Below are 57,671 nucleotides of genomic sequence, written 5' to 3'. Positions count from 1 at the left end.
CACAAACCTTTTCCCGCCGATGAGCTGACAGAAAGAACAGCTAGCATATTGTCCGGCCCTGCCTTTCAATAGGCGCCACGTTTCGGTACAAAACAAATTGGACGAGCCGACATTAAGAAAATCCAGGCTACGCCATAAATAAACAGCACCGTTAATCTATTTTGAAACTCAATCCATCCACTGTTCGATCAATAGACCACTACGTCAGATTCCAATATCGATCGGCACATTCCAAAGACATATCAATGACTGGATCCACTCTCCCGGACCATGCCATGAAAAGAACGACCTCGCTCGACAAAGGCCTGTCCTCCGCCCCATTGCGCGGCGGCAGCGAGTTGATTCGCCAGATTTCCGGCAGTCCGCAGCTGACCACCTATATTCAGAAATTGCCTGCCTATACGCTGAACAAACTGATAGAGACGGTGGGGCTGGAGGACTGCCAGGAAATATTGGCCCTGGTCAGCGAGGAGCAATTGAAGGAGGTTCTCGATATCTCTCTCTGGCATGGCCAGGGGCTGGGCCAAAGGGAAGAACTGGACATCGACCAGTTCATGCGCTGGATCGAAACGTTGCGCGAAGACGAAGACAGGCTGGCGCCCCGCCTGATCGCCCTCGGCGAGGACTTCATCGTGGTATGCCTGGCTAGGCTGATATCGGTCGTCGACAGGACGATCGCGACGCCGGAAGACGACGGAGGCATCTCCATCGACAACTATCAGGTCTTCCCCAAGATCGAAAAGCACTGGCACGTCGTTGTCGAGATGCTGCTGAATCTGTCGCGGCATGCCACCGAATTCCTGCTCCGCGCGCTCGAGAGGTGCAACTTCACCCCCAGCGTCAGCCGGCAGAGCCAGGAGGAGGACGGAGAGGAGACCGCGCTGCTGGAAGAGGATCTCACCGGCGATCGCGTCGCCGCGCGCTCGGCCTCCGGCTACGTGGATCCGGTCAGCGCGACGCTGTTCCTGATGTCGACGAAGACACAGCCGCTGGAATCATTGCTCGACCAACGGCGCTACGACGTCAACACGGCTGACTTCCTCTGGAAGCAGCGCCAGCGGCTGGCGCAGACGTTCAGCGAGCGGCCTGCCGATGCGCGACGCCCGCCTCTGCTGCCGGCGGCCGAAAGCCCGATGTCCGGGCAATCGCAAGCCGGTGAAACGGAAAACCGCGAAGCGTTCGCGGCGCTGGACGCCATCCTTCGGAATGCCGGGGTGTTCGCGCCCGCGCAATCGGAAACGCGGCTGCTGACAAGCGAGGCCGGGCAGCAAGGTTCGCCCGCCTCCTCCTTGCTGAACACGGCGCTATCGCGCCTTCCGGCCGACATCGCCTCCAACAGGATGGCGGAGCTGGCCTACCTGTCCAATATCATGATGTCGGGCGCCACCATCCAGGGGAAGGTGATCAATGAAGCGGAAGCGGCCCAGATAGTCGGCGCGACCAGCAATCTCGGCGCATGCTACCTAGCCGGGACATCGGACGAGGACGCCGCCGGCGCCATCGTCCGGCTGCAGCACGATCTGGAGAAAGAACCTGGCATCGTGCGACTGTTCCAGATCGGTTATCAGCTGCTTTGCTCGATTCCGGTCCGCTGCGCCGAAGCCATCATCCGCTCCGCGCCGCAACAACAACCGTTGCTGGACGAGTTCGAGTTCGAGTACGAGGAAGAAATCGCCGCGCCGTACGAGATCATGCAACTGATAAGGGAAAACCGGTACAGCGAAGCGAAAATGCTGACGGACAATCTGGCGGTCGAATTTCACGGTTCAACCATCGCCGCCCTGCGAACGCTGATCGACGCGACCCCCTGCTTTCCCCATGTGCTCGAAGCCCAGGCGGGGTCCCAAAACATCTATGTGAAGAAAGGCTATCGCCATATTTCCACGATGGAGGACATCGCGAAAATCCACGCCTTCCTGAAACGGTTGTAAGCCGGAAAAAACCCGGGAAGCTTCCCTGGGCAGGCCATCCATCAGCAGCTTCCCATCGACAACGACGGCGACGCGAAAACGAGACTGGTGTTGATGCCGCCGAAGCCGAAGGCATTGCTGAGCGCGACCTGGACCTCTACGTCTCGGCTGTCGGGCCCGAGCAGAGCGCACGCGTGTTCGATCGGATCGGTCAAATTCAGATTCCCGTGCAGGAAGCCGGCGTTGATCTGGACGAAGCAAGCCACCGCCTCCACCACGCCGGCCGACCACAAGCAATGCCCGACTATGCTTTTGGTCGAATTGACCAGCACATTCGGACAATGCGCCCCGAATGCCCGCTCTATCGCTTGCAGCTCGGTGATGTCGCCGAGGCTGGAACTGCTGCCGTGGGCATTCACGTAATCCACCGCATCGACCGGCACCCCGGCGTCGGCGAGCGCCCGTCGCATGACCGCGGCCTCGCCGGCGGCCGACGGATTGGCACTCCGGTTGCCGTCCAGCGACATCGCCCCGCCGAGAACGCGCCCCAGCGCCGGCGCGCCGCGGGCAAGCGCGTGGGACGCGTCCTCCAGCACCAGGCATGCGCTGGCCTGTCCAGGAATGAAGCCATTGTGGAGTCGGTCGAAGGGACGGCAGGCCAGCTCAGGCTGGTCCGGATAGGCCTCGCCGCCCAACGCGCCCAGATTGGCGAACGCCTGCAACTGGAACGCGGCCAGCTCGGCCAGGGCACCAATGACGACGCAGACGTCCGCCTCCCCGCCGCGGATCAGCCGCAGGCCGTTCAGTATCGCGACGTTTCCGGAGGCGGAAGCCCCGCCGACCGCATAGCCCTCCCCCTGTATGCCGAACACCTCGCTGACGCAGCCTATCAGATCGGTGTCCAGCATCTGGATGGCGGCGGACGGGCTCAGATAGGCGGGCTCCTCGGCAAAGCGCTCCGACCAGCCGGCTTCAAAGGCGTGCGCCAGATTCTGGCCGCCGACCACCAGGGCCGTCCGCTCGCCGCCGGCCGGAAAACCGGCCTGGCACCACGCCTGCGCGACAGCCAGCAAGCCGGTCTGCACCAGACGAGTCGAGCGGCCGCCGACTTTCCGCAGGCGGGCCGCCAGCGACGGCTCGGCCTGCAAGGCCGATGGCATGTGCTCGTCCAGGCTGAACGGCCCCAGCTCCGCCATCACGTAGGCCGGGCGCGAGGACGGCGCGGCGCGCACCGCGCTGAAGCGGCTGCGCCCGCAGCGCAGGGCGTCGGCGAAGCGCTCGACGCCTATGCCCGCCCCGCCGACCACGCCCATTCCCGTGACCACCGCATGGCGGCGGGAAGCCGGCCGGCCTCCTGCGGCCGTCAAGCCCTCGCCTCGGTCTTGCCATGCAGAATATCGACCAGACCGCCGATATTCTTCGCCTCCCGCAATTCCAGCGCGGAAGCCTTCACCCGCAATGCGGCCATGCTGCTGACGACGATCTCGGCCCTGTCGACCGAGTTGGCGCCCAACTCGCTCAGGCTGCGCTCCCGCGTCACCAGCAGCGCATCCAGATCCGGCAGCGTCTCCAGAATTATTTCTTTCACCGTCGAAAACACATCATCTTTGGTCATACCCGGCCTTCCTTACGTGAAGATAGTTTGCATGCGGCAACGTCCATGCCCGCCGTTCAATTGCTTGGCGCCACGGATGCCACCGCCCTCTTTCGGCATAACGAGCTTTGAATCGACAATGCCAGTACCAACAGGGTCAGAACCATCAAACCGATGAATATTTCGCCCAAAGCGTCGACTTGATGCTGTGCCGACGCGCGCGCGGCGCCCTCGTGCGCGAATGCGCGCCACGCCCCTATCGCTCCCACCAGGGCCACGCCTATGGTCTGCCCCATCAAGCGCGTCATCGCCAGCAGGGCCGACACGACGCCGGTATGCCCGTCCGCAGCCGCGGACATGATCAAGGCATTGTTCGGCGACTGGAACAAACCCAGCCCCAAACCGACGAAAATGAATTTGCAGATGAACTCCAGCGATGTGGAGTGTGTAGACAGCGTCGACATGGCGATGAAGCCGGCCGCCATGACGAGCAGGCCGACAACGATGAGGCGGTGGGCGCCGAAACGATCCGCCATGACGCCGGACACCGGCGCCGCGACGGTCAGCGCCACCGGCGTGACGGCAAGCAGCAAGCCCGTTTTGGCGACCGCGAAACCCAGCACGTTCTGCAGGTAGAACGGCAGCAGCAATAAGGTCGCGGCGATGCTGACCGAGCTGAGGAAAGCCGCCAGCAGATTCAGGCTGAGGACAGCGTTGCCGAATAGCCGCGCCTCTACGATGGGTTTTTCCGCCCGGCGTTCCATCCAGGCGAAGGCAAGCCACGCGACGATGGCGGCGAGCCAGATCCCGCCGCCACCCAGCGCATCGGAAAATCCCGTCTCGCCGGGAGACAGCGCCAGCAAGGACAACGTCATCGCCACGATCAGCGCCGCGGTTCCGGCCAGGTCGAACGGCGGACGCTCGCGAGTCCGGCTTCGATCAAGGTGCTTGAGCGCCACCATGGCGGCGCCGGCGCACAGCGGGACATTGAGCCAGAAAATGGCATTCCAGCCCAGGACGGCGATCAGCGCGCCCCCCGCGCTGGGGCCCATGATCACCCCCAGGGCGACCGCCACCCCCATGATGCCGAATGCCCGCCCGCGTTCGCAGGCCGGCACCAGCTCCGTCACCAGCGCCGGGCCGAGCGCCAGGATGATGGCCGCGCCGACACCCTGTATGACGCGGCCGAGCAATAGCCAGCCCATGGATACCGGCACCGCGCAACATGCCGACCCGAAGCCGAAAACCACGATCCCCGCCACGTAGATGTTTCTTTTCCCCACCACGTCGGCCAGCCGCCCCATCGGCAACACCAGGGCCGTCAGCGCCAGCATGTACGAAAGTACGACCCAGCGGGCCAAGGCGAAGTCCGCATCGAATGCCCGAGCGATGGTCGGCAGCGCGATATTCACCGCGCTGCTGTCAAGCATGGCCATGAAGAGGCAGATCAGCACCGCCGCCATGCCTCCCCGCTTATGGCCAGATACTTTGCTGTCGCTATCCATATTGCCTCCCGAAGCCCGGCGACGCCGGGACTGTATTCGCCATGACGGCTGGAAGCCACGCCCCGGTCAAGGGCATGGCGCCTGAAATCGCGTCCCCATCGCCCCGTGGCGTTCGGCGGCGGCGATGATTATCCGGCGACGGCATGCGTCGCCCTGTGCAAGGCCTGGTCGATATATTCCTCGGCGCCCCGCAACAAAAGCATGCCGATTTCGTCGACATGGCGGCACCGCCAGTTTTCATACCGGCTGCCTTTCACCCAGGTGTTGAAAGCCCCCATCGCGGGCCCGCATTGAATTTGATAATCGGCTTTCTGCTCTTCGCTACCGCGCAGGGCGAGACGCGTCGAGTGGATGAAGTACCAGCGGAATATCGCCGCCATCCTGGCTTTTGGGCTTTGCTCGATCTCGGCGAGGCGTTGAGGATTGCATCTGGCGTAATATTCCCGCGTTTCCCCCCACACCTCGTCGAAGCTGCGGCGGAAATACTTTTCCTCGATCGATTGGCGGATCTTGGGCTCAAGCTCGTCCAGCGACGCATGGCGCCGGTAAAGCTCGTACAGCTCATTGGCGCGCGGCGGGAAAAGCAGGCCGCGGCGCACCACCTGCACGCGCGCGCCCAATTCGAACATGTCCCCGGCGGGCGCGAAGCCGGTGTCGCCGATCTCGACCGTCTGCAGCAGATCCTTGACCCGGCTGCTCGTCCCGGCCTCCACCGTGCACTGGTTGATCGAGCCGGTGACGATGAAATCAGCGCCCATCAGAAAGGCCGCGGCGGCGGCCTCCGGCGCGCCGATTCCGCCGGCGGCGCCGACATTCACCCGCTGGGCGTAACGCCTCTCCCCGCCTATCCGGTCGCGCAGCCTGAGCATCGCCGGGAGCAAGACGAGCAAGACCCCCCGGTCGGTATGTCCGCCGGAGTCCGCTTCCACGCAGATATCGCTGGCGACGGGCATGCGGCTGGCGATGTCCGCTTCGGAGGCGGACAGGCGGCCTTGCGCCACTAGGCGCCGCAGCGCGCTTTCCGGCGGCGGGCTCAGAAACAGCGCGGCCACCTCCGGCTGCGATATTTTCGCCAGCACGCGCCGCCGCGCGCGCGGCGCTCCGTCCGGCCCGGTATGCGCGCCCTTGAAGCGATACCAGACCAGGCTGTCGTGCACCCGCATGAATGCCGACGCCTCGATATTCGGCACGGCCATCCTCAGGCACAGCTCGACGATGGAGAACTCCTGCTCCGGCTGGTCCATATTCGCCAGCAGATTGACGCCGTAAGCCTGTCCGGGCCCCAGTCGCTGCTGAATCGACAGGATTTCCTGCTCGATCCGCTCCAAGCGCATCCCGCCGGTGCCGAGAAAGCCCATCATGCCCGAACGCGCCATGCCGACGACCAGATCGCTGGATGAAATGCCCTTGTACATCGATCCGGCCACATAGGCCTGGCAAACTCCATACTGCCTTCTGAATTCGCTGGACCCTAACATCCTATCCTTCCCTTTTCCTGTCGCGGCCGACACGGCCAGCCGACATAAGTGAACACCATGCAGGGCAGAATGCTGTAACAACCGTCCGCTTCGAAACCGGCGGACACCCGATCGCTCAAATCGGTCAAGACGCGAGAGCGGCATGTCCGGGGTTCGGCATCCCATGCGACGATTTCGACGTCAAGACATTCGAAATACTTTCCGACCTGCGGATATAGGCACTTGAAAATGCTTTCCTTGGCGGGAAAAATCATTGTGAAGAACAGGCGATCGGACCAGCTTGAACCCTCGCGACTGAAACGCCATTCGCCGTCGCCTACCACTTGCTCGCTCAATAATCGGCAGGTCTCCGCGCCGATGACTCTTTCGGCATCGATTCCCAGCCCCCTGGCTTCGCCGGTGGACGCGACAACGGCCGCGGCCAAACCGTCGGTATGCGTGATCGACCCCACCAGGCCGTCTGGCCAGACCGGGCTGCGCTCCTCCCCTATCGGCACTTCGCATGGAAGCGGATGCCCAGCCTGCGACAGGGACTGCATCGCGCAATAGCGGCCGGCAAGATAGGCGGCTTTCCGCCGCGAGACCGCGCCCGACAGCGACGGCGGAAGCGTCACGCCCAGATCGGCATGGCTGGCGGGACTGTATCGATCGCCATCGCAAGCGGTGGCGACCCGATTGGGGACCAAGCAGGGCAAGCCGACGTCGACGCGGGTCATCAGCATGACGGCTCCGGGAATCTTCGATTCCGGTGCCGGAAGCCGAGCACGCCGGCGACCATAGCCTCGAAAACCTGGGCGTCGTTTCCAAACGGACTCATGGCGGTGAATATCGAGCGCTGCGATTCGGCGCCCAAGACATTCCGGGAAAAAGCAGACAAGGTGCCGGACGGGCTCAAGTCGACATAAGCATGCCGGGCGTGATCCGGTATCGCCTTCAAGGTTTCGGCAAAGCGTATAGGCGAGCGCAGGACCCGCCAGCCGTGATCGGCGTCGAAACGGGCGACCGGCGTCATCGCCGCGCAGGACCATGCCGGCATCTGCGGCGGGACCTGCCCGGGCTTCAACGCCAGTCCGGCCCGGGCGGCGTCGGGCAAGACGATCCAACCTGAATGGAATCCGTAGCGAACCGGCAGGCGCTGATGGAATATGTCGCGCTGCCGCAAGACCCTCTCGACCCTGGCCAACGCCGGCCGGCTGGCCGAGATGACAAAGTGCCTGGCGTAGTTGACTGCCGCGAGCTCGCAGTCCGCAAACAGCGACGGCTCGCCATCGAACAGCTCCACGCCGTCCAGGATCGCCGTCATGCCGGCCTCGTCGCAATGCCGGGCGATGCCATCGGCCTGCTCGATCACCGAAACCAGCGCGTCATCGAATGCCGCCATGCCGGAAATGGCGGCCGCCGCGAACTCGCCCAGACTGCAGCCGACGACGAGATCGGGCAGGATGCCGCGCTCCGCCAAAGCCCGCGCCAGCGCATACTCGATCAGGAAAATGGCCGGATGGCTGTATTTCAGCTGATCGAAACTATCGGACTTGCTCCGGGAGGGATCAAACATCGCATCGAGCAGCGAGGCCCCGGCGACGCGATGAAAAACCGCCTCTCCGCGCAGCAGGCAAGAACGGAAGGCGGCGTTGACACCGAACAATTCCTTTCCCATGTGGAAATATTGCGTGCCTTGCCCGCCGCATAAGAACACCAGCTTGGCCGTCGATTCATCGCCTCTCATTGTTTCGAAGTCTCGCTCTTGATGATTTTCCGCAAGAAAGGCGTCAAGACTGCCCGAGGCGCCACTTCCTTCCATTCCGTCACGCCCTGTCTCGCCATATAAGAGATGCTTTCGACCCAACGCACCGGCGCGGTGATTTGCTCGACCAGATCGACCGCCACGCTTCCATTCAGATAGGGCAAGGCCCGGCGGTTCGAAACGACCGGCGTATGCAGCGTGTTGAAATGGAAAGGCTCGATGAAATCTTCGAATGCCGCCCTGGCCGGCGCCATGAATCTGGAATGGAATGCCCCGCCGACGCTGAGGATATGATATGAGGCGCCCAGATTCTCAAAAATACTCTGGGCCGTTCCAATATCCCGCCCCGAGCCTGAAATGACCACTTGCGAAGGCGTGTTGAAATTGGCCAGATCCACTTCGAACAAGCCGGCCTCGGATAGCGCATCGAATATTTCCGTTCCCGACAAGCCGACGATCGCCGCCATGCCGCCGCTATGCTCGACGCCGCCCATCAATTCACCGCGTTTGGCGACCATGCGCAAGCCGTCTTCGAAAGAAAACGCGCCCGCCGCCAGCAGCGCATTGTATTCCCCCAAGGAATGTCCGGCATAATAATCGGCCATACCGGAACCGTTATGAGTCTCCCGCATATGACTCAGCGCATTGACGACATAAATCGCCGGCTGAGTATATTCGGTACGATTTAATCGCTCATTCGGATCAGCCAGGCAAAGCTCTTCAATCGAATAGCCCAGAATATCGTCGGCACGGTCAACCAGATCCGGAAACGCTCCAAACACCTCCGCTCCCATGCCACGAAACTGGGAACCTTGCCCGGCGAAAATATATGCCATCATATTGCGGTATCCTTTCAATCCGTCAACACGCTGCTTAGCGGGACTCCCAAGGGAAAGCCTGTTTTTGAACGAAATTCCGCACGCTTTCGATGACCGACGGCATCGCGGCCAGCCGGCTAGTCTCCTCGACCGCCAGCTGTTCCATTTCCTCGTCTATCATCCACATGCTTCGGAAATACGATTTGAGATTGCCGACCGCGTCCTTCCTGACCCTGTTCAACTTGATCCTGAGCCGCCGCTCCAATTGATCGAGGTCCTCCCCCAGATAGTCGACCAATTGCAGACGGTGGGCCTCGGCCGCCGATAGCGTGTCGGTGGTCAGGCTCATCCGGAACGCGGCCTGAAACCCCGCGCGCCGGATCAAATACGGAATGACATTGGACGGCAACAGCCCCCACATGGCCTCGGTCAAGGTGAAATGGGATTCCGGCGTCGCCAGCACCAGATCGCTCGCCGCCACCAGGCCCACCCCTCCGGCGGTCACCGCGCCGGACACGCGCGAGACGATGACGCATGGGCTCGCCGCGAAGCGCTTCAGCGTGCGCATGTATTTCTCGGTGCTGCCGCGCATCAGATCGATGTCGATCCGGTCCGCGAGCGCGTCCATCTCGTGGAAGTCCATGCCGGAGCAGAAAATCCCGCCGGCGCCCTCGAGCACGAACATCCGGCAATCCGGCTGCGACTCCGCCAGATCGAGCGCCTGGTTTATCTCATGCAGCAGCGTCTGATTGATCGCGTTTTTACTTTCCGGGCGATTGATCACGGCTCGCATGACGCCGCCACCGCTCTCGAGCAACAATGTTTCGAATACCATGTCGGATCGCGCCTCTCAGTGGCCGAAGTGGCGCTCGACCTGAGCGCGGACTTCCGGCAATTTGAACGTCACATCGTGCATGTCCAGCTCCCGCGCGATCGCTGCGGGCAGGGCCTCGCGCAACTCCCGCGTCAGCGCCACCTTCAGCATCTTCAGCGAGGCCTGCGGCTTCGCCGCCAGATCGACGGCCAGCGCCAGCGCCTCTTCCAGCACCTTGGCCCGCTTGACCACCTTGAACGGCGCGCCCCGCTGGCTTAGCTCCCTGCCGGTGAATCCGTTGGCACTCAACAGCATCTCGCCGGCCAGCGCCTCTCCCAGCCGGCGCGGCAGCAGGCAGGTGGAGCCGACGCCAGGCGTGAAGCCGTAGCGCATGAAGTTGGCGCTGTACACCGACTCCTCGGCGAGGATGACGATGTCGGCGTACATGCCGAAGACAAAGCCGCCGCCGACCGCGTGGCCCGCCATCGCCGCGATGGTCGGCAGCGGGCAGTCGAGCAGCGCTCGGTAGAACTGCCCGATGTCGAAAGTCTTCTCTCCTTCGATCAGGCTCAGCAATTCGCTGCGCGTGCCGCCGCAGCAGAAGTACTGGTCCAGGCCGGACACCACCACCACCTTGACATCGCCGGACGCGCCGATGTCGGCGAAGGCGCGGTCCAGCCCTTCGATCAGCGCATGGGAAAACATGTTTCTTTCGTCATGATCGCGCATCGAGACCTGGGCGACGCCGGCCGACGGATAGCTGACCTGGACGACGCCGTCGCAAGCGAGTTCTGCCTGGCCGATCATGAACGCACCCCGCCGACCAGCACGTGGGCATTGGTCCCGCCAAAGCCGAAGGAACTGACGCCGGCGATGCGCCTGCGATATCCGTCCGGCCACGGCTGGCAGCTCGTCGGAATATCCAGCGGGCCATCATGGCATTCGAGGTGGGGATTCTTGTTTTGCAGGTTCAAATGGGGCGGAATCAGACCCTGCTGCACCGACAGCACAGTCTTGATCAATCCGGCGATGCCCGAGGCGCTTTCCAGGTGCCCGATATTGGTCTTCACCGATCCAACCCAGCATTGCCGGTTCTCCGGACGCGCCTCGCTCAGCACCGCCCGCAGCGCGTTGAACTCAATCGGGTCGCCCAATGGGGTGCCGGTCCCGTGCGCCTCCACATAACCGACCTCGGCCGGCGCCACGCCGGCATCCCCGAGGGCGCGGCGGACCACCGCCTGCTGGGCTGGGCCGTTGGGAGCGGTCAGACCGTTGCTGCGGCCGTCCTGATTGACCGCGGAGCCGAGCAGGGTCGCCAATACGCGGTCGCCGTCGCGCCGCGCGTCGGACAAGCGCTTCAACACGACGACGCCGCAGCCCTCGCCCCGCGCGTAGCCGTCGGCGGCCGCGTCGAAGGTCTTGCAGCGGCCGTCCGCCGCCAGCATGCCCGCCTGCGAGAACACCACGTTCAATTCAGGCGTCAGGATCAGGTTGACGCCGCCGACGATGGCCAGGTTCGACTCCCCGAGACGCAGGCTCTGGCAAGCCAGGTGGGCGGCGACCAGCGACGAGGAGCAGGCGGTGTCGATCGCCAGGCTAGGACCGCATAGATCGAAGAAATACGACAGCCTGTTGGCCGCGATGGCCTGCGAGCCGCCGGTGCCGGCATAGGTGCTGACGTTGTCCAGATCGGCGAGGCACAGTCGGATGTAGTCCAGATTGCAGATGCCGACGAAGACGCCTGTCTGGCTGCCGGCCAGGGACTGCGGCGCGACGCCGGCACTCTCCAGCGCATCGGCGGTCACCATCAGCAGCAGCCGCTGCTGCGGGTCCATGGCCTCGGCCTCTATCGGCGGGATGCCGAAGTAATCGGCATCGAACTGGCTGACGTCCGGCAGGAAGCCTCCGCGCCTGGAAACCATCTTCCCCTGGGTGCCGGGGCGGGGATCGTAGAATTGGCCGACATCCCAGCGCGAGGCGGGGATGTCGGAGATGCCGTCGCGCCCGGCGGTCAGCATGTTCCAGAATTCGGCCGGACTCGCGGCGCCGGGAAAGCGGCAGGCCATGCCGATGACGGCGATCTCCTCGCCGGCGTCCGGCGCCGGACTCGCCGGGACGGCCGCGGCCGCCTCCGTTGCAGGCGCCGACGGCTCGGCGCGTGGAATCGCGATGTTGCGGCCCGCGAGATGGCGGCTCAGCGCGGTCAGCGTCGGATAGTCGTAGAACAGCGTCGGGCTAAGGGCCGTTTGCAGGCGATCGCCGAGGGCCGCGACCGCCTCGCTACCTTTCAGCGAGTCCAGACCGTAGCTGGACCATGGCTCGGCGCAGTCTATCGCCTCCGGAGCGATATGCAGCGCCGAGGCCAGCACCGCGCGCAGCTCGCGCTCTATCTGTTCCGCGCCAAAGCGCGCGACAGCGACCTCGTCCTGCCTGGCTGGCTCCGGCCGCTGTTGAACCGCTTTTCTCCCGGCGGTCGCCAGGCTGAGCGTTTGCGCCAGATAATGCCCCTTGGTGGCCTGCCGCTGGATCTTGCCGCTCGACGTCTTGGGCAGCGAGGCCGGTCTCAGCAACACTACCTCGTGCGGGATGACGCCATGCCCATCGTTGACCGCCTGCCGCACCGCCTTGACCACGTGTTCGATGTCCAGGCTGGCCAGGGCCTCGCGCTTGACCTCGTGCGCGATGACCAGCTTCTCCTCGCCTCCGTCGTCGATGGAAAAGGCCGCCCCGCAAGTCGGCTGCAGCGCCGGATGCGACTCGGCCGCCGTCATCTCGATATCGTGCGGATGGTGGTTCTGTCCGCGGATGATGATCAGGTCCTTGACCCTGGACACCACGTACAGCTTGTCCTCCCACAGAAAGCCGAGATCCCCGGTGCGCAGGAACGGCCCTTCACGCGTGTCACTGGTATACGCGTTGAAAATCTCGGCGTTGAGCGCGTCCTTGTCCCAATAGCCGCCGGCGACACCGGGACCCGCCACCCAGATCTCACCGACCTCGCCTGGCTTGCAGCTGCGCCGGGTATCGGCGTCGGCGATGCGGACCATCGTCTCGATGACCGGTTCGCCGCAGCTGACCACCGAGTAGGCGTCCGGCTCGTCGACGAACTCCGCCCGGTTCGCCTTCAGCGCCTCGCGCGAAAGCTGCAGATAGCGGGAGCCGCCGCGGCGCTCGCCCGATACGATCAGCGTCGTTTCCGCCATGCCGTAGCAGGGGCTCAGCGCCTCCGGCGCGAAGCCGCACTCGCGGAACGTTTCGACAAAGCGCTCCATCGTGCCCTGATTGATGGGCTCGGCCCCGCAATACGCCGTGTGCCAGCTTTTGAGGTCCAGCCGGGCCTTCTCTTCCGGACGGATCTTCTGCGCGCAAAGCTCGTAGGCGAAGTTCGGCCCGCCGGAATTGCTTCCGCCGAACTCGGTGATCGCCCACAGCCAGAGAAACGGCCGCTGCACAAAGGTAGTCGGCGCCATGATCACGCCATGCTGGCCGACGTAAAGCGGAGACAACACCCCGTCGATCAGGCCCATATCGTGGAAGCTGGGCAGCCAGGTCACGCTGGCGCCGCCCGCCGGATAGGAGAAGGTGTCCTTCACCGCCTGCAGATTGAACAGCAGGTTGCCGTGGCTGACCATCACCCCCTTGGGCGAGCCGGTCGAGCCCGATGTGTATTGCAGAAAGGCCAGCGAGTTGCCGTGGATGACGGGCCGCCGCCACGACGCCTCGATGCCCGCCTCGCGCTCGCCGTCGGTCAGCAGGATGCGGGTGGCAGCCAGCTGGCTCTCGCCGACGGCCGCGTTCAGGTCGTCTTGCAGCTCGGCGATGGTGAAGACCACCTTCGCATCGGCGTCGGTGATGATGGCGGCCAGGCGGTCGAAACGGCGCTTGCGCGGCGGATAGGCCGGCACCGGCACCACGCCACCGTACAGGCAGCCGAAAAAGGCGTAGATGAAGTCCAGCCCCTGGGGGAAGATCAGCAGCGCGCGCTCCCCGCTCAGGCCCTCCCGCTGCAGCTCGGCCCCTATCGCCCGGCAGCGACGGTCCAGCTCGCCATATGTGACCTGGCTGCGCGCGGTTTCGCTCTCGATGAAGGTGTAGGCGACGGCGTCCGGCGACGCCTGCGCCCGCATGCGCAGCAAATCCACCAAGGTGCCTACCTGATGCCGTACTTGCATGAGATCGTTCATCACACTGCCTGCTCCGCGTAACGGGTTGCGTCCATGTCGGACTGGATATGCCGTGCAATCGGCCTGAGCGTCCGCTCTTCCATGATGCTGAAGTGGTTGCCGTCGACGATGCGAATCGACAGGTTCTCGATATAGCGGGACCAGCCGTTATCCGGCTTGGCGCCCAGCCTGTTGAAATCGGCCACCGTGTCCTCGTTGATGAAGGCGTTCAGATTGTCGATGACCTGGGCCACCTGCTCGCTGGAGTTCCGCGCGACGACCTCCCTGGCCGAGGTCTGGGCCAGCTCCATCGTTTGCTTCGCCGCGCGGGTTTCCAGCTGCTGGTTGGCTTTGAACAGGATCGCCCGCCCGGGGTAGGGACGGGGCTGGTAGACGACATTGGAGATGCGTTCGACCGCCAGATTGTTTTTCAGCAGGTCGCGGAAGGACGCCACGCCGCCGGGCAGCATCGAATGCTTCATCACATTGTCGATGGCGACCGTCTTCTCCTGCTCGTTCATCACATAGCTGTCGAGCAGATACAGCGTCTCCACGCGCTCGCCGGCGTCGAACAGCTGCTGAGCCATCTCGAAGGCGACCATGCCGCCGCGCGACCAGCCGCCGAGGAAATAGGGGCCGTGCGGCTGCACGCTTCTGACATGCTGCAGATACAGCGCGGCCAGCTCGGTGATGGTGCGGATGGGTTCCTCGCCGCTGTAGAGGTTGTAGGACTCGATCGCGTGTATGGGCTGCCCGCCGTCCAGATAGTTGGCCAGCTTGATATAGCTTTCCGCCCCCGCCCCACCCGGATGGACCAGGAAGATCGGCGTGCCCGGCATGGTTTCGTTGAAACTCAGCATGGCCCGGTAAGAGGACGCGGCCGGCGGCGGGGCCGGCGCGGGCTCCGGCGTGCCCTTCAGCACTATCCTCGCCTTCGCCGGCGCCTCCGGCGGCGGCGCGACCGGCTTGGGTGCCGGCCGCTGCTCAGCCTCTACGGGGGCCGCCTGGGGGTCGTCGGCCACGGGTGGCGGCGTCGCCCCGCCCTGATCGGCGACCGCCTGGAACACCACGTCGACCACCTGTCCGACCCGGGCCGCCGCGTACAGCGCCGCCGCGCTCAGCTGCAGGCCGAAGGCCTTGTTGACCGCGACCACGAACTGCATCGTCATGATGGAGTCGACGCCCAGTCCGGCCAGTTCCGCGTCCATTTCGATCTTCTCGGCCGGCAACAACAGGATCTCGCTGAGAATCCGGATGGCCTTGGCCTCGACTTCGGCCCGCGGGACCGCGGCCGCTTTCGCCTCGACCGGCGGGGAGGCCGGCGGCAGGCCGGCGTCGACGGCCGCCTCGACCGCCGCGCCCGTCTGCGGTTCGAACCAGAAATGCTCCATCTCGAACGGATAGAGGGGCGCATCTATCGCCGGGCTCTCGCCGCCCAGCCGGCGCCAGTCCGGATTCGCGCCGTCGACATAGCATTGCGCGATCCGCATCAGTTGCCGCCGCGCCTCCTCCGGTCCGGCCGCGGCGTCAAGCGCCGCGTAGCATTCCAGCAGACCATCGCCGGCGGACGCCTGCGCCTTGGCGTCGGAAACCTGGCCGAACGGCGTCTGCGCGCCGGCCAGAACGGCGTCCAGCGCCTGGACCAGTTCCTGAGCGGACCGGACGACGAAGGCGGCGCGCTTCTCCCAATGGGCGCGCGTGGCGTTCAGCGTGAACGCCAGCCGCTCGAGGTCCACCGGATCCCGACCGTCCAACCAGGCGCGCAGCCCGGCCAGCCGCGCGCGCTGCGACGCTCCGCTCTTGGCCGAGACGGCGAGCAGCGTCCAAGGCGTGTGAGCATTCCCGACCGGCGCCGGGCGCGACGGCGCCTCTTCCAGCACCACGTGGGCGTAGGTTCCGCCGAAGCCGAAGGAACTGACGCCGGCGCGGCGCGGCGTCCCGTCCCGAACCGGCCATTCCAGATTGCCGCGCGGGATGAAGACCGCCCCCCCGTCTAGCTTGACGTAGGGATTCAGGGTCTCGAACCCGTACATCGCCGGAATCGTTTGATGCTTGATCGCCAGCACCGCCCGGATGACCCCGGTGATGCCGGCAGCGCCCTCCGTGTGGCCGATCTGGGCTTTCGCCGTGCCCAGCGCGCAGAATGCCTGCCGGCTGGTGTGTTCGGCGAAGGCGGCCTTCAACGCCTCGATTTCGATCGGATCGCCCAACGGGGTGCCGGTACCGTGGGCCTCGACATAGGCCAGCGAGTCAGGCGCGATGCCGGCACGCTTCCAGGCCTCCAGCAATACCTGGGTTTCCATCTTGACGCTGGGCGCGGTCGGCGACGGCGTGTGCCCGCCGTGCACGACCGCCGATCCGGCGATGACCGCGTGGATCCGGTCGCCGTCGGCCAGCGCGCGGGCATACGGTTTGAGCAGCACGACGCCGACCCCCTCGCCCGGCACATAACCGTCCGCCTGCTGGTCGAACGAGTGGCAGCGGCCGGTCGAGGACAGCGCGTTGATGCTGGAGAAATAACGATAGTGCCAGGAGCTGAGCAGCAGATTGACGCCGCCGACGAAGGCCATCCCGCACGCGCCCCGGCGCAGGCTGTCGCATGCCATGTCCAGCGCCACCAGCGACGACGAGCAGGCGGTGTCCAGCGTCAGGCTGGGGCCTCGCAGATCGAGGAAGAACGACGGACGGTTCGCCAGCATGGTCGCGGCGTTGCCGGTACCGTCGTGCGGTTCCACGCCCTTGCCGCGCAAGCACATTTCCTGCGCGTAATCGTAGAAGCAGCAACCGATGAACACCCCGGTGGCGCTCCCCTTGATGCGCGCGCCGTAGCCGGCGTCCTCGGCTGCGTGGTACAGCGCCTGCAGCACCAGGCGCTGCTGAGGATCCATCGTTTCCGCTTCCTTACGCGAAATGCCGAAGAAGCCGGCGTCGAACGCCGCTACGTCGTCGATGAAGCTGCCCCATTTGCAATAGGTCTTGTCGGCCTGGTTGCGGCGCGCGTCGAACCATGGCCGGTAGTCCCAATGATCGGCGGGGACTTCCCGGATCAGATCCTTCCCGGCGACGGTGTTCTCCCAGAAAGCTTGGAGATCGGCCGCGTCCGCGTAGCGCCCAGCCATGCCTATGATGGCGATGCGGTCGTCGCCGGCAAACGGCTCGTCGATCCGGGAATCGTCTTTTTCGTCGCCGACGGCGCTTGCAGGCGTCGGGCGCGCCGCACGGGATACCGATGCCGGCTGAGCGGTCGGCCCTGCGTCCGGCTGTCCGGAATGGAAATGAGCCTGGAAAGCCTCACCGTGCTCTCGCTCGAGAAAGGCCGCCAGTTCCGCCAGATTTGGATATTCGAAGAACACGGTCGGATAGAGATCGAAGCCGAGCTCCTTCTCGATCCGGGAGGCCATGGCGATCAGGCCGGACGACTCCGCCCCGAGATCCATGAAGTTCACGTCGGGCGCTATCGGTCCCGGCCGCCCGATCAGCTCGCTGAGCTTGCCGGTCAGGTATTGCTCGATTTGCGCGCCCAGGCCGACGGCGGCGCGCGCCCCGCCGGCCTGGCCTTCCGCCCGGCCGTCGTCGCGCGGCGCGCCAGTCCGGATGCGCTTGCAGGTGACGCCGGCCATGTCCACCGTCACCGTCCCGTCGGCATCCAGCAGTCGGATATCGCACACGGTGACCTCCTCGTTGACCTTGGAAAGGGTGGCGAGGCAGTAGCAGGCCTTGGGCACCTGGCCGTACACCGTCAGTTCGCGGATCATCAGCGGAATGAACGGCTGGGAGCGCGTCTCGGGCGGCAGCAGCACGGCGGAGGCCATGATGGCGCCGTCCAGCAGCGACGGATGGACGCTGCCGTACGGCGCCTCGGCCGCCATCTCGTCCGACAGGACCAGCCTGCCCAGGGCCTGCTCGCCCCTGACGTAGATCTTGCGCACGCTTTGCAAGGACGGACCATGGACGATCTGCTCGTTTTGGCCGTAGATTTCCCGCGCCAGCACCACCTTGGCCGGTGCCGTCAGAAACGGTTGCAGGTCCACCGCCGCCGGTCGCGGCGCCGGCCGGGGATGGAACGCCCCGCGCGCCGCCACGCCCACCCCGTCCTCGTCCGGCGTGGGATGCAGTGCCGACTCACGGCACAACACGGCAAACTCCCCGTCCCCGCCCTGTTCCGACACCGAGACCGACACCTCGCGGCCCTCCGGCAGGACGACGGGTTCGACAAAGGTCAGCCGGCGAATCCCGTACGCCGCGCCATGCGGCGTCCTGCTCCGGACGAAGTCCAGCGCCAGCGCGGCATGCGTCACGCCCAGCAGTATCCGCTGCCGCTCGACCAGGTGGTCGCGCACATAGGGATCATGATACGCATACCGGCGCGCCGCCGGCGTCGACGGCCTGGCCCTGCCCTGCGGCGCTCTCAGCGCGCGTATCCGCTCCAGCGCGCCGGCGCTGGACAGTTCGTTGCGGCTGACTTGCGCATAAATCTCGCGTAGCAACTCGTTCTTCATCGGTCCTGCCTCCCGCCATCAATATCCAATATCGAGTATTCGGCACTGCTGAGCCGCACGGCCTCTTCCGCGTCTATCTCCCCCCGCTCTATCCGCTGCAGGATCTCGGTCAGAAAGCGCTCCTCCGAACCGATGGCGGCGGCATCGGGGCCGAACCAGAACCGCTTTCTGTCGAAGCGCGTGGGCGCGAGCGGCGCGCGCGCCGGGCCGCCAGCCGGCGGCGCCTCCTCGACCACCATATGGCAATTGGTGCCGCCGAAGCCGAAGGAGGAAATCGCCGCGCGCCGCACGCCGCGGCGCGGCTGCCAGTCTTGGGTTCGATCAACCGGATAGAACGGCGAGGCGGCGAACTGGAATCGCGGATGCGGCTCGTCGCAATGCAGCGTCGGCACCAGCTCGCGGTGCTGCAGCGACAGCATGACCTTGATGAAGCTGGCGACGCCCGCCGCGCGCATCAGATGGCCGACATTGGACTTGACCGAGCCGACGCCGCAGTAGCCGGTGTCCCCGGACTGCTTGGCATAGGCGCGGGTCGCGGCCTTGATCTCTATCGGATCGCCCAGCAGCGTGCCCGTGCCGTGCGCCTCGAAATAAGACACGGTGTCTGCGCCGACCCCGGCCTTGGCCAGAGCCGCCTCGATCACCTGCTGCTGGGCCTCCTGGCTGGGCACCGTCACCCCCATCGTATGGCCGTCGTTATTGACCGCGGACCCGAGGATCACGCCGAGAATCCGGTCGCCGTCGTCTACCGCCTTCTGATAGCGCTTCAGCAACACGATGCCGGCGCCCTCGCCCAGCACCAGACCGTGGGCGTTCTTGTCGAAGACCGAGCAGACGTCGTCGTCGGACAGCACGTTGGCGCGGCTGAAGGAGACGAACTGCTTGTCGTCGAGCAAGAGGCCGATGCCGCCGGCCACCACCATGTCGGCGGAACCGTTGAGCAGGGCATCGCAGCCGTCGTGGATGGCGATCAGCGAGGAGGCGCAGGCGGCGTCTATGGTCTTGGCCGCGCCCTTCAGGTTGTAGAAATCGGAGATCCGCGCGGCGACCATATTGGAAATCGTGCCGACGACGGCCTTCGCCAGTTGCCGCTCCGACATCAGGCCCTCCGCGCGCTCGATATAGCTGCTTTGCGAGCAACCGAGGATGACGCCTATCCGGCCGCCGTCGACGTCGGCGCGGGCATAGCCACTGCGGTCGAACAGCTCCTGGGTCAGCTCGAGCATGATGCGCTGCTGCGGATCGATGATCAGGGCGTCCTCGTCCGAGATGTTGAAGAAGGCGTTGTCGAACAGGTCGACGCCGTCTATGAATCCTCCCCATTTCGAATACGACTTGCCCGCCGCCTTGTCGGCGCTGAACGAGCCGTCGACATCCCAGCGGCCGGCGGGAATCTCGCCGACCACGTGCCGACCGTCCCTCAGGTTCCGCCAGAAGTCTTCCAGCGCGGCCGCGCCGGGAAAGCGGCAAGCCATGCCTATCACCGCGATGCGGTCGTCGCGCGCCGGCGCGGAATCCGGCACGGCGCGCGGCGCTTCGCGCTGGCCATCGGCATGCGGCGGATCATAGGCGTCGAGGGCGGGCGGCGTCGGCGCCGAAGCGGCCGCCGCCGGGATCAGCCCGGCCGACTGCAGCGCGTCCGTCAGCAAGCGCAGCGTCGGATTGTCGATGATGATGCTGGGCGGAACCACCGTATCGAATCGCTGTTCGATGACGGACAGTATCTTCATCATCTGGATCGAATCGAGGCCGAGCAGATGGAACTCGGTGTCGGGATCGAAATCGCCAGCCTCCAGCTTCAGCGTTGCCTGGAAGATATCGGCCAGCGTCGCCAGCACCTCGCCGTCGCGGCCGCCCGGAACGGCCGCGGCCTGCTGCCGGGCGGCGTCCGGATGCCTGGCCGGCGGCTCGACCTTGGCGGCAGACGGCGCTTCGACGCCCAGATAGCGCGCCACCGCGGCCGACTTGCCGCCGATGACGGCGGCCTGATGGCAGCCGCTGGCCAGAATGGCGCGGAAGGCGGCCAGACCGTCCTGAGTCCCCAGCGACTCGATGCCGAAAGCCTCCCTCAGGCGGGCGACGCCGCTCTCGTCGATCCGCATGCCGCCGTCCTGCCACAGCGGCCAATTGATCGAGACCGTGTGGCCATGGCACTTGCCCTGCCGCCTCTGCGCCTCGCGCCAGAACGCGAAGTGGTCCAGGAAGGCGTTGCCGGCGGCGTAATCGGCCTGCCCGACATTGCCCTTGATCGCCGCCAGCGACGAAAACAGCGCATAAAAGTCGAGATCATGCCCGAGCGTCGCCTGGTGCAGGTTCTGAGCGCCCAGCGCCTTGGCGGCCAGGACCCGCTCGATCCCGGCCCAGCTCTTGTTCACCACCAGGGCGTCGTCGACCAGCCCGGCGCTGTGAATGACGCCGTGCAGCTGGCCAAAATCGCGGTCCAACTTCCGGACCAGCGCCTCGACCTGCTCCCCGGAGCCGACGTCGACGCATTGGTAGTCGACCTTGCCGGCCCCCATCGCGCGCAGCGCATCCAGCTTGCTGTCGATCAGGTCGTCCCGAACCCGGCGGCCAAGCAGGATCAGGCGGGCCCGGAACTCGGTGGCCAGCCAGCTGGCGAACAGATAGCCCAGCCCGCCGACGCCGCCGGTGATCAGGTACACGCCACTTTGCCTGGGCGCGACCTTGCCTCCGGCCCGCACCGTGGGCGCGATCCGGCGCAGCGAGGCTCGCCGCACCCGGTCCGGACCCGGATACTCGACATGGCGCGGCGCGTCCTCCGCAAACAGCTGCCGCCGCAGGACAGCCAGCAGCTCGGGCGTCGCGCGGCATCCCGCCGCGAGGCCGACCACCCGCAGATCGTACTGCGGCTTCTCCCGCGGCAGGCTCTCGGCGAATCCGGACACCATCGCGTCGAAGCACGACGCGTCGGCCTCGCAGTCGTAAGCGTGGACGATGCGTATCGCCTTGAGCTTGGCCCGCAGCAGCGCCTGGGTCAACGCGACGGTCGCCCGCAACGGCTCGAACAAACGCTCGTCGACGGCGGACAGGGCCTGGCCCGCTCCGCTCCGTTGTCGCAGCGACCAGAGCTGCAGCACATGCGACGGCTGGATGCCACTCGATGCGAGATCGTCCAGCAATAGAGAAAAATCGCCGGGGCGCGACGGGTCGAGCCGGTATTGCCGCGGCCCGTCCTTCGCAAACGCCGCGCCGGCGCCGACGGCGATCACCGGCGGCGTCCCGCTCCCGGAGAACCAGCCTTGCCGGATCGCGTCGTCCAACCCGTCCTGCCCGCCCAGCACCAGCAAGCCGCCAGGCGCCATGGCTTCGGGCAGGCCGGCCGGAAGCGCCTCCTCCTCCCGCACCATCTCGCAGACCAGCAGCTCGGGCGCGTCGTCGCCTGCGCCTGCCGGCTCATAGCGCCGCACCGCCAGGCGTTTGATCGCCAGCATCACCTTCCCGTCCTCGGCGCAGATGCGGATATTGAAGCGGCGGATCGCGTCGCCGGACCGGCCTTCGGCCGCCTCCGGCTCGATTACCGCGTAAGCCTCCCTGCTCACCGGCGCGTACAGATGGACCTCGTCCATGCTGAAAGGCAGGAAGGTGGCGTCGCCGTCGCCGGCCTCGTAGCCTATCAAGGCCTGAAGCGCGCCATCCATCAGGCCCGGAGCCAGGACCGCGCCGCCGTCGGACCCGGTCTCGCCCAGCTTGGCGAGCAGCGTGGCTCCCGCCCGCCGCACCCAGCGCACCGTCTGGAAGCCCGGACCGTAGACAATGCCACGCCGGGCGAAGCGGGGATAGATGTCAGCCGAGGGTACATCCTCCTGCGCCGCCACCAGCAGCGCGGCCATTTCGGACACCACGGGCCGGGCGCCCGCCTCCTCATCCGTCCACAGGCCCCGGCAGTGGACGACGGTTTCGCCATCACGCTCCGAAACGAATTCGAAACGGCCGAGGCCCTCGGCCCGCAAGCGCAGCTCCCCGCCGGGAAATGCGAATGGCCGGATCCAGACGCAGCCGCCGAACGACGACGGCGCTTTTCCGTAGCCGGCCAGCGCGGCGCGCGCCAGCTCCAGATACATCACCGCCGGCAGAATGGGTTGGCCCGCGATCCGATGATCGGCCAGGAAGGACTCGCGCCCGGTGAACGCGAAAGCCGCGATCTGCCCGTCGGCCGGAAACGCTCTTGCGCCGGCTGCCGGCTCGGCCCGGACAGGCGCGGCGGCGTCCGCGCGGCCGGCCGGCTGCGCCATCCAGCAGCGGCGCCGCTGGAACGGATAGGTCGGCAGCGGTATCCGCGCGGCGCTTTCGCCGGCGTGCAGCGACGCCCAGTCGATGTCGAAACCCTTGACGTACAAGGCGCCCAGCACCGCCAGCTTGCGCGCGTAGGCGGCATCGTCCTGCGCGTCGCCCTGCCCGACCTGGGAGCTGACGATGGCGGCCATCTCGGCGAATAGCAGTTCTTCGGCGACATCCATCGTCCGGGACGGCCCCGCGCCCATCATCGCCTGCTGGCCGTGGCGGCCCGCCAGCGCCTCGTCGATTCTTGCCGCCAGATCGGCTGTCGATGAGGCCACCAGCGCGCAGCGCCACGGGAAATGCTCCCGTCCGCGGTTCAGCGTGAAGCTGAGCGCGGCCAGGTCGGACGCTGCCGCGGCCTGGTCCAGATGCCCTTTGAGGTCGGCGAGACGCTCGGCCAGCGCCGCCTGCGTCCGCGCGGAAACCGCCACCAGATGCGATGGCTTGCGCACGGAGGCGGCAGGCTGCGCCGGCGGCGGTGCCTCGTCCACGATCAGATGCGCATTGGTGCCGCTGAAACCGAAGGAGCTCAGGGCCGCCCTTCGCACGCCGCGGGACGGCGCCGCCCACTCCGCGAGTTCCGTCTGCACGCAAAAAGGGCTGTTCTCGAAATCGATATGCTGGTTGGTCTTGCTGTAATTGAGCGACGGCACCAGTTGGCGGTGCTTCAGGCACAGCAGTATCTTGATCAGGCCGACAACCCCGGCCGCGGCCGAGGTGTGCCCGACATTGCCCTTGACCGAGCCCAGCGAGCAAAAACGCTTTTTGTCGGTGAAGGTCCGGAACGCCGCGCTCAGCGCCTCCACCTCGATCGGATCGCCCAGCTTGGTGCCGGTGCCGTGCGACTCGACGCATTGGATGCTTGCCGGATCGATCGCGGTTTTTTCGTACAGTTCCTTCAGCAGCGCCGTCTGCGACAGCACGCTGGGCGCCGTGATGCCGTTGGTTTTGCCGTCCTGGTTGGTCGAGGAGCCGCGGATCACGCCGTGTATGGTGCTGCCGTCGGCCAGCGCGTCGGCCAGACGCTTCAGGATCACCACGCCGACCCCCTCGCCGGGGACGATGCCGTCGGCCCGGTCGTCGAACGGCGCGCAGACGCCGCTGGGAGACAGCATGCCCAGCCGGCTCATCCCGATATAGGACGACTCCGTCAGATAGCAGGTGACGCCGCCGGCCAGCATCATGTCGGCCTGGCCGCTGCGCAGCGCCTCGCAGGCCAGGTGGATGGCGACCAGCGACGAGGAGCAGGCGGTGTTGACGGTGAGCGCCGGTCCCTTCAGATTGAGGAAATACGAGATCCGGGACGACATCATCGAATCGGCGATGCCGGTCACGCCATACTCGCTCAAGTCCTCGCCGGAACGCAGGATCAATTCGTGGTAGTCGTTGTTCATCACGCCGGCGTATACGCCGGTCCGGCTGCCGCCGATGTCGGCCGCCGTGTAGCCGGCATGCTCCAGCGCGTTCCAGCAGCTTTCCAGGAACAGGCGCTGCTGCGGGTCCATCCACGCCGCCTCGGTCGGCGAGATGTTGAAGAACAGCGGGTCGAACTGGTCGACCTCGTCCAGGAAGGCGCCCCACTTGCTGTAGGTCTTGCCCGACGCGCTCGCGTCGGCATCGAAAAACGCGTCGGCGCGCCAGCGCTCGGCGGGCACCTCGCCGACGGCGCCGACGCCCCGGCTCAGCAAGTCCCAGAACGCCTGTGCATCGCGCGCGCCGGGCACGCGGCAGGACAGGCCGACGATGGCGATGTCGTCCGCGGCCGGACGCGCCGCCGGGGCGGGAGCGGGCGTTTGCCGCAACTTGATCTCCGCTCGGGGCGGAGCTGGAACCGGAGCGGGCCCGGCCTTCGGCGCGCTCTTCGGCTCAGCCTTTTCCTCGCGGCGGGCCTCCCGCAGGCGCTCCGGCTGACGCTCGGCGTCGACCTGCGGACGGAGCAGGCCGGCGACATGCCGCGCCAGATCGTCGATGCAGGGATAGTCGTACAGCACGCTGGCGCTCAATTTCAGCTCGAGCTGGCGGTTCAGCCGCCGGACCAGCTCGACGCCCAGGATGGAATCGACGCCCATGTCCAGAAAGCTGCTTTTCTCGTCCAGGCTCTCGACGTCAACCAACAGGCATTCGGCCAGCAATTCGCGCAATGCCCGCCGGCTGTCCGCCAGCAGTCGCGGCGCGCCGGCATCGCCGGCTTCCTGCCTGCGCCGGAGCGCGTCCGGCCGAGGCGCAGCCGGGCGCGCCTCTTCAAGCGGGTCGGCTTCCCGCGCCTCGACGATGGGAGCCGGCTCGCCGGCGCCCGGCTTGTCGGCGCCCGGCTTGTCGGCCGGCAGGCGTCCATCGTCGATATGCTTGGCCAGCAGCGTGATCGACGGATAGTCGTAAAGCACCGTGCTGCTGAATGCCAAGCCGAACTCGCGGTTGATTTTCTTGACGATTTCCACGCCGAGGATGGAGTCCACCCCCAGCTCGACAAAGGTCCGCTCGGTACCGATGGCGTCCGGCTCAACCATGAGGCTGTCAGAAATGATCATCTGCAACTGCTGCTTCATTCGCATGCTGGATACGCTCCTCTTCAGAATTTTCTCAAGCGGATTTTCGAGGAGGAGCGCTCAATGACTGACGCATGCCCTGCTCGTCCCGTGGCGGCACGGGAGGAATCGACTATGGTTTTCATGACGATCTTCGCCGGCGACGCAACGGCCGTCTGCTCGACCGTCGGCGGAGACTGCGAACGGGCGGCGTCGAACCAATAGCGTTTCTTTTCGAACGCGTAGCCCGGAACCGGGATGCGCAGATGCGCCTCCCCGGCATGGAGGGCCGGCCAGTCGGGATCGACGCCTTGCCGATAGCCGGCGGCGATGTCCTCCAGCGAGGCCCGGTAGCTTTCGACGCCATCTTTCAGCGATGCAGCCAGCCCGGCCACCCGCTGGCGGACGCGCTCGGCCTCCCCCCGCGGCGGCGGTACGGCGGCGGCGTCCGTCGCCGGGCCGTCCTCGAGCGCCTTCGCCAGCGCGTCCCGCAACTCGCCAGGATCGGACGCAACGCAGGCGAAGCGGTGCGGATGATGATCCCTGCCGCAGTTCAGCGTGAAGCTGAGCGCCTCCAGGTCCCGCGCGTCTGCGGCCTCGAGCCAGCCGCGCAGCTTGTCCATCATCGCGGACAGCTGCGGACGCTTCTTCGCCGACAGGCAGAACAGATAAGCCGGTTTGGCCCGCTCGGGCCGCGGCCGCGCCGGCGCTTCCTCCAGAATCGCGTGCGCATTGCTGCCGCCGAAGCCGAAGGAGCTGACGCCGGCTCGTCGCGGCGCGGCGGCCGGCGATACCGGCCAGTCGGCCAACCCGGTTGGAATGAAGAAGGGGCTGCCGTCCAGGTCGATGTAGGGATTGAGCTTCTGCAGATGGGCATTGCCCGGCAGCTTCCCGTGCCGCAAGGCCAGAATGACTTTCAGGAAGGACGCCATCCCCGCCGCCGCCTCCAGATGGCCGATATTCGCCTTCAGCGCGCCCAGCGCGCAGTGCGCCTGCCGGTCACTGGCCGCGAATGCCTTCTTGAGCCCGTCTATCTCGACCGGATCGCCGAGCGCCGTTCCCGTTCCATGCGTCTCGACATAGCCTATCGTCCCCGGCTCGACCCCGGCGCGCCTGATGGCCTCGCCTATGACCCGCGCCTGCGCCAGGGCATTCGGCGCGGTCATCGAGTTCGCCCGGCCACCATGGTTCACCGCGATGCCCTTGATGACGCCGTGGATGTGATCGCCGTCGGCCAGGGCCTTGGCGAGCGGCTTCAGCAGCACGGCGCCGGCCCCCTCTCCCTTGACATAGCCGTCTGCGCGCTCGTCGAAGGTATGGCAGCGCCCGCTGGGCGACAGGATGCCCAGCCGGCTGGCGACGACATAGGACTGCGGACTCAGGATGGTGCTGACGGCGCCGGCCAGCGCCATTTCGCACTCGCCGCTCCGGATGGCCTGGATCGCCCGGTTGATGGCCACCAGGCCGGTCGAGCAGGCGGTGTCCAGCGTTTCGCTCGGCCCGGCCAGATTCATGCAGAAGGAGACGCGATTGGCCAGCATGCTGCTGTAGTTGCCGGTCGCCAGATACGCATGCGACTCGCCATGCTCCGCCAGCATCTGCTGGTACTCGTTGAAGTTCATGCCGGCGAAAACGCCGACAGCGCGGCTGGAAAGCGACTGGATCGCGTAAGCGGCGTCTTCGAACGCGTGGTGGGCGACTTGCAGGAAGATTCTCTGCTGCGGATCCATCAAGATGGCTTCCCGCCGCGTGATGCCGAAGAACTCGGCATCGAACTTGTCGAAGTCCGGGTGGAAGCCTCCCCATTTCGAGACCGAGTCCTCGACCTTGTCGCCATAGTGCTTGCGCCAGTCCCAGCGCGCCGCGGGCACCTCGGACACCAGGTTCCGGCCCTGGACCAGATGGTCCCAGAACTCGTCCAGATCGCGCGACTGCGGCATCACGCCGCTGATCCCGATCACAGCGATGTCGCCGCCGTCGACGACGGCGGACGCCCGGGAAGGGCCGGCCGGCCGGGCCGCCTGCGGCGGACGCGGGGCGGGCTCGGGCGGCGCGGGCCGCCGAAGCGGCGCATGCGACTCGGCGAGATGCGCCGCCAGCGCCTTCGGCGTTTCGTAGGAGAAGAAGATGCTGGGCATGATCTTGCATTGCAGCAGCCGGCCGATTCTTTCCGCCAGCGTCTTCAATGAAATGGAATCGAAGCCCAGGTTCGCGAAGCTTTGCTCCACCTCGACCGTCTCGGCCGGTATCTTCAGGATCTCCCAGATCAGCGAGCGCAGCTCGGCCTCGAAAGGCAGGGCCGACGCCTCCGCGCGCTCGCTGGCCGGAGACGCCGCGCTTTCGGACTGCCCGTCCAAGACGGGCGCCTCCTCGCCGTCGACAGGCCGGCTGTAACGGAAGGCCCGCTCGACGGTGCGCTCGAACACCGCCGGATCGCCGTCTATCACCGCCAGATGGGTGTGGGCGGAGGCCAGGCATTGCTCGAAGGCCTGCAGGCCGCGTTCGGTCTGCAAGGGCACCAGCCCCTGGGCCTTGCGCATCCATTTGGCGAGACTTTCCATCTGGGCCGGCGGCAGCTTCATGCCGCCGTCCCGCCATAGCGGCCAACTGATCGACAGCAGCTTGCGCGACGGCGAGGACGCCGTATCGGCGAAACCGTCCAGGAAGGCGTTGCCAAAGGCGTAATCGGCGTTCTCCGGATTGCCGATGACCGAAGAGATCGAAGAAAACAGCAGCAGGAAGTCCAGCGGACGGCTCCCCAGCGCCCGGTCGAGGTTCGCCGTTCCCTGCACCTTGGCCGACAGGACCGCGGCCACGCCTTCCCGGGTCTTGCTTTCTATCGGCGCCGGCGCCCCGACGCCCGCCGCGTGCAGCACGCCGTGAATCTCGCCGAACGCCTGCTCCGCCTCCCGGATCAGGCGGACGGCGTCGTCGGCCAGGCCGACGTCGGCCTGGACATAGATCGCGGCGCCGCCCAGCGCCTTCAGCCGTTCCAGCTGCCGGACGATGCTATCCCCCGGCGCCGAACGGCCGGACAAGACCAGCCTCGCCCGGTAACGGCGGGCGAGATGCTCGGCGAAGATCGCGCCCAGTCCGCCGCCGCCCCCGGTGATGAGGTAGGCCCCGCTCTCGCGCAGGGACGCGCCGCCATTGCCGGGCAGCACCGGCGCCATCGTCCGCGCGCGGCGGACGCCTGCCGCGTAGCTGACCTCGACATCGCTGCCGCAGAGCCATTCCCGCCACAGGCATGCCTCCGGCCCGGCGCCATCCATCGTCGGCGAATCGAAGGCGACGACCCGAAGCGCCAGCGCCGGATACTCGAGCACCAGTGATTTGGCAAAGCCGCCGACCGCGCGATAAGCCGGCGAGGCCGCGTCCTCCGGACCATGGGCGAACAGCACCGCGCACGGTGCCTGATGCGACAGCAGCGCCTGCGCCAGATGCATCAGCGCGTCGAGGCCGGAACCCAACTGATCGGCCAGCGACCGCTCGCCCGCCCGGCGCTGCGCCCAGCGGTGGATCACGCCGGCGACGCGGCCGTGCTCGGCCAGGACAGCTGAGACCAGCCGCGCGTAGTCGTCAGGCTTGTCGGCCGCCAACTCGTAGCACCCGAGCTCGATCTGGCGGAAGCCCGATCCCGGGCGGACCAGGATCAGCGGCGCGTCGCCGGCCAGGCCGCGCCAGCGCCCGGCCGACTCCACATCGGCGTCGAACACGATGACGGCCCCGTCCGGCACCGCGCCAGCCTGCCTCGGCAGCGCGGCCTCGACATATTTGCAGCCATAGTAGACCAGCGAGGTCTCCGGCCGGCCTTCGGCCTTCTTTCCGTCCCGGCGAGGCCAGTAGGCCGTCTTCTCGAACGGATAGGCCGGCAACGGAAGCCGCCGGAGGCCGCGCCCGCCATGCAGCTCGCGCCAGTCAATCGCCTGGCCCCGGCAATACAGCTCGCCCAACGAAGACAGTATGCTGCGGCGCTGGGCGGGCGCCGTATCGGACGACTTCAGCTTGGCCAGCAGATACGCGGCGTACTCGGCCAGCATCGCCTTGCCGCCGAGCCGCTCCCCGAGCGCCTCGGCCTGCGCCCCGCCATCGCCCGGCGCCGCCAGATAGTCGTCCAGCGCCTGCGCCAATTCGTCCCTCGAGGAGACGACGAAGGCGCAGCGGCAGTCGAAATGGCTGCGGGTAACGCCGAGGTTGTAGGCCAGCTCGGCGATCGACGCCAGAGCGGTCTCCGCCACCAGCCACTGACGCAGCTCTCCGACCCGCGACCGCAGCGCGGCGACGCTCTTGGCGGACAGCGCGATCAGATGGCTGCGGCGCTCGTCGGCGCTCGTCGCCGACGCTGGCGTGGGTGCCTCCTCCACCACCAAGTGGGCATTGGCGCCGCCGAAGCCGAAGGCGCTGACGCCGGCCCTGCGCGGGATGGCCCGACCGGCCGGATCGAGTTTGGCCTGCCAGGGCCCGGCCTCGGCGGCGATGACGAACGGTGATCCGCTCAGGTCTATGTAGGGATTGACGGTTTCGACATGCAGGCTGCGCGGAATGAACTGGTGTTGCAGCGCCAGCACGACCTTGAGCAGGCCAGCGATGCCGGCGGCAGGCTCCAGGTGACCGATATTGGTCTTCACCGATCCGACCGCGCAGGAGCCGGCCGGCAGCGCCGAAGCGGAGGCGAAGGCCTGCTTCAGTCCGTCTATCTCCACCGGATCGCCGAGCTCGGTGCCGGTGCCGTGCGCCTCGACATAGCCTATCGTGGCCGGATCGACGCCGCCGTCGGACAGCGCGGCCGCGATCACATCCCGCTGCGCCGCCGAATTGGGCGCGGTCAGTGAAGTGCACTTTCCTCCATGGTTGACCGCGCTGCCGCGGATCACCGCCCGGATCGGGTCGCCGTCGCGCAAGGCGGCGCGCAAGGGCTTCAGCACCACGGCGCCTGCGCCCTCGCCCTTGACGTAGCCATCGGCCCTGGCATCGAAGGTCTTGCACTTCCCGTCGCGGGACAGCATCCGCATCTGGCTGGGGTAAATGAAGCCGGTCGGCGACACCATCAGGCTCACGCCGCCGGCCAGCGCCATTTCGCACTCGCCGCGGCGCAGGGCGGCCACCGCCCGGTGCACCGCTACCAGGGAGCTGGAGCAGGCGGTGCTCACCACTTCGCTGGGTCCGCGCAAGTCCAGCAGATAGGAGATCCGATTGACCAGCAAGGCGTCGACATTGCCGGTCACCCGGAAGGCGTTGCGCTCCCCGTTGGCTTCCAGCAACTCCTGGTATTCGTTGACCTGCTGGCCGGCGAACAGGCCGATTCTGCGTCCGCCCAGGGACAGCGGATCATGGCAGGCGTTTTCGAACGCGGTCCAGGCCACTTGCAGGAACAAGCGGTGCTGCGGGTCCATCAGCTCCGCCTCGCGCGGGGAAATGTTGAAAAACTTGGCGTCGAACCGCTCGATGCCCTCGATGAATCCTCCCCATTTGGAATACGACTTCTGCTCGTCGCCGCCGGGCTCGCCGAAATGGTCGCGCCAGTTCCAGCGACTGTCGGGCACCTCGGTCACCAGGTCGCGGCCCGCCGCGAGATGGGCCCAAAACGCCTCGAGATTTTCGGACTGCGGCATGACGCCGGCCATGCCGATGATGGCGATGGGCTCCGCGCCAGCCTCTTCCGGCGCGACGCGGCCGACCGACAACGGCTGCGCCATCTCCGGCGCCCCGGCCGAAGCGGGCACGGCGTCCGCCTGCTTCCCGCCGACCGCGGCAAGCGGCGGCAGTTTAGGCGACAGATAGCGGGCGAGCGCGTAGAGGGAGCCGTGCTGGAAGAACAGATTGGGCGTCACCGGAATGCGATAGGTCCGCGTCAGCAGAACGCTGAACTCCTTCAGCGACAAGGAATCGAAACCGAAGTCGGTCAATGCCACGCGCGGGTCGATGTCCGATACCCTGGCCTTCAATATCCGGGCGGCCAGCTGCGCCAGCGTTCTTTCGATGTCGTCGACGTCGCCGGCGGCCGTCGGCGCGTCGGCGACCGCTTCCGGCTGCGGTGCCGAGCGGACATCGGAGCGGACCGCTCCGGCCGACGCGGCCAGCAAGGCGGAAAAGCGCGCCTGGTCGCCGCAGGCGGCGACGACATTCGTCCAGCCATTGCCCAGCGCCTGCTCGAAAGCGGCATAGCCATCCTCGCTGGACAGCGGTGCCAGGCCCTGGCTTTTCCACATCCACTGCTCCCAGGCCTGCTCGGCCCCGGCCGCCGGCCGCATGCCGCCGTCGGCCCAAAGCGGCCAGTCGATGGACAGGCTCAGCCCCGCCCCCTGCCTGCGCCGTCTGGCGGCGAGATAGCCGTCGAGAAAGCCGTTGGCGGCCGCGTAGGCCGAATAGCCGGCCGTCGGCAGCACCGCGGCCAGCGAGGAGAAGCCCACGAAGAAGTCCAGCGGCAGATGCCGCGTCGCCCGGTCCAGATTGATCGTGCCCGCCACCTTGCTCGCCAGCGCCCGACGCATCATCTCGGCATCCAGCGACAGGACCGACGCCTCCCCGCCCGCGCCGGCGATATGCAGCACGCCGTTGACCGTGCCGTAAGCCTCGACGGCGCGGCGGACCGCCTCCTCGACCTGCTCCGGCACGGCGACGTCGCACTCGCAGAACAGCACCTCGGCACCATCGCGCCGCAAGGCCTCCATCTGCTCCTGACGGGGCTGGCGGCGCGCCAGCCACACCAGTCTGGCGCGCCAGTCCCTGGCCAGACGCTCGCTGAACATGGCGCCCAGCGCGCCCAGCGCGCCGGAGACCAGATACACGCCCCCTTGGCGCAGGCGGGCGCCGGCCGCATCCACGCCGGCCTGCGCGTCGCGGCGTTTCGTCCAGCGGGCGCCGTCTCGGTAGCGGACCTCCCAGGCCGTATCGGCCGACAGCGCCTCGGCCACGGCGGCGGCCGCGCCGTCCTGGCGCGACAGCTCCGGCCCCAATTCGACGCAGCGGCAGCAAAACGACTCATGCTCGGCGAACTGGGCGCGCGCCCACGCCGACATCGCCGCCGCCGACGCCTCGGCGCTCTCCCCGGCATGCACGGCGACGGCCTGAACGGCGCCGTCGGCGGACAAGCAGGACTGCGCCAGCCGGACAAAGGCGATCAAGCCCTCGCCGACGACCTCGGCCAGCCTCGCGTCATCGGCGCGGCACTCGGGCGCATGCCAGACGATGCGCAGCGGCGTCGCCGCTCGTTCTCGCAGCCGCGCGATGACGGCGGCGCAGTCGTCGGCCGCGTCCACCTCGACCACGTCCAGCCGGGGCCACAGCGCCCGGATTTCCGGCGCGGCGTCGCCCGCGCCGACCAGCAACAGCGTACCGCGCGCCTCCGGATTCCGTTCGACGTCGGCCGAGCGGATGAATTTCGGCTCATAGAAGGCCATCTCCCCCCGCCGCTCCGCGTTCGGAATCCAGAAGCGCTCGCGCTCGAACGGATAGCCGGGCAGGGAGAGCCGCCGGAAAGACTCGCCGGCGTAATGTTCGGACCAATCGACGGACGCGCCGGTCGTGAACTCGAGCGCGGTCGCCATCAGCGCCGCATGCGGGCCATCGCCCCGACCCGGCGCGCGATCGCCGTCTGCGCTCGCGCGGTAGTGTTCCGGCCGTCCGCCGGCCAGCACCGTCCGGATCGACTCGGCCAGTTCGCCGGACGACGAGGCGACGAAGGCGCAGCGCTCGGCGAAATCGCCGCCGCGCGTATTCAGCGTGTAGGCCAGATCGCCCAGCGCGACGGCCTCCCCGTTCTCGTTCAGCCAGCCGCCCAGATCCCGCAGCATGCGGGCCAGCGCCGACGGCGTCCTGGCCGACAGGACGATCAGCCGCGACTGGCCGCCATCCACCTCGTCCGCGGAGACGGACGACGGCTCCGGCGCCTCCTCCACGATCACATGCGCGTTGGCGCCGCCGAAACCAAAGGAGCTGACCCCGGCGCGACGCGGCTGCGGCCTCCCCTCCCCGTCGACGCGCCGCGGCCAGTCGCCCAGCCTGGTGACGATGGACAGGCGGCTCGCCTCCAGCTTCAGATAGGGATTGACCTTACGCACATGCAGCGACGCCGGAATCTGCTTGTGCACCAGACCGAGCAGCACCTTGACCATGCTGGCCGCGCCGGCGGCTGCCTCGAGGTGCCCGATATTGGTCTTCAAGGAACCGATTCCGCACGGCTCGACGCCGTCGGCGGCGCGCCACGTCAGCGAAAAACGCTGAAAAGCCCCCTTGATACCCTCGATCTCTATCGGATCGCCCAGCTCCGTGCCGGTGCCGTGCGTTTCGATATAGCCCAGTGAATCCGGACCGAGCCGCGCGCGCTTCAGCGCCTCGACGATCACCTCGGTTTGCGCGGTCGCCTCGGGCGCCGTCAGCGACGAAGTGCGGCCGCTGTGGCAGGCCGCGCTGCCCTTGATCACGCCGTAGATGTGGTCGCGATCGGCCAGCGCCTGCGCCAGCGGCTTCAACAACAGCACCGCGACGCCCTCCCCCCTGACGAAGCCGTCGGCGGAGGCGTCGAAGGTGCGGCAGCGGCCGGCCGACGACAGGATGCCGAGCTGGGCGGTCACGATCTGCGCCCTGGGCGTCAGATGCAGACTGACGCCGCCGGCCAGCGCCATTTCGCATTCGCCGCTCTGGATCGCCAGCACCGCGCGATGGATGGCGACCAGCGAGCTGGAGCAGGCGGTGTCTATCGATTCGCTGGGCCCCCTCAGATTGAACAGATAGGACACGCGATTGGACAGGATCGCATGCGAAGTCCCGGTGGCGGTGTAGCCCTGGTACTCGTGCGCGCCGTGCAGCAGTTCCTCGTAGCCGTTGAACTGCACGCCGGCGAACACGCCGACCTTACGCCCGGAAAGCGACTTCGGCGCGTAGCCGGCGTCCTCGATCGCATGCCAGGCCGACTCCAGAAACCGCCGGTGCTGCGGATCCATCAACTCGGCCTCGCGGCGCGATATGCCGAAGAAAGCGGCATCGAACTCGTCTATCCCGTCGATGAAGCCGCCCCAGCGCGGAATCGGCCTGGGCAGATCGGCCACTCCCCGATATGGCTCGAAATCCCAACGCCGCGCCGGGACCTCCCCGACCATGTCTCTGCCCTCCCGCAGATTGCGCCAGAACGCCGCCAGGTTCTCCGCGCCGGGAAACACCCCGTTCATGCCGATGACGGCGATACCGTCGGCAGACGGCGCCTCGACCGTGCGGCGGGACCGGCGCGAGCCCAGCGGCGCCAGCGCGGCTCCCCGGTAGCGGGAATACAGCGCCCGGTGGCCGGCGGCAGGCGCCGGCGCCTCCAGGCAGCGGGGAAAGGCCGCGGCCAGATGGTCGGCCAGGCCGCCTATCGTGTCATGCGTAAAGAAGACGCTGGGCGCGATGTCGACGCCTAAGGACTCGTTGAGCCGCTTGGCGTAGATTTTCAGCGTGATGGAGTCGAAGCCCATCTCTCGCAAGGCGCTCCGGGGATCGAAGGCGTCGTCCCGGCGATTCAGGATTTCGCAGGCGATTTGGAAAATGGCTTGTTGCAGTCGTTCGGCAGGTCGATTCCGCTGGCTTGTCATCGCGCTGGACTCAAGAATGGGTGTGAAAGGACTCGGACAACATCGACGAGATATGCACGGGATCGCCGCAGGCGGCGACAACGGCCGGCGCGTCCTGGCCCAGCGCCTGATCGAACAGCGCCAGCCCCGCGTCGGTCGCCAACGGCGTCAATCCCCAGCGGCTCCTGGCCAGGGACGCGTCCTGTCCGGACATGCGCATTCCGCCGTCGCGCCAATAAGACCAGGCGATCGCGCGCGTCGCGCCGGACCGTTCCGACGTGGCGCACTGGGCGTTTCTCAGCTCGGCGAACTCGAGCTGGAACGCGTTGGCCGCCGCGTAATCGGACTGGCCGGCATGGCCGGCGACGCCGACGATGGAGGAAAACATGATGAAGAAATCGAGCGGATCGTGGCGGGTGACCGAATCCAGGTGGACAGTGCCAGCCACCTTGGGCGCCAGCACCGCGTCGAAGTCGTCGGCGCACTTGTCCGCCAGCCCGCCGTCCCGCAAGACGCCGGCTGCGTGCAGCACGCCGTTGATCGGGCCGTGTTCGGCGCGAATGCGGGCGACCAGCGTCTTGACGCTGTCCGCGTCGGCGATGTCGCACGGCATATAGACGAGCCGGCTCCCCCGAACGGCCAGTCCGGCCAGTTCGCGCTCCCGCTCCGCCGACAGCGCGGACCTGCCGGTCAGCACCAGCGTGACCGGTCCCTGTCCGGCGAAATATTCGGCGAAAAGCCTGCCCAGCCCGCCCAGGCCGCCGCTGATCAGATAGACGCCCCGCGGCCGCAGAGCGATCTTGCGGCCGGCGGCGGCCGGCAGCCTGCGGCATGTCTTACGGAAACGCCCGCTGTCGTCATGACGGACTTCCGCGTCGCCGTCATCCCAGCGGTCCAGCTCATCCGCCAGTGTCCGCGCGGCGGCTCCGGCATCGTCGCCCGGTCGCCTGTCGTCGATCACCCTCGCCGTCAGTTGCGGCGACTCCTGCGCCAGGCTCTTCAGCAGCCCCGCCGCGCAAGCCGACAGCGGCTGCGCCGCGCCGGAGCGGCTGCGGTACCAGAACAGCAGTCGCGCCGGATGCGGCCGCTTTTGCTGGAGCAGGGCCTTGCCGAGCCAGAACAGCGACTTCACGCCCTTGTCCAGCTGCGCGGCCATGGCCGCGCCGAGCGGAGAAAACTCGTCGGTCGCCCAGCGGTGGACCAGCGCCGAAGGAAACAAGCCGTCATGCCGCAGCGAATCGAGCAGACGGCGGTAATCTGCGCCTTGCGCCGGGTCGATGCGGTAAGACGCCGCATGCGTCCTGGCGAAGGCCGCGCCGGGCAGCACCACGATCACGTCCGCCGTCGGATCTGCCGCGCGCATCGCCTTGGCGAGCCCTTCATCGTTGTCGAACAGCAGCACCCCGCCGGGAAAGGCCGGATGCGGCGAGCGCCGCTTCGCCGGACTCGGCTGGTAATGCGTCAGCGCCATCACCGGCTCGGCGTCCCCCCCGTCGGCTTCGACCGCGAAAAAGCCGATGTCCTCGATCTCGGCGCAAACCTGCCCGTCGGCGTCGGCGAACGCGATCTCGAAACCGGCGCGATGGCGATCCGCCGCTCCCGGCACACGTCGCGCCCTGACATAGCGCGCGTCCCCGAGACGCCCCGACAGCGTCATCGAGCCTATCCGCGACACCATCGACGGATGGGACGACTCGCGCGCGATCCAACACTCCAGCGCCTGCAGCGCCGCCAGCAAGACCTGTCCGGTCGACGCCGCCGGCGGCGGCGCGATTTCCGCGAAAGCGGCGTCGCCGCTGAAGACCGCCCGCTCCACATACCGGCATGCCGCGTCATACTCGATGCCGGCGTCGGCCAGCAAGGCGAAGACGCCGTCTTTGGAAACGCAGGCCCCGTCGTCGGCCAGCGAGGCGATGGGCAGCCTGGCGGGCGGCTCCGCCCGCTGCCGGGGCCGGATCTCGCCCTGCATCAGGACTTCGGACCCGCCGTCGTGCAGCAGCGCGATTTCGAAATCGGCTTCCGCCTGATCGCCCTGCAGCCAGATGGCGAGCTCCTGCGGCTGATCGAGCACCAGATGCTGCGCCCATGCGCAGCGCTGCAAGCGCAAGGAAGCGTCATCGGCCCCCAGCGCCCGCAGCGCGGCCATCGCCAGCCCGATATGCGATGCGGCATGGAGCAGCGGCGTGCCTTGCACGCCGTAGCCGAACGCGTCCGCCCGACCGATCCGCTTGGCGTAGCCCTGGCGCCCCAGCGAAGAGACGTCGCGGTCCCAGAACGCCCCGGCGGCGGCGCTGAGCCGCTGGCCCTGCCGGGCCTCCGGCCGGCGCACCCAGAATGAAGTCGTCGCGAACGGGTAGGAAGGCAAATCGCCTATCGGCTCGCAGCCCTGGTGGATCTGCGACCAGTCGATATCGGCTCCGTCCAGATAGCACGCTCTCAAGGCCTCCAGCGCCAGCCTGCGATCTTGCGGCTTATCGGCGGCCGCCAAGGCGGCGATCGCGTCCGCCGGCGTCCAGCGCCCTTCCAAAGACTCACGGGGCGGGGCCGCGTCCTCTCGGCGCTGCGCCAACTGCCTCAGCCATTCATCAACGGACTCGACAATCCAGCAGCGCCTGGCCACATGGTGCTTGCGACCGGCATTCAGCGTGCGGCCCAGGGCGTCCAGCGAAACGTCCCGGCCATGGTCTTGCGCCCACCGGCGCAAGTCCGCCGTCCGCAAAGCCAGATCCCTTTCATTGCGGGCCGAGAGCGTCAGAATCCAGCTATTCGGCGACAAGGGAGCCGGGCGGGACGACGGAGAGGAGGACTCATGCTCGGAAACACGGAAGAGCAACGTTCCCATTTTCAAGCCCACCGATATTTTCGATGATAATTGGCATCCACGCTATCCAGCACCAATCGGCCGCTGCCTGCGACATGGCTATCGTAAATCTGCCGGTATGGAGAAACATCCACCGTCAAATCCTTGACGCCGAACAACAGCTTCTCATTCAAATCAAGCAAAGCCTCGTATTCATCCAGATTCAAACCATATCGTGAATCTAGAGCGGACTTTATCTTGAGCGCCCTCACTTTCTCTTGCGAGCGGGGCGTAATGATCCCGCTATAAAACTCGGAAGAACAACCGGAGCCATATGAAAACAAGCCAATTCGCTTCGCGCCCTTCAACTCGACATTATCGATCAGGCTGCACAATGCCATGAATATGGTAGCGGAATAGATATTCCCGACCTCGACGCAATGCGCCAAAGAAGGCTGCATCCTTCTTTGAAAGTCGTCCTCGATCTGGTTTACCGGCACGCGCAAACTGCGCAGCATGGCGCGGTGGGCGCCTTTCACCATTCCGCCGAATGGGGTGTGGAATACCAGGTGCTCGAATGAAGACAGGAAATCGACGCCCTCGACTCGACTTTCATAATCGGCGAAACTATTGCTCAGGCAATCAAGATACGACATCAGCGAAAGATCGGGATCCCCGGTCTCGACATGCACATCCGGCCGGCAGGTATCCATCACCTCGTAGCTGTGATAACCGTTGGCGCCGAAATCCAGTTCCAGGATTTCCGGCTTGTTGCCGACCAGCATCGCCACCGCCCCGGTACCCTGGGACGGCTCGGCGTAGGTGAACTTGGCGGTCGCCCTGGTGACATCGGTGGCGATCACCAGGACCTTGGCGTTGGGAGAGGCGTTGGAGGCGATGAAGTTCACCGCCATCTGCAAAGCAGCGGTCCCGCCATAGCACGCCTGCTTGATCTCAAACAGACGGCAGCGGCGACTCAGGCCCAGATAGTCATGGATGTACGTGCTGAGGGACTTACCGAAATCCAGACCGGACTCGCTTGCCGTGATGACCATTTCAATCCGATCCCGCTCCCCAGGATCCAAGGCATCTATCATCGGCTTGGCGGCATTGACTGCATTTGTCACCGGATCTTCGCAAGGCAGGCTGACCGATTTGCGCTCCATCAACAAATTTGAAAATCTATGCAAGTCTAGCTTGCGGTACTCGAATAGATCATGAACGCCGATACAGGTAAAACCAAAAAAGGTGCTGATACTTTCGATGCCAATATCCATTCGACTTACCTTCCTCAATACGAAGTACCGCAATGAAGATATGTCTGATTTCGGCCGGAGAATCTGCAAGTCACTCAGGCCCATCTTTCGACTTGCAGGATCTTTTCAAGCCAAAACAGAATGCCACTATCAAACAAGCATAATCACGAATAGAGAAATATTCGAAACGAATAATACAGCTCCCAATCTTCGCCCCACACCTGACCGTTTAGACAGTTGTATCGATTTAAAGCATCAGATATGTCCATAATGACGAAATCATTTCCAAACAGAATGCGAGGCATTCTCCAGGATTCATTCAATGGCAATATCACGGGAAAAATGGGAAATAGATGCGGGAGCGCCCTGCATTCGAATGATGCCGCGCGCGGCGTGAAAAACCAGGGCAATTCAGTATTTCAGCTGACAGGGAATAATGGCGCCGATGCGTGAGCCCGCCAATTGGAAAAGCAAAGCGAAAAAGAAGATATGCAATCAGCCGACAACTAATATCGGTACAGAATGACGAGACTCCCCGCCACCGAAAAAACGAAGCGGGACGGCCATCCCAGTCATTGCGGATGACATCGATACAACGCATTGCACAATTCGACGGGAAGACGGACGGTTCCTGTGCGTGCGCCTGCCACATCTGGATGCCCGGACCAGGAAGACAGCGGCCTCCCGGCCGCCGTCCGCATCCGGCTCAAGCCAGCTCCACGCCCTTGTTGGCGAGTTGATCGGCTCTCTCGTTGAACTCGTGGCCGGAGTGGCCCTTCACCCAGCGCCATTCCACGTCCAGATGGCGGTTGCGCTCGGCGTCCAGCTCCTGCCACAGATCGGCGTTCTTCACCGGCTCCTTGGACGCGGTCTTCCAGCCCCGCGCCTTCCAGCCGTGTATCCATTCGGATATGCCCTTCTGCACATACTGGGAGTCAGTGTAGACCACCACCTTGCACGGCCGGTTCAACGCCGCCAGCGCCCGGATCACGGCCATGATTTCCATTCTATTGTTGGTGGTGCCGCGCTCGCCGCCGAACAATTCCTTTTCCTTGCCCTTGTAACGCATCAACGCGCCCCAGCCGCCGGGGCCGGGGTTGCCCTTGCAGGCGCCGTCGGTGTAAATCTCGACTCTGTCTTCTGTGGTCATGCTGTCTCGTTCATTGGCAGGACGATACGCCGTCCCGCTCGGTTGTTTCCGGCCGCTTGTGCGTGTGCTGGCGCTCGTTGCCCGCCACCACGCCCAGCGCGCCCTTCTTCTTGGCCTGCTGCTTCCAGTTGGGCGTGATCAGCCGCATGCCGCGCTGGCGCTTGACCGCCTCGATGCCGTATACCCCGGCAGCCAGCGGCCACCAGCGCTCGCCCGCGTCCTCCATGAAGCCGCAACGCCCCAGCCAATCCTGGCGCGAGAACGGCGGCGCGTACACCAGGAAGGCGCTTTCCTCCAGCTCCAGGTCCAGCAGCGCCAGCCAGTCCTTGATCCGGAGCTGAGTGAAAAAATTGCCGTTCCAGGGCACCAATTCCTTGCCCTGGATCAGCCTGCGCACGCCCCATAGCGACAGCGGGTTGAAGCCGGTCAGGATCAGCCGGCCCTCCGGCATCAGCACGCGGTCCGCTTCGCGCAGTACCTGGTGCGGCTGGGTGGTAAAATCCAGCACATGGGGCATCACCAGCAGATCCAGGCTGCGGGTTTCGAACGGCAGGAAGGCGGGATCGCAGCGCACGTCGACGTCGCCGTAATCGGCCATCCGGCACTGCCAGGGAATGCGGTTGCCTCGCAAGCAATCCATTTCCGGCAACCCGACCTGCACCGCGTGGTAGCCGAAGGCGTCGACCACCGCCCGCTCGAAATATTCCTGCTCGCGCTGCAGCAGGTAACGTCCGAGCTCGGTGCCGGTCAGCCAGGCGCCAAACGAATTTTTCATGGGGGAAAGCCTTATGGCAGCCACGTTTAGCATCGCCCCGGTAGGGGCATTCACTGACAATTATATCTGGGTTTTGCGCGAGGGCGCTCGCGCCGTCGCCGTGGACCCCGGAGAAGCCGCGCCGCTGCTGCGCTACCTGGAGCGGGAAAAGCTGCGGCTGGAAGCCGTGCTGATCACCCATCACCACGCCGACCACTGCGGCGGCCTGCCGGAGCTGCTGCGCGCCTGTCCGGGCACTCCGGTCTACGGCCCGGCCGGCGTTCCGGGCGTCAGCCATCCGGTGATGGAGGGCGACGCCGTCGAGCTGGGCATGGGACAGGCCAAGGTGCTGGAAGTGCCCGGCCATACGCTGGACCACCTGGCATACCTGCTGGAGGACGCGCTGTTTTGCGGCGATACCCTGTTCGCCGCAGGCTGCGGCAGGGTCTTCGAAGGCACGCCGGAACAGATGCTGGCTTCACTGAAAAAGCTGGCCCGATTGCCGCCGCAAACCAAGGTTTACCCCGCCCACGAATACACGCTGTCGAATCTGCGCTTCGCGCTGGCTGCCGATCAGCATAATCCGATACTCGCGATGCGCCACAGCCGCGACAGCGCGCTGCGCGAACGCGGGCTGCCAACCCTGCCCAGCACCATCGCGCTGGAAACCGCCAGCAATCCCTTCCTCCGCAGCGGCGAACCGGCGCTGCGCGCAACGCTGCGGCAGCGCGGCGGACATCCCGGCGACAGCGAGGAAACCTGCTTCGCCATGCTGCGGGAATGGAAGAACGATTTTCGCTGACAGGCATGCCGGATACGTAACTTTTCGCAGTCAGTCCGCGGAGCCCTTCACTTGCTCGCGAAATGGGCTATAAGCAATGAAAGCGCATGAAATGATTTGCCTTTTTCAATTGACACCCCCCTGACGCATGTTTAGCATCAGCCGGAATCAGAAATACGGGCTCGTCTGAATGAAACGCTTCACTCCATTGGCACTCGCCGTGTCGCTCGCATTGCCATTCGCATCGCTGGCTTTGGCCGGCCCCGCGCCGTCTTCCGGCGTGGACGAGGCGATGGCCGCCGGCCTCGACATGATGCTGCTGAACTCCAGCCTGCTGCGCAACGGCGACGACGTCTGGAAGCGCGTGCGCGAAGGCTTTCAGCTGGACGAGGTCAATGCCGACACCGTCCGCCGCCAGGAGCGTTTCTACGCCAGCCGCCCCGAATACTTCAAACGCACGCTGGACCGCAGCCGCAAATACCTGTTCCACATCATGAACGAGGTGGAGCGCCGCGGCATGCCGACCGAAATCGCGCTGCTGCCGATGGTGGAAAGCGCCTTCGTGCCCACCGCCAGCTCCCGCGTCGGCGCCGCCGGCCTGTGGCAGTTCATGCCGGCCACCGGCCGCCATTACGGGCTGGAGCAGACCTGGTGGTACGACGGCCGCCGCGACGTGACCGATGCCACCCGCGCCGCGCTCGACTACCTGCAGAACCTGTACGCCCAGTTCGGCGACTGGAACCTGGCGCTGGCCGCGTACAACTGGGGCGAAGGCAATCTGGCCCGCGCGATCGCCAAGACCCAGGCCAGCGGCATCGAGCCCACCTACGAAAACATCCGTCTGCCGAACGAGACCCGCAACTACGTGCCCAAGCTGCTGGCGGTGCGCAATATCCTGCTCAGCCCGGAAAAGTACGGCGTCCACCTGGACAAGTTCCCCAACAAGCCCTACTTCGTCGCCGTCTCCACCGGCAAGCACATGAACATCGACATCGCCGCCAAGCTGGCCGGCATCTCGGTGGCGGAATTCAAGGAATTGAATCCGGCGTTCAACCTGCCGGTGTTCGCCTACAAGGCGGGCCGGCAGATGCTGCTGCCGGCCGCCAAGATAGACAAGTTCCAGGCCAATCTGGACAAATGGAGCAAACCGCTGCTGACCTGGGAAGTCTATGTTCCCAAGAGCGACGAGAACGTCAACGCCGTCGCCGGCGACCACGGCATGAGCAGCGGCCAGCTGATCGCGGCCAACCGCATCAGCGGCGGCACGCTGAAAGCCGGCCAGCCCGTGCTGGTGGCGATGAACAAGCCGCTGAACGACGGCCAGTCGTTCGAATCGGTGGATACCCCTATCGGCGATGCGCCGGCCAATGCCGGCGCGACGCTGATCGCGCAAGCCGACCCGGCGCCCGCGGCCCAGCCGGCGGTGACGCAGGTCGCGCTGGCCGCGACGCCGCAGACCGCGGCGCCGGCAGCCGTTTCCGTCGCCTCAGCCCAGCCGCAATCCGCCCCCCAACCCGCAGTCGATACCGGTCTCGCCGCGCGCCAGGCCGCGCTGCTGGCCAGCTCCGCCTCCCCCGCCGAAGACGGCGCGGCCGCCCGATCACTGGCCACCCGCGATCTCGGCAGCTACACCGTCGCCAGCGGCGACACGCTGTACAGCATCGCCCGCCGCAGCAACCTCGACATCGACGACCTGAGAACGATGAACCAGCTGGACGGCAATCTGGTTCAGGTTGGCCAGAAGCTGAAGCTCAAAGCCGACAACGCAGCCGATAATCTCGTCGCCAGCAGCGACGACGACAGCGCCGATCCGGCCCTGGTCAAGGTAGCGGAGCGCCGCCCGGCGGCAAGCGCCAGCCATGTCCGCCGCAGCAAGGAATACGTGGTCCAGCGCGGCGACACGCTGTTCAGCATCGCCCGCCGCTTCGGCGTCACCCACAACGACATCCAGCGCATCAACGGCAACCGGCACCCCAGTCATCTGCAACCGGGCCAGAAGGTCAAGATCGTAGGCCTGTAATCCGTCAGACAACTGCGATACCCGCAGGAAAGCGGCCCGGAATACCGGGCCGTTTTTCGTTACGCCATCAGGACTTTCCGGGCGCGCCGCGCATCCGCCGCACCAGGCTGCGCGCCGGCGGCGGCGCGGCGATCAACTGCGGCAGAATATCCTGCAATTGTCCGCGCAGCTCCTCCACCGTCAGCGACAGCTCGGCCACCAGCCAGTGGCAATGCGTGGGCTCGCGCATCCGCGCCGGATTGTCGGCCGCCGGCAAGGGGTCTAGCAGCAGCTGCGGCTGATTGAAGCGCAGCGCGTGCGCCGCCCGCAGCAAGGTGCGCACGATCGCCCTCCTAGGGGAACGCTCTTCCGCCAAGGCGGGGGTCGATGCCGACACTTCGCCCATCCGGTCCAGCAAGGTCCAGATGCTGCGCTGGCAACGCTGGACCTGATCCAGCTGGCGGTGCGACAGCGTCGACTCCTGCGTCACCGCGGGCAGCAGGCCGCGCAAGCGGATCAGCCGGCTGTTGAACTGATCCAGCGCCGCATCGCCCTCCACCGGCAGCCGGCGCGCGATGCGGTTGTACAGCAGCGCGGCCTCGCGCAGATTGTCCGCCAGCAGGAAACGCCAGCTATCCAGCGCCCGCAACGGCAGCGTGGCCGCGGCCGCCATGCCGATCAGCGAGCCGATCAGCACATTGCAGCTGCGCCACAGCGCTTCATTGATCGGTTCGTCGCCCAGCCCGCCGACGATCACCAGCGTGATGCCGGTCAGCAGCGCCAGATAGCCTCCCTTGCCCTGCGCGTGCCAGCAGCTGAGCGCCACCACCACCAGCATCCAGGCGTAGCAGAGATACGGCGAGGCGCCGTGCAGCAGGATGGCGGCCAGGCCAGCCAGCGCGCCCAGCAGCGAGCCGCCCATCCGCTCCAGCGCCTTGCGCCTGACGCCGCCCCAGTGCGGCACCCCGCCCAGCACGATCAGGATCGTCACCAGCATCCAGCCGCCATGGGGGATGCCGGTGGCCAGCACCAGCGCCAGGCCGGCCACAAAAGCCAGCGCCACCCGCAACACATGCGCCTGGCGCGCGTAGCGGTTCAGGTAGTAAGGCACCACCAAAACCCGCCACGGATGCTGCCATCTTCCGCCCATGCCCCTACTCCGGATCCCGGCTGTCCAGCCAGATCGTGACCGGGCCGTCATTGATCAGGCTGACCTGCATGTCCGCGCCGAATACGCCGGTCGGCACCGGCTTGCCCAGCGCGGCGGCCAGCTCGGCGACGAAACGGTCGAACAGCGGCTGCGAGATCTCGCCCCGCGCCGCGCGCGAGTACGAAGGCCGGTTGCCCTTCTTCACGCTGGCATGGAGCGTGAACTGGCTGACCGCCAGCGCGTCGCCGCCGCAATCGAGCAGGCTGCGGTTCATTACCCCGGCCTCGTCGTTGAAGATGCGCAGCTGGCTGATCTTGCGCGCCAGCCAGAGAATGTCGTCCGGCCCATCGGCCTCCTCCACGCCTACCAGCAGCAAGGCCCCGGCGCCTATCTCCCCCACCGTTCGCCCCTCCACTCTCACCGCCGCCTGACTTACCCTTTGCACCAGCACCCGCATTCGAACATTCCTCATCGTGACACTGGTTTCATTCTACCCATTCCTTCGCGGCGGACGCGAGCCGCCGCGCTTCGGTACAATAGCGCCAACTCAAGAAAAGGAATCGCCGCATGTTGATGGTCATCTCGCCGGCCAAGACGCTGGATTACCAAAACCCGCCCGCCGTCGACCAATACAGCCAGCCCGACCTGCTGGACCATAGCGCGGAACTGATCGGCGTTCTGCGCCAGAAAAGCCCGCTGGACGTCGCCAAACTGATGAGCATCAGCGACGCCTTGGCCAATCTCAACGTCGGCCGCTACGCCGACTGGCAGCGCCCTTTCACGCCCGGCAACGCCAAACAGGCGATCTACGCCTTCATGGGCGATGTCTACGAAGGCCTCGACGCCGCCACGCTGGCGCAATCCGCCGTCGGCTACCTGCAGGATCGCCTGCGCATCCTGTCCGGCCTGTACGGCGTGCTGCGCCCGCTCGACCTGATGCAGGCCTACCGGCTGGAAATGGGCACCCGCCTGGCCAACGGGCGCGGCAAGAATCTGTACGAGTTCTGGGGAGAAACGGTTACCGCCAGGCTCAACGCGCAATTGGAAGCGCTGGGCCAGCGCACGCTGGTGAACCTGGCGTCGGACGAGTATTTCAAGTCGGTGAAGCCCAAGGCGCTCAATGCGGCCATCGTCACGCCGGTGTTCCAGGACAAAAAGAACGGCCAATACAAGATCATCAGCTTCTACGCCAAACGCGCGCGCGGCCTGATGGCGCGCTGGGCCGCCGAGCGCGGCGTCGTCGATCCTGAGCAGCTGCGCGGCTTCGACAGCGAGGGCTACGCCTTCGACGCGGCGGCTTCAAACGAGCTGACCTGGGTATTCCGCCGCGACCGCGAATAGGCTGGCCGGAACGAGCCGCTGCCTTTAAGATCACGCCTTTCCCGACAGGACAAAGGCATGATCCTCGCCCGCCTTGCGACGCCAGCCGACGCCGCCGCGCTAGCCGAACTCTTCTACCGGATAGACCTGCACTACTTCGGTCCCGAGCGGGCCAGCCGCGAGGCCTCAGCCCGCTACGTGGCCGACAACTTGTTTCAAGCGCATTGCGGCGTGCAAGTCATGCTGGCGGAGCGCGAAAACATCGCCATCGGTCTCGCGACCTTTTCGCTGCTATACCCTGCGCCGGAATATGGCGGTCAATTGTTCATGAAGGATTTGTTCGCCATCCCTGAAGCGCGCGGCGGCGGCGCAGGCAAGGCCTTGATGAAGGCGCTGGCCCGCCATGCGATGGAGCACGGCTGCAAACGGCTGGACTGGACGGCGGAGCGGGGCAATGCGGACGCGATGGCGTTCTATCGAAGCATCGGCGCCAATGTCGTGGCGGACAAGATTTACTATCGCTTCGCTGGCGAGGCCTTGAAAGCCTTGGCGAAATGATTGAGCGCAGAAATGCAAAAAACCGAGGCTATGCCTCGGCTTTTCACTTTTTGGTTGCGGGGGCAGGATTCGAACCTACGACCTTCGGGTTATGAGCCCGACGAGCTACCAGACTGCTCCACCCCGCGTCTGAATTCTGTTCTGCGTTTCGTGCAGAGAAGCGAACTATACTGGACAGCGTATTTACTGTCAACAGCCACATGAAACTTTCTTTAAAACCCACCGCGTTCCGACTTCATAATCTTTAACAGATGCCGGCGGCAAAAACATAAGCGGTCAACAAAAAGCCGCTACATTGACATCGTGGTCGGCGTTGATGCGAAAGCAAAGACGACCAGCTTGCCATCCGGGTCTGCCAACCTGATGGAGAGCCAACCGACCTCTTGTGCATTTTGACAGGTGTTGCAAGCTGCATGCGACTGCCAGCGCGTACAGCCCAGGCAATGCCTGTTCTCCTAAGTGTTCATCACGGAACTTCGGGCCGCCTTGCGCGGCCCTCTTTTTTTGCCCAACTGGCTGATTGTATACCAAATCAATACAAAATGCCAATAAGATACCAATTATTCAACCACTGGCGGCTGCTCGCGGCAGCCCGCTCGCCATTCGCTTGCGCATCAGCAAGGTCGCCGCGGACAGCACGCCCATCACGCCATAGCTGATCCACGGCAACAACAACACCGAACGCTCCACCGGCCAATGCCAGGCCAGCCAGCTTCGCAGCGCCATTTCCGCCACCAAGCCCACTCCCCACATCACAGTCATCGTCCGTATCCCGCTGCGGAAAGCCGCTTGCCGCCACAACCGTTCGCAACGCTCCCGACCGCCCTCTTCCTTGCGCTCTATCGTCGCCCTCGCCAGATAGAAGACCAACGGGCGCGGCAACAGCAAGGACAACAGAAATGCCGCGCCGAACACGCCAGTCAGCAGCGATTCGCGCAACAGCAGCATTTTCTCTCCGCCGCCCAGCAACATCGCCAGCAGCGACAGCGCGATCCCCAGCAGCACCATCATGCTGAGGGCATCCACCCGTCGCGTCCGCCACAGCTCCCACAAGCTCCAGGCGATCGGCGGCGCAGCCGACAGCAGCAGACCGCCCATTTCGCCCCAATGCGGCTTGGCCCAACGGTAGCAAAGCCAGGGGAGCAGGAAGTTGACAATCAGTTCGAGCAGCAGCAGAACGCGACGCGGCATGGCGCGGACTCCAGGATGAAAGCGCTACAGTGCAGACCCGTCATGCGATTGTCAATTGGCGGCCATTCTCGCCGCCGCGCAAAAACCAAGCCCCGCTCTAGGCGGGGCTTGGCGCGCCGGCACACCGGGCCGGCGATTGGGAAATCGGGAAAACTCAGGCCGCGGCCTGGATGAATCCGTTTGCCGGATACATCGCGCTGGCCAATCCCAACGCAGACTTGAAAGTCACTTCAAACATCTTGCCGACCTGGCGAACGCTCACCACTTCATAGTGGACTACGCCGCCGCACTCCTTGTGTTCGAAAACTTTGTAGCCCGGCTTCAGTTGCGAGATTTTCATAATTCAATCCTTATTCTTTTTTTCGATAAAAAACATACACATATTCGTTGTTTGTCAGCGTCCGCCGGAAAAAGTTCCAACCAGGCGCGCGCTCAATCTGCTGTCTGCCTGCAATCTAACAGGCGCGGATGACAGCCCCATGACGAAGCCCATCACCTGCCAGCGCTAGCTGGAGCGGATCCGCGCGGCGCATCCGCCGCATCCGCAATCCCCCATGCTATGGCTAGCCGATGGTTCGCCACAACTGGACTTTTGTCAGCGCTCTCCTCGCGACGATGGCAAAAGTCCGCGACGGCGGCCGGACAAGAAAACATTCCCCGCCCCCGCACCGCTTTACTACCGGGTAAAACAAGACCCCAGTTACCAATATGGCAACCGGGGCCAGGATAACCAAGCATCATCAAAATACCTGGTGATACTACTTACCCGCCATGATCTAGGTCAATGGCGGAAGGCGCAAATCAGCCTACGCGCATGCCAGGCTTCACACCCGCGTCCACATCCAACAGGAACAGGCCTTCGCTGTCGTCCACGCCGGATGCGCAGACGATCATGCCCTGCGACACGCCGAAGCGCATTTTGCGCTCGGCCAGGTTGGCGACCACGATCACGTGGCGGCCGACCAGCTTTTCCGGCTCCTGATAAGCCTTGCGGATGCCGGAGAAGATGTTGCGGGTCTCGAAGCCCAGGTCCACCTTGAACTGCAGCAACTTGTCCGAACCTTCGACGAAATTGCATTCCAGCACCTTGCCGACGCGCAGATCCACCTTGGCGAAGTCGTCGATCTTGATGGTTTCGGCCAGCGGCTCGTGCGCGGCGGCGGCCGGCGCGTCTTGGGTTGCTTGCATATTCTGTTTGTTCGCTTCTATCAGTTTGTCGATCAGCGCCGGGTCGATGCGCTGCATCAGGTGCTGGTAGGCATTGATCTTGTTGCCCAGCAGCAGGGTTTCCGCGTCGCCCCAGGACAGCGGCGCCACGTCCAGGAAGGCTTCCACGCCTTCGGCCAGCTTGGGCAGCACCGGCTTCAGGTAGATGGCCAGCAGGCGGAAGGCGTTAACCAGCACGGTGCAGACTTCCTGCAGGCGCGCGTCCTGTCCTTCTTGCTTGGCCAGCTCCCACGGCTTGTTGGCGTCCACATAGCCGTTGACGACATCCGCCAGCGCCATGACGTCGCGCAGCGCCTTCGCGTATTCGCGCGCCTCGTAGGCGGCCGCCAGTTCTTCGGCCGCGGCCTGCAGCTTGGCCAGGATATCGCCGTCGGATACCTGGGCGGCCAGCATGCCGTCAAACCGCTTGGCGATGAAGCCGGCGGAGCGGCTGGCGATGTTGACGAACTTGCCGACCAGGTCGGAATTCACCCGCGCCACGAAGTCGTTCAGGTTGAGGTCGATGTCCTCGATGCGGCCGTTCAGCTTGGCGGCGATGTAGTAGCGCATCCACTCCGGATTCAGGCCGCAGTCCAGGTAGCTCTTGGCCTGGATGAAGGTGCCGCGCGACTTCGACATCTTCTGCCCGTCCACGGTCAGGAAGCCGTGGGCGAACACGCCGGTCGGCGCGCGCAGACCGGAGTAGTTCAGCATCGCCGGCCAGAACAGCGCGTGGAAATACAGGATGTCCTTGCCGATGAAGTGGTACATCTCGGTCTGGCTGTCCTTGGCGAACCACTCGTCGAAGTTCAGGTTCAGGCGCTCGCACAGGTTCTTGAAGCTGGCCATGTAGCCGATCGGCGCATCCAGCCACACATAGAAGTACTTGCCCGGCGCGCCCGGAATCTCGAAACCGAAGTAAGGCGCATCGCGGCTGATGTCCCAATCCTGCAGGCCGCCGCCGATCCACTCGTTCATCTTGTTCAGCGACTCCGGCTGCAAGTGCGGCTGCACCGCGCCGTCGGCGCGCTTACTGGAACCGCTGGTCCAGGCCTTCAGGAAGTCAGCGCATTCGCCCAAGCGGAAGAAATAGTGCTCGGAGGTCTTCAATACCGGCTTGGCGCCGGACACCGCCGAGTACGGATTCTTCAGCTCGGTCGGCGCGTAGGTGGCGCCGCAGACTTCGCAGTTGTCGCCGTACTGGTCCTTGGCGGAACACTTCGGGCACTCGCCCTTGACGAAGCGATCCGGCAAAAACATCTGCTTTTCCGGGTCGAACAGCTGCTCGATGGTGCGGCAGGCGATCTTGTCGTCGGCCTTCAGCGCCAGATAGACCTGCTCCGCCAGCGCCTTGTTCTCCGGGCTGTTGGTGCTGTAGTAGTTGTCGTGGCCGATCAGGAAACCCTGCGAGTCGGCGATGTGCAGCTCGCGCACCTCGTTCACCAGCTGCTCGGGAGTGATGCCGCGCTTCTCGGCGGCCAGCATGATGGGCGCGCCGTGGGTGTCGTCGGCGCACACGTAATAGCATTCGTGTCCGCGCATCTTCTGGAAGCGCACCCAGATATCGGTCTGGATCTGTTCCAGCATGTGGCCCAGGTGCAGCCCCGCGTTGGCGTAAGGCAGCGCGCTGGTCACCAGAATCTTGCGTTTGGTCATTCGGATCATTTCCCAGTCAGGCAATCTCAAGCGATCGATTATAGAGACAGAACGGACGGGCGGCCATCGCGGCCCCCATATTGCGCCAAACAAGCCGGAAGCCCGCCGCGAGCAAACGACGAATCAGCGTCTGGCACCAGGCGCCCTTGCGCGGGCGCGGCCATCGCGATGCCCACCATCTTGCGGCCCAGCAGCACGTAAGCCAGCGAGAAGCACAACGCCAGCACCGCGAAACCGACAAGCCCGCTGGCCTGGTACACCTGGCGGAACAGCTCGATGCCCACCGCGTAGCCGGCCATCGAGATCATGCTCATGCTGGCGGAGATGGTGCCGCGGCCGGCCAGGTCGCAGGACATCAGCGCGAAGCGGTACAGCACGCCGAAAGCCAGGCCTTCGCCGAACGCCATCAGGCTCATGCCCGCCACCATCCAGTACTGCGGCGCCGACGAGAACAGCACGCCGCCCACCATCACGGCCAGGCCGCCGACGATGGGCCACATGCCCACCAGCGCGGAGCGGCCCAGCGGCCAGCGGTCGGCGATCGCGGCCAGCGCCAGGTTGCCGGCGATCAGGCCGCCGAACACCGGGAGCTGCATCAGGCCGTACTCGACGGTGCTCATGTGCAGGTCGCGCACCAGCAGCACCGGCGACAGCGCGATCCAGCCCATCAGCGGCAGCGCCAGCAACGGGATGCACAGCGCGGCTAGCACGAAGCGGCTGTGGCCGAACACCTTCAGGTAGTCGCGGCCCATGCTGGACAGCGGGAGCTTCTCATGGCTGGGCTCGACAGTTTCCGGCATCCGCAGGTACAGGCCGATCAGCGCCAGGAAGGACAGGCCGGCGATGAACAGGAAGCCGCTGCGCCACGGCGCCAGCTCCAGCAGCGCCGCGCCCGCCAGCGGGCCGACCAGCGGCGCGATCAGCGCGACATTGGCCATCAACGCGGTCACGCGCACCGCGGCGGTTTCCTCGAACGACTCCTGCAGCGAGGCGTAGCCCACCGCGTTGATGAAGCACAAGCCGACGCCCTGCAGCAGGCGCAGCGCGATGAAGGCTTCGATCGAGCTGACCAGGTAGGTGGCCAGGCAGGCGATGGTGAAGTAAGCGACGCCGAACAGCAGCACCGGACGGCGGCCTATGCGGTCGGACAGCGGGCCGGTCAGCCACGGCAGCAGCGCGCCGCCGATCAGGAAGGCGGTCATCGAGGTCGGCGCCCAGGAGGCGTCGACCAGAAACTCGCGGGTCACCGCCAGCATGGCGGGCTGCACCATGTCGTTGCAGATATAGACGGCGAATTCGAACAGGACCAGGGCCAGCGGGAACAGCAGATTGGCCCAGGTAAGCTTGGCGTGTTTGGACTGCATAAAGCGGAGAAAGCCTTTCGATCAAAGAGCAGGGCCCGCGGCCTGACGGGGCCGAGCCTTGGAACGCAAGCGTCGCGCATTGCGTAAAGAACCGGTAATACTACGCTTTTCAAAGATTTTTATCAAAAAAAACTTATAAACCAAGCCCTGATACACAATAAATTCTCTGACCGACGGGGCCCGCAGGAGTAAGATGCCGACATCGCGGAGCGCGATGCGCCCGAGACAAAATCCGATTAAAATTGTCGGAAATATCCATCCGGAACCTCGCATGTTCTCCAAACTCACCCGCCTGTTCGGCGGCCAAGCCGACCGGGCCACCCTGAACGAAACCATGGCACAGCTCGAAAACCAGATCCTCGAAACCCTGAAACCGCTGATCGACGCCAATACCGGCAAGGGCTACGTCGCGGCCAAGAACGTCAAGAACCTCAAGTGCGGCGACGCCGAGATCAGCCTGGACGTGGTGCTGGCCTACCCGGCCAAGAGCCAGTTCGACGCCGTCCGCCAACAATTCGAGGCGGCGCTGGCGCCATTGTCGGAAGGCCGCGCCGTCAAGGTGGCGGTGAGCAGCCAGATCGCCAGCCACTCCGCCCAGCGCGGCGTGCCGCTGCTGCCCGGCGTGAAGAACGTGATCGCCGTCGCCTCCGGCAAGGGCGGCGTCGGCAAGTCCACCACCGCGGCCAACCTGGCGCTGGCGCTGGCGGACGAAGGCGCGCGCGTCGGCCTGCTGGACGCGGACATCTACGGCCCGTCGCAGCCGCTGATGATGGGTTTGCAGGGCCAGCGTCCGGAATCGGCCGAGGGCAAGCTGACGCCGCTGTCCAACCACGGCGTGCAGACCATGTCCATCGGCTACCTGGTGGACGCCGACCAGGCGATGGTGTGGCGCGGCCCGATGGTGAGCCAGGCGCTGCAACAGTTGCTGAACGACACCCGCTGGGACGATCTGGACTACCTGGTGATCGACATGCCGCCGGGCACCGGCGACGTGCAGCTGACGCTGTCGCAAAAGGTGCCGGTCACCGGCGCGCTGATCGTCACCACCCCGCAGGACATCGCCCTGCTGGACGCGCGCAAGGGCGTCACCATGTTCCAGAAGGTGGGCGTGCCGATTCTGGGCCTGGTGGAGAACATGGCGATCCATGTCTGCTCCAACTGCGGCCACGCCGAGCACATCTTCGGCGAAGGCGGCGCCGCCAAAATGGCGCAGGACTTCGGCGTGGAGCTGCTGGGCTCGCTGCCGCTGGATCTGGCGATCCGCCTGGCGGTGGACGAAGGCAAGCCCAGCGTGGCGGCCGATCCGTCCGGCAAGCCGGCCGAACTGTACCGCGCCATCGCCCGCCGCGTCGCGGTGAAGGTGGGCGAAAAGGCCCAGGATTTCTCCGGCAAGTTCCCCAAGATCGTGATCCAGAACAACTGAGCCGCAGCATGATCGCAATGTATGACTCCGGCCTGGGCGGGCTGTCGGTGTGGCGCGCGGTGCGCGCCGCCCTGCCCGACTGGCCGATCACCTATCTGGCCGACCAAGCCTATTGTCCGTACGGCCCGCGCAGCCGCGAAGAAATCATCGAGCGGGCGCTGAAGGTGGGGCATTACCTGGTCAGCCAGGGCGCCACCATCCTGGTGGTGGCCTGCAACACCGCCACCACCGCCGCCATCGCCGCGCTGCGCGCCGAGCTGTCGCTACCCATCGTCGGCATCGAGCCGGCGATCAAGCCCGCCGCCGCAATGAGCCGCACCGGCCGCATCGCGGTGCTGGCCACCGAATACACGCTGGCCAGCGCGCGCGTCAAAACGCTGCTGGACGATCACGCCGGCGACGTCGACGTGCTGCGCCGCGCCGGCCACGGCTGGGTGGAACAAGTGGAAGCGGGCGAGCTGTCCAGCGAGCGCACCCGCGCGCTGGTGCGCCGCGTGGTGGAGCCGCTGATGGGCGAGAACATCGACCACATCGCGCTGGGCTGCACCCACTACCCGTTTCTCGAGCCGCTGATCCGCGAGGTCACCGGTGACGGCGTCCAGCTCTACGACCCGGCCGAGGCCATCGCCCGCCGCGTGGACGACCTGCTGCGCCAGCACGGCTGCGACAGCCAGGGCGACCGCTACTACCGCTTCATCACCACCTCGGCCGACGCCGGCGAGATGGCGCTGCGGCTGCCGCAGCTGATCGGCCATCCCTATCCGGTGGAATCGCAGCCGCTGGATTGAACGCTTCTCCCGCCTCCGCCGCCCGGCTAGAATGGAGCGGCACCCTTTGCTTCCGGGTTTCATCATGAAAACAAGATTGCTGTTACTGCTGCTGTCGGCGCTGAGCCTCCCCGCGCTGGCCGCGCCGTCCTGTCGCGACGTCGCCGCCAAGGTCAACCAGCAGGCCTCGCGCCAGCTGGATGCAGCCGAACTCGGCGACGTGCTGCAAAGCCTGGGCCGCGACGGCCGGCTGCCAGGCAAGTTCGTCACCAAGCGCCAGGCCCAGGCCGCCGGCTGGCAGCCGGGCCGCGACCTGTGGAGCGTGGCCGGCCTGCAAGGCAAGTCCATGGGCGGAGACCGCTTCGGCAACTACGAAAAACTTCTGCCGGCGGGCCAATGGCAGGAGGCGGATTTGAGCTATAAAGGCGGCAAGCGCGGCGCCAAGCGCCTGTTGTTCAGCCGCCAGGGCCAGCGCTTCGTCACCGTGGATCACTACAACAGCTTCATCGAGGTCCCGCCATGCCAGTAAAAGTGTGCGAATTGCGCCATATCCGCAATCTGGATCAGCTGTACGACCAGCTGGAGCGCCAGCTGTCGCTGCCCGCCCATTTCGGCCGCAATCTGGACGCGCTGTACGACAGCCTGGCCAACGATGTCCAAGGCCCGTTCGAGTTGCTTTGGCGCGACACCGAGGAAGCCCGCCGCGGGATGGGCGCCGACATGTACGCCACCGTGCTGGAAATTCTGGAAACCGTCGCGGAAGAGCGCGGCGACGTCACGCTCGACATCCACCACTGATCCCCGCCCGCCGCGTTGTCGCCGCGCTACACGCGCGGCATGACCGCCGCGGGCTTTTTCATGCCTATCGATTCTTCAGCGCATCATGAAATGCTTAAGTCTTTAACTTCATTGCAAAATATTCGAATTCGAACTGCAATTGTCGAAATCCCGTCAAGACAACCTCGTACTAACACTCTATAATCGCTAACCTTCAGCCGGCTGCTCCTGTCGGACAACAACAGGTACAAGTCCCTGAAAACGGGCTAAAAACAACAAAGTAGCCCGGCCGCTACATGGCGAAACATGCCGGATACACGGCACGCACACATGACTCCCACCATAAAGCCGCATGTCATGTCATGAAAATGCGACGCTCGTTTGAAAACGTCTCAAGAACAGGCAGGAACAACTGAATGAAGTCGAAAAAACTCACGGCCTTGATTCTGATCGGAATGCTGCTGGGCATCCTCGTAGGCTATCTCTTCCGCCAACATGCAGGCGATGACGCCGCCGCGATCAAATCCTTCGTCGACGGCATGTCCATCCTCACCGACATCTTCCTGCGGTTGATCAAGATGATCATCGCCCCGCTGGTGATCTCCACGCTGGTGGTCGGCATCGCCAAGATGGGCGACGCCAAATCGGTGGGCCGCATCGGCGGCAAGACCATGGGCTGGTTCATCGGCGCCTCGCTGGCGTCGCTGACCCTGGGCCTGATCATGGTCAACATCCTGAAGCCGGGCGTGGCGCTGAACCTGCCGCTGCCTGACATGCACGCCGACTCCGGCATCAAGGCCGGCGCCATTTCGCTGAAGGACTTCGTCACCCACGCCATTCCCAAAAGCGTGTTCGAGGCGATGGCCAACAACGAAATCCTGCAGATCGTGATCTTCTCGGTGTTCTTCGGCAGCGCGATGGCCGCGCTGGGCGAGCGCTCCAAGGCGCTGATCGACGTGATCGACGTCGTCGCCCACGTGATGCTGAAGGTCACCAGCTACGTGATGAACTTCGCCCCGCTGGCGGTGTTCGGCGCCATCGCCGCCACGGTGGCCAAGGAAGGCCTGTCCATCCTCGGCACCTACGGCAAGTTCATGGCCCAGTTCTACCTGTCCATCGGCATTCTGTGGGCGCTGCTGATCGCCGTCGGCGTGCTGATCGTCGGCCCGCGCCTGTTGCACCTGATGGGCATGATCAAGGAGCCGCTGCTGCTGTCGTTCACCACCGCCAGCTCCGAAGCCGCCTACCCGAAGACCCTGGAACAGCTGGAACGCTTCGGCGTGTCCAACAAGATCGCCAGCTTCGTGCTGCCGATGGGCTATTCGTTCAACCTGGACGGCTCGATGATGTACTGCACCTTCGCGGTGATCTTCATCGCCCAGGCTTACGGCATCGATCTGACGCTGGCCCAGGAAATCTCGATGCTGCTGATCCTGATGCTGACCTCCAAGGGCATGGCCGGCGTGCCGCGCGCGTCGCTGGTGGTGATCGCCGCCACCCTGGCGCAGTTCAACATCCCGGAAGCCGGCCTGCTGCTGCTCTTGGGCATCGACCACTTCCTGGACATGGGCCGCTCCGCCACCAACGTGGTGGGCAACTCCATCGCCACCGCCGTGGTCGCCAAGTGGGAAGGCGAGCTGAAGCGCCACTGAGCCCGCTTTCGCCCCGCGCCAACGCCACCCTTCGCGGTGGCGTTTTTCATGGGCGGAAAGCTGCAAGAAACTATTGACAGTGCGGGCGCGCACGGACATAATGCGCTCCTCGACTGACACCGGAGAGGTGGCAGAGTGGTCGAATGTACCTGACTCGAAATCAGGCGTACGTGCGAGCGTACCGAGGGTTCGAATCCCTCCCTCTCCGCCAGTAGAACGCAACTAAGCCCTTGATCGATCAAGGGCTTTTTTGTTGCTTGTCACCTGGCTTCGGCATCGAAGCGGCGATTCCCGGCGCCTCGCCATCAAGTTTACCGCTAGGCCCCTGCTTGCAAGCCGCCAGACTGGGCCTGCTCGCTCAGCTTCGCCTCGATTCCATCCACCAGCCCCAGCAAGTGCTGCCTGCGGCCCGGCTCATCCAGCAACAAGGCTTGCGCCTCCGACGCGGCATCCCCAATCTGCAGATAAGCCGCCAGAAAATTCACCAAATGCTCCAATGCGAGCTGATTGCCGTTCGGTTCGGCCAGCGCCTCGCTTGCCGCGCTCAGCACCAACTCGTCGCCAATGGCGCGGGTCGACAGCTGCGGCGCCTCCCGCGGATGAGACTGGAACAGTTCGGCAAACGGCTGCTTATCCATCTCCGCCCGACACCTCGCGCCCAGCGCCGGCAGCTGCCACTTATTACAGACATAAGCCAGCAGGCTGCTATGGTCGTAGACCGTGGCGTCCACGCCGGGCCTCAGCCAAGGCGACGCCAGCACCGCCGGCACCCTCACCCCCAATCTTTTGAAGTCGAAGCCGAGATCGCCGTCCGGCCCCTTCGGCGCGACGAAGTCATCTGGCGCCACTGTCTCCGGCGGCTCTACGTGATCGAAGAAGCCTCCATGCTCGTCGTACAGCACCACCAGCAAGGTCTGGTCCCATAAAGCCCGATTGCCGCTGAGCGCGGCGTAAACATCCGCAATCAGGCGAT

General features: G+C 65.5%; 34 protein-coding genes and 2 tRNA genes (1 of these 36 cut by a window edge). 11 read left to right on the top strand and 25 right to left on the bottom strand.

Annotated elements, in window-relative coordinates; genetic code table 11:
* Nucleotides 1-275 precede the first annotated feature (275 nt).
* Entirely contained in the window at nt 276-1,931 is a 1,656-nt protein-coding gene (locus ACY3GB_RS19755; protein WP_463090236.1) for a DUF6178 family protein, read from the top strand.
* A gap of 41 nt (nt 1,932-1,972) precedes the next feature.
* On the opposite strand, the gene ACY3GB_RS19750 is transcribed toward ACY3GB_RS19755, so the two are convergent.
* The 17 genes from ACY3GB_RS19750 to ACY3GB_RS19670 form a co-directional block, all read right to left on the bottom strand.
* Entirely contained in the window at nt 1,973-3,277 is a 1,305-nt protein-coding gene (locus ACY3GB_RS19750; RefSeq protein ID WP_463090235.1) for a beta-ketoacyl synthase N-terminal-like domain-containing protein, read from the bottom strand.
* Nucleotides 3,274-3,525: an acyl carrier protein gene (locus ACY3GB_RS19745; protein WP_463090234.1), complete on the bottom strand. Its 252-nt coding sequence runs from the start codon at nt 3,523-3,525 to the stop codon at nt 3,274-3,276. The genes ACY3GB_RS19750 and ACY3GB_RS19745 overlap by 4 nt, the downstream gene beginning before the upstream one ends.
* A gap of 56 nt (nt 3,526-3,581) precedes the next feature.
* A complete protein-coding gene (locus ACY3GB_RS19740; protein WP_463090233.1) occupies nt 3,582-5,009 on the bottom strand; it encodes an MFS transporter in 1,428 nt (475 codons plus the stop codon).
* A gap of 128 nt (nt 5,010-5,137) precedes the next feature.
* Complete coding sequence (locus ACY3GB_RS19735) at nt 5,138-6,487, bottom strand: PfaD family polyunsaturated fatty acid/polyketide biosynthesis protein (RefSeq protein WP_463090961.1); 1,350 nt, start codon at nt 6,485-6,487, stop codon at nt 5,138-5,140.
* Nucleotides 6,481-7,209 (bottom strand): 4'-phosphopantetheinyl transferase family protein, encoded by a 729-nt coding sequence (locus tag ACY3GB_RS19730; RefSeq protein WP_463090232.1) that lies wholly within the window; start codon nt 7,207-7,209, stop codon nt 6,481-6,483. Before ACY3GB_RS19730 ends, ACY3GB_RS19735 begins: the two co-directional genes overlap by 7 nt.
* A complete protein-coding gene (locus ACY3GB_RS19725; protein ID WP_463090231.1) occupies nt 7,203-8,288 on the bottom strand; it encodes an acyltransferase domain-containing protein in 1,086 nt (361 codons plus the stop codon). The genes ACY3GB_RS19730 and ACY3GB_RS19725 overlap by 7 nt, the downstream gene beginning before the upstream one ends.
* The gene (fabD, locus tag ACY3GB_RS19720) at nt 8,210-9,070 is read right to left on the bottom strand and encodes an ACP S-malonyltransferase (RefSeq protein ID WP_463090230.1); all 861 of its coding nucleotides are present in this window, start codon (nt 9,068-9,070) and stop codon (nt 8,210-8,212) included. Before fabD ends, ACY3GB_RS19725 begins: the two co-directional genes overlap by 79 nt.
* Nucleotides 9,071-9,104: 34 nt before the next feature.
* On the bottom strand, nt 9,105-9,842 hold the full coding sequence (locus ACY3GB_RS19715; protein ID WP_463090229.1) for an enoyl-CoA hydratase-related protein: 738 nt from the start codon (nt 9,840-9,842) through the stop codon (nt 9,105-9,107).
* 57 nt (nt 9,843-9,899) lie between these two features.
* A complete protein-coding gene (locus ACY3GB_RS19710; RefSeq protein ID WP_463090228.1) occupies nt 9,900-10,670 on the bottom strand; it encodes a polyketide synthase in 771 nt (256 codons plus the stop codon).
* Nucleotides 10,667-14,035, bottom strand: coding sequence for a beta-ketoacyl synthase N-terminal-like domain-containing protein (locus ACY3GB_RS19705; protein WP_463090227.1), 3,369 nt, complete (start codon nt 14,033-14,035; stop codon nt 10,667-10,669). Before ACY3GB_RS19705 ends, ACY3GB_RS19710 begins: the two co-directional genes overlap by 4 nt.
* A gap of 11 nt (nt 14,036-14,046) precedes the next feature.
* Nucleotides 14,047-18,525 carry a beta-ketoacyl synthase N-terminal-like domain-containing protein gene (locus tag ACY3GB_RS19700; protein WP_463090226.1) on the bottom strand — a complete coding sequence of 1,493 codons (4,479 nt, stop codon included), beginning with the start codon at nt 18,523-18,525 and terminating at the stop codon, nt 14,047-14,049.
* Nucleotides 18,522-25,352, bottom strand: coding sequence for an SDR family NAD(P)-dependent oxidoreductase (locus ACY3GB_RS19695; RefSeq protein ID WP_463090225.1), 6,831 nt, complete (start codon nt 25,350-25,352; stop codon nt 18,522-18,524). Before ACY3GB_RS19695 ends, ACY3GB_RS19700 begins: the two co-directional genes overlap by 4 nt.
* Before the next feature lie 41 nt (nt 25,353-25,393).
* On the bottom strand, nt 25,394-34,915 hold the full coding sequence (locus tag ACY3GB_RS19690) for an SDR family NAD(P)-dependent oxidoreductase (RefSeq protein WP_463090224.1): 9,522 nt from the start codon (nt 34,913-34,915) through the stop codon (nt 25,394-25,396).
* Nucleotides 34,916-34,925: 10 nt separating this feature from the next.
* Nucleotides 34,926-37,736, bottom strand: coding sequence for an SDR family oxidoreductase (locus tag ACY3GB_RS19685; protein WP_463090223.1), 2,811 nt, complete (start codon nt 37,734-37,736; stop codon nt 34,926-34,928).
* Nucleotides 37,737-37,738: 2 nt separating this feature from the next.
* Nucleotides 37,739-38,971 carry a hydroxymethylglutaryl-CoA synthase family protein gene (locus tag ACY3GB_RS19680; RefSeq protein ID WP_463090222.1) on the bottom strand — a complete coding sequence of 411 codons (1,233 nt, stop codon included), beginning with the start codon at nt 38,969-38,971 and terminating at the stop codon, nt 37,739-37,741.
* A 685-nt stretch (nt 38,972-39,656) separates the two neighbouring features.
* Complete coding sequence (gene rnhA, locus ACY3GB_RS19675) at nt 39,657-40,100, bottom strand: ribonuclease HI (protein ID WP_463090221.1); 444 nt, start codon at nt 40,098-40,100, stop codon at nt 39,657-39,659.
* Between the two features lie 10 nt (nt 40,101-40,110).
* Nucleotides 40,111-40,875 carry a class I SAM-dependent methyltransferase gene (locus ACY3GB_RS19670; protein ID WP_463090220.1) on the bottom strand — a complete coding sequence of 255 codons (765 nt, stop codon included), beginning with the start codon at nt 40,873-40,875 and terminating at the stop codon, nt 40,111-40,113.
* Nucleotides 40,876-40,888: 13 nt separating this feature from the next.
* Here ACY3GB_RS19670 and gloB point away from each other — a divergent pair, with 13 nt between their 5' ends.
* A complete protein-coding gene (gloB, locus tag ACY3GB_RS19665; RefSeq protein ID WP_463090219.1) occupies nt 40,889-41,656 on the top strand; it encodes a hydroxyacylglutathione hydrolase in 768 nt (255 codons plus the stop codon).
* A 169-nt stretch (nt 41,657-41,825) separates the two neighbouring features.
* A complete protein-coding gene (locus ACY3GB_RS19660; protein WP_463090218.1) occupies nt 41,826-43,655 on the top strand; it encodes a lytic transglycosylase in 1,830 nt (609 codons plus the stop codon).
* Between the two features lie 67 nt (nt 43,656-43,722).
* On the opposite strand, the gene ACY3GB_RS19655 is transcribed toward ACY3GB_RS19660, so the two are convergent.
* Nucleotides 43,723-44,784 carry an FUSC family protein gene (locus tag ACY3GB_RS19655; RefSeq protein ID WP_463090217.1) on the bottom strand — a complete coding sequence of 354 codons (1,062 nt, stop codon included), beginning with the start codon at nt 44,782-44,784 and terminating at the stop codon, nt 43,723-43,725.
* Nucleotides 44,785-44,788: 4 nt separating this feature from the next.
* A complete protein-coding gene (gene dtd / locus ACY3GB_RS19650) occupies nt 44,789-45,241 on the bottom strand; it encodes a D-aminoacyl-tRNA deacylase (RefSeq protein ID WP_463090216.1) in 453 nt (150 codons plus the stop codon).
* Nucleotides 45,242-45,351: 110 nt separating this feature from the next.
* On the opposite strand from dtd, the gene yaaA reads away from it, so the two are divergent.
* Both yaaA and ACY3GB_RS19640 read left to right on the top strand, forming a co-directional pair.
* Nucleotides 45,352-46,125 carry a peroxide stress protein YaaA gene (yaaA, locus tag ACY3GB_RS19645; protein ID WP_463090215.1) on the top strand — a complete coding sequence of 258 codons (774 nt, stop codon included), beginning with the start codon at nt 45,352-45,354 and terminating at the stop codon, nt 46,123-46,125.
* Nucleotides 46,126-46,182: 57 nt separating this feature from the next.
* On the top strand, nt 46,183-46,662 hold the full coding sequence (locus ACY3GB_RS19640; RefSeq protein ID WP_463090214.1) for a GNAT family N-acetyltransferase: 480 nt from the start codon (nt 46,183-46,185) through the stop codon (nt 46,660-46,662).
* 51 nt (nt 46,663-46,713) lie between these two features.
* On the opposite strand, the gene ACY3GB_RS19635 is transcribed toward ACY3GB_RS19640, so the two are convergent.
* The 5 genes from ACY3GB_RS19635 to ACY3GB_RS19615 form a co-directional block, all read right to left on the bottom strand.
* A tRNA-Met gene (locus ACY3GB_RS19635) sits at nt 46,714-46,790 on the bottom strand.
* A 436-nt stretch (nt 46,791-47,226) separates the two neighbouring features.
* The gene (locus ACY3GB_RS19630) at nt 47,227-47,853 is read right to left on the bottom strand and encodes a VC0807 family protein (protein ID WP_463090213.1); all 627 of its coding nucleotides are present in this window, start codon (nt 47,851-47,853) and stop codon (nt 47,227-47,229) included.
* Between the two features lie 154 nt (nt 47,854-48,007).
* Nucleotides 48,008-48,193 (bottom strand): hypothetical protein, encoded by a 186-nt coding sequence (locus ACY3GB_RS19625; RefSeq protein ID WP_463090212.1) that lies wholly within the window; start codon nt 48,191-48,193, stop codon nt 48,008-48,010.
* Nucleotides 48,194-48,654: 461 nt separating this feature from the next.
* Nucleotides 48,655-50,724, bottom strand: a complete 2,070-nt coding sequence (gene metG, locus ACY3GB_RS19620) for a methionine--tRNA ligase (RefSeq protein ID WP_463090211.1) — start codon at nt 50,722-50,724, stop codon at nt 48,655-48,657.
* 29 nt (nt 50,725-50,753) lie between these two features.
* Nucleotides 50,754-52,079, bottom strand: coding sequence for an MFS transporter (locus tag ACY3GB_RS19615; protein WP_463090210.1), 1,326 nt, complete (start codon nt 52,077-52,079; stop codon nt 50,754-50,756).
* Nucleotides 52,080-52,413: 334 nt separating this feature from the next.
* Between ACY3GB_RS19615 and apbC the strand changes: the two genes are divergently transcribed.
* The 6 genes from apbC to ACY3GB_RS19585 all read left to right on the top strand — a co-directional run bounded on the left by apbC (nt 52,414) and on the right by ACY3GB_RS19585 (nt 56,909).
* Nucleotides 52,414-53,502, top strand: coding sequence for an iron-sulfur cluster carrier protein ApbC (gene apbC, locus ACY3GB_RS19610; protein WP_463090960.1), 1,089 nt, complete (start codon nt 52,414-52,416; stop codon nt 53,500-53,502).
* 8 nt (nt 53,503-53,510) lie between these two features.
* Entirely contained in the window at nt 53,511-54,290 is a 780-nt protein-coding gene (gene murI / locus ACY3GB_RS19605) for a glutamate racemase (RefSeq protein WP_463090209.1), read from the top strand.
* 64 nt (nt 54,291-54,354) lie between these two features.
* Nucleotides 54,355-54,798 (top strand): ribonuclease domain-containing protein, encoded by a 444-nt coding sequence (locus ACY3GB_RS19600; RefSeq protein WP_463090208.1) that lies wholly within the window; start codon nt 54,355-54,357, stop codon nt 54,796-54,798.
* Nucleotides 54,789-55,067, top strand: coding sequence for a barstar family protein (locus ACY3GB_RS19595; protein ID WP_463090207.1), 279 nt, complete (start codon nt 54,789-54,791; stop codon nt 55,065-55,067). Before ACY3GB_RS19600 ends, ACY3GB_RS19595 begins: the two co-directional genes overlap by 10 nt.
* A 395-nt stretch (nt 55,068-55,462) precedes the next feature.
* A complete protein-coding gene (locus ACY3GB_RS19590; RefSeq protein WP_463090206.1) occupies nt 55,463-56,698 on the top strand; it encodes a dicarboxylate/amino acid:cation symporter in 1,236 nt (411 codons plus the stop codon).
* 121 nt (nt 56,699-56,819) lie between these two features.
* Nucleotides 56,820-56,909, top strand: a tRNA-Ser gene (locus ACY3GB_RS19585).
* Between the two features lie 106 nt (nt 56,910-57,015).
* Here ACY3GB_RS19585 and ACY3GB_RS19580 read toward each other — a convergent pair.
* Nucleotides 57,016-57,671 carry the end of an alkaline phosphatase family protein gene (locus ACY3GB_RS19580; protein ID WP_463090205.1) on the bottom strand. The gene runs 853 nt beyond the window's last position, so the window shows 656 of its 1,509 coding nt (coding positions 854-1,509); its start codon lies beyond the right edge, outside the window — the gene reads right to left on this strand; its stop codon occupies nt 57,016-57,018.

The sequence above is a fragment of the Chromobacterium sp. Ag138 genome, from assembly GCF_055181315.1.
This window is presented reverse-complemented; position numbering and strand designations above follow the sequence as displayed.

Bases quoted from the DNA above. Each gene is read 5' to 3' on its own strand.
- ACY3GB_RS19755 (WP_463090236.1), top strand. From the start codon at position 276: ATGAAAAGAACGACCTCGCTCGACAAAGGCCTGTCCTCCGCCCCATTG.
- ACY3GB_RS19745 (WP_463090234.1), bottom strand. From the start codon at position 3,525: ATGACCAAAGATGATGTGTTTTCGACGGTGAAAGAAATAATTCTGGAG.
- ACY3GB_RS19740 (WP_463090233.1), bottom strand. From the start codon at position 5,009: ATGGATAGCGACAGCAAAGTATCTGGCCATAAGCGGGGAGGCATGGCG.
- ACY3GB_RS19735 (WP_463090961.1), bottom strand. From the start codon at position 6,487: ATGTTAGGGTCCAGCGAATTCAGAAGGCAGTATGGAGTTTGCCAGGCC.
- ACY3GB_RS19730 (WP_463090232.1), bottom strand. From the start codon at position 7,209: ATGCTGATGACCCGCGTCGACGTCGGCTTGCCCTGCTTGGTCCCCAAT.
- ACY3GB_RS19725 (WP_463090231.1), bottom strand. From the start codon at position 8,288: ATGGAAGGAAGTGGCGCCTCGGGCAGTCTTGACGCCTTTCTTGCGGAA.
- fabD (WP_463090230.1), bottom strand. From the start codon at position 9,070: ATGATGGCATATATTTTCGCCGGGCAAGGTTCCCAGTTTCGTGGCATG.
- ACY3GB_RS19715 (WP_463090229.1), bottom strand. From the start codon at position 9,842: ATGCGAGCCGTGATCAATCGCCCGGAAAGTAAAAACGCGATCAATCAG.
- ACY3GB_RS19710 (WP_463090228.1), bottom strand. From the start codon at position 10,670: ATGATCGGCCAGGCAGAACTCGCTTGCGACGGCGTCGTCCAGGTCAGC.
- ACY3GB_RS19705 (WP_463090227.1), bottom strand. From the start codon at position 14,035: ATGCAAGTACGGCATCAGGTAGGCACCTTGGTGGATTTGCTGCGCATG.
- ACY3GB_RS19700 (WP_463090226.1), bottom strand. From the start codon at position 18,525: ATGAAGAACGAGTTGCTACGCGAGATTTATGCGCAAGTCAGCCGCAAC.
- ACY3GB_RS19695 (WP_463090225.1), bottom strand. From the start codon at position 25,352: ATGATCATTTCTGACAGCCTCATGGTTGAGCCGGACGCCATCGGTACC.
- ACY3GB_RS19690 (WP_463090224.1), bottom strand. From the start codon at position 34,915: ATGACAAGCCAGCGGAATCGACCTGCCGAACGACTGCAACAAGCCATT.
- ACY3GB_RS19685 (WP_463090223.1), bottom strand. From the start codon at position 37,736: ATGGGAACGTTGCTCTTCCGTGTTTCCGAGCATGAGTCCTCCTCTCCG.
- ACY3GB_RS19680 (WP_463090222.1), bottom strand. From the start codon at position 38,971: ATGGATATTGGCATCGAAAGTATCAGCACCTTTTTTGGTTTTACCTGT.
- rnhA (WP_463090221.1), bottom strand. From the start codon at position 40,100: ATGACCACAGAAGACAGAGTCGAGATTTACACCGACGGCGCCTGCAAG.
- ACY3GB_RS19670 (WP_463090220.1), bottom strand. From the start codon at position 40,875: ATGAAAAATTCGTTTGGCGCCTGGCTGACCGGCACCGAGCTCGGACGT.
- gloB (WP_463090219.1), top strand. From the start codon at position 40,889: ATGGCAGCCACGTTTAGCATCGCCCCGGTAGGGGCATTCACTGACAAT.
- ACY3GB_RS19660 (WP_463090218.1), top strand. From the start codon at position 41,826: ATGAAACGCTTCACTCCATTGGCACTCGCCGTGTCGCTCGCATTGCCA.
- ACY3GB_RS19655 (WP_463090217.1), bottom strand. From the start codon at position 44,784: ATGGGCGGAAGATGGCAGCATCCGTGGCGGGTTTTGGTGGTGCCTTAC.
- dtd (WP_463090216.1), bottom strand. From the start codon at position 45,241: ATGCGGGTGCTGGTGCAAAGGGTAAGTCAGGCGGCGGTGAGAGTGGAG.
- yaaA (WP_463090215.1), top strand. From the start codon at position 45,352: ATGTTGATGGTCATCTCGCCGGCCAAGACGCTGGATTACCAAAACCCG.
- ACY3GB_RS19640 (WP_463090214.1), top strand. From the start codon at position 46,183: ATGATCCTCGCCCGCCTTGCGACGCCAGCCGACGCCGCCGCGCTAGCC.
- ACY3GB_RS19630 (WP_463090213.1), bottom strand. From the start codon at position 47,853: ATGCCGCGTCGCGTTCTGCTGCTGCTCGAACTGATTGTCAACTTCCTG.
- ACY3GB_RS19625 (WP_463090212.1), bottom strand. From the start codon at position 48,193: ATGAAAATCTCGCAACTGAAGCCGGGCTACAAAGTTTTCGAACACAAG.
- metG (WP_463090211.1), bottom strand. From the start codon at position 50,724: ATGATCCGAATGACCAAACGCAAGATTCTGGTGACCAGCGCGCTGCCT.
- ACY3GB_RS19615 (WP_463090210.1), bottom strand. From the start codon at position 52,079: ATGCAGTCCAAACACGCCAAGCTTACCTGGGCCAATCTGCTGTTCCCG.
- apbC (WP_463090960.1), top strand. From the start codon at position 52,414: ATGGCACAGCTCGAAAACCAGATCCTCGAAACCCTGAAACCGCTGATC.
- murI (WP_463090209.1), top strand. From the start codon at position 53,511: ATGATCGCAATGTATGACTCCGGCCTGGGCGGGCTGTCGGTGTGGCGC.
- ACY3GB_RS19600 (WP_463090208.1), top strand. From the start codon at position 54,355: ATGAAAACAAGATTGCTGTTACTGCTGCTGTCGGCGCTGAGCCTCCCC.
- ACY3GB_RS19595 (WP_463090207.1), top strand. From the start codon at position 54,789: ATGCCAGTAAAAGTGTGCGAATTGCGCCATATCCGCAATCTGGATCAG.
- ACY3GB_RS19590 (WP_463090206.1), top strand. From the start codon at position 55,463: ATGAAGTCGAAAAAACTCACGGCCTTGATTCTGATCGGAATGCTGCTG.